The organism is Mycolicibacterium neoaurum ATCC 25795 (genome assembly GCF_000691525.1).
GTDB lineage: Bacteria > Actinomycetota > Actinomycetes > Mycobacteriales > Mycobacteriaceae > Mycobacterium > Mycobacterium neoaurum.
Genome location: NZ_JMDW01000013.1, coordinates 1 through 57671, shown reverse-complemented (window position 1 = coordinate 57671; position 57671 = coordinate 1). Strand labels below are relative to the sequence as shown.

The 57671-nt window shown below is 66.9% G+C and carries 47 protein-coding genes and 1 tRNA gene (1 of these 48 running past the window's edge); 33 read left to right on the top strand and 15 right to left on the bottom strand.

All coding sequences use genetic code 11. The features are described 5' to 3' along the window. A protein-coding gene (locus IC40_RS26625; protein ID WP_042509766.1) for a hypothetical protein crosses the window boundary here: on the top strand, positions 1 to 39 show its 3' end. The gene continues 405 nt to the left of window position 1, outside the view; 39 of the gene's 444 nt are visible here — the last part of the coding sequence; its start codon lies off the left edge, out of view; it ends in the stop codon at positions 37 to 39. 78 nt (positions 40 to 117) lie between these two features. Further along, the gene (locus tag IC40_RS0119625) at positions 118 to 1467 is read left to right on the top strand and encodes a TIGR01777 family oxidoreductase (RefSeq protein WP_030136391.1); all 1350 of its coding nucleotides are present in this window, start codon (positions 118 to 120) and stop codon (positions 1465 to 1467) included. Here the strand turns inward: IC40_RS0119625 and IC40_RS0119620 are convergent. From IC40_RS0119620 to IC40_RS0119610, 3 genes are read right to left on the bottom strand one after another with little or no spacing between them, the layout of a single operon-like run. Further along, complete coding sequence (locus tag IC40_RS0119620; protein WP_030136390.1) at positions 1446 to 2174, bottom strand: type 1 glutamine amidotransferase; 729 nt, start codon at positions 2172 to 2174, stop codon at positions 1446 to 1448. The two genes, IC40_RS0119625 and IC40_RS0119620, sit on opposite strands and share 22 nt — an antisense overlap. A 16-nt stretch (positions 2175 to 2190) precedes the next feature. Continuing rightward, the gene (locus IC40_RS0119615; RefSeq protein WP_030136389.1) at positions 2191 to 2859 is read right to left on the bottom strand and encodes a response regulator; all 669 of its coding nucleotides are present in this window, start codon (positions 2857 to 2859) and stop codon (positions 2191 to 2193) included. Beyond that, positions 2852 to 4501, bottom strand: a complete 1650-nt coding sequence (locus IC40_RS0119610) for a sensor histidine kinase (protein ID WP_030136388.1) — start codon at positions 4499 to 4501, stop codon at positions 2852 to 2854. Before IC40_RS0119610 ends, IC40_RS0119615 begins: the two co-directional genes overlap by 8 nt. Before the next feature lie 64 nt (positions 4502 to 4565). Between IC40_RS0119610 and IC40_RS0119605 the strand changes: the two genes are divergently transcribed. Genes IC40_RS0119605 through IC40_RS0119590 form a run of 4 tightly spaced genes read left to right on the top strand, consistent with a single transcriptional unit; the run spans position 4566 to position 8030 of the window. Next, positions 4566 to 5561 (top strand): Bug family tripartite tricarboxylate transporter substrate binding protein, encoded by a 996-nt coding sequence (locus IC40_RS0119605; protein WP_030136387.1) that lies wholly within the window; start codon positions 4566 to 4568, stop codon positions 5559 to 5561. An 8-nt stretch (positions 5562 to 5569) separates the two neighbouring features. Continuing rightward, entirely contained in the window at positions 5570 to 6070 is a 501-nt protein-coding gene (locus IC40_RS0119600; protein ID WP_030136386.1) for a tripartite tricarboxylate transporter TctB family protein, read from the top strand. Then, positions 6071 to 7612 (top strand): tripartite tricarboxylate transporter permease, encoded by a 1542-nt coding sequence (locus IC40_RS0119595; protein WP_030136385.1) that lies wholly within the window; start codon positions 6071 to 6073, stop codon positions 7610 to 7612. Positions 7613 to 7640: 28 nt separating this feature from the next. Further along, positions 7641 to 8030: a universal stress protein gene (locus IC40_RS0119590; protein ID WP_030136384.1), complete on the top strand. Its 390-nt coding sequence runs from the start codon at positions 7641 to 7643 to the stop codon at positions 8028 to 8030. Positions 8031 to 8038: 8 nt separating this feature from the next. Here the strand turns inward: IC40_RS0119590 and IC40_RS28320 are convergent, their stop codons facing one another. Further along, positions 8039 to 9652: a DUF222 domain-containing protein gene (locus IC40_RS28320; RefSeq protein ID WP_051644392.1), complete on the bottom strand. Its 1614-nt coding sequence runs from the start codon at positions 9650 to 9652 to the stop codon at positions 8039 to 8041. 221 nt (positions 9653 to 9873) lie between these two features. Here IC40_RS28320 and IC40_RS0119580 point away from each other — a divergent pair, with 221 nt between their 5' ends. From IC40_RS0119580 to IC40_RS0119555, 6 genes are all read left to right on the top strand, one after another. Continuing rightward, a complete protein-coding gene (locus IC40_RS0119580; protein WP_191293609.1) occupies positions 9874 to 10632 on the top strand; it encodes an SCO6745 family protein in 759 nt (252 codons plus the stop codon). A gap of 26 nt (positions 10633 to 10658) precedes the next feature. Next, on the top strand, positions 10659 to 11909 hold the full coding sequence (locus tag IC40_RS0119575) for a cation:proton antiporter domain-containing protein (protein ID WP_030136381.1): 1251 nt from the start codon (positions 10659 to 10661) through the stop codon (positions 11907 to 11909). 37 nt (positions 11910 to 11946) lie between these two features. After that, positions 11947 to 13704 (top strand): NAD(P)/FAD-dependent oxidoreductase, encoded by a 1758-nt coding sequence (locus IC40_RS0119570; protein WP_036470430.1) that lies wholly within the window; start codon positions 11947 to 11949, stop codon positions 13702 to 13704. 100 nt (positions 13705 to 13804) lie between these two features. Next, the gene (locus IC40_RS0119565) at positions 13805 to 19294 is read left to right on the top strand and encodes a type I polyketide synthase (RefSeq protein WP_030136379.1); all 5490 of its coding nucleotides are present in this window, start codon (positions 13805 to 13807) and stop codon (positions 19292 to 19294) included. Further along, positions 19294 to 20142: an ABC transporter ATP-binding protein gene (locus IC40_RS0119560; protein WP_030136378.1), complete on the top strand. Its 849-nt coding sequence runs from the start codon at positions 19294 to 19296 to the stop codon at positions 20140 to 20142. The genes IC40_RS0119565 and IC40_RS0119560 overlap by 1 nt, the downstream gene beginning before the upstream one ends. Continuing rightward, a complete protein-coding gene (locus tag IC40_RS0119555; protein WP_030136377.1) occupies positions 20139 to 20957 on the top strand; it encodes an ABC transporter permease in 819 nt (272 codons plus the stop codon). Before IC40_RS0119560 ends, IC40_RS0119555 begins: the two co-directional genes overlap by 4 nt. 7 nt (positions 20958 to 20964) lie before the next feature. Here the strand turns inward: IC40_RS0119555 and IC40_RS0119550 are convergent, their stop codons facing one another. After that, on the bottom strand, positions 20965 to 21846 hold the full coding sequence (locus IC40_RS0119550) for a LysR family transcriptional regulator (protein WP_030136376.1): 882 nt from the start codon (positions 21844 to 21846) through the stop codon (positions 20965 to 20967). Positions 21847 to 21911: 65 nt separating this feature from the next. Between IC40_RS0119550 and IC40_RS0119545 the strand changes: the two genes are divergently transcribed. The 7 genes from IC40_RS0119545 (at position 21912) to IC40_RS0119515 (ending at position 32586) form a co-directional block, all read left to right on the top strand. Further along, positions 21912 to 23276, top strand: coding sequence for a malate:quinone oxidoreductase (locus IC40_RS0119545; protein WP_030136375.1), 1365 nt, complete (start codon positions 21912 to 21914; stop codon positions 23274 to 23276). Between the two features lie 4 nt (positions 23277 to 23280). Then, positions 23281 to 23721, top strand: a complete 441-nt coding sequence (locus tag IC40_RS0119540) for an NINE protein (RefSeq protein WP_030136374.1) — start codon at positions 23281 to 23283, stop codon at positions 23719 to 23721. After that, the gene (locus IC40_RS0119535) at positions 23711 to 24112 is read left to right on the top strand and encodes a DUF2752 domain-containing protein (RefSeq protein ID WP_030136373.1); all 402 of its coding nucleotides are present in this window, start codon (positions 23711 to 23713) and stop codon (positions 24110 to 24112) included. Before IC40_RS0119540 ends, IC40_RS0119535 begins: the two co-directional genes overlap by 11 nt. Before the next feature lie 81 nt (positions 24113 to 24193). After that, positions 24194 to 28732 carry a glutamate synthase large subunit gene (gene gltB, locus IC40_RS0119530; protein WP_030136372.1) on the top strand — a complete coding sequence of 1513 codons (4539 nt, stop codon included), beginning with the start codon at positions 24194 to 24196 and terminating at the stop codon, positions 28730 to 28732. Then, positions 28725 to 30227: a glutamate synthase subunit beta gene (locus IC40_RS0119525; RefSeq protein WP_030136371.1), complete on the top strand. Its 1503-nt coding sequence runs from the start codon at positions 28725 to 28727 to the stop codon at positions 30225 to 30227. The genes gltB and IC40_RS0119525 overlap by 8 nt, the downstream gene beginning before the upstream one ends. Before the next feature lie 64 nt (positions 30228 to 30291). After that, on the top strand, positions 30292 to 31710 hold the full coding sequence (gene pyk, locus IC40_RS0119520; RefSeq protein WP_030136370.1) for a pyruvate kinase: 1419 nt from the start codon (positions 30292 to 30294) through the stop codon (positions 31708 to 31710). Positions 31711 to 31719: 9 nt separating this feature from the next. Next, positions 31720 to 32586, top strand: coding sequence for an acyl-CoA thioesterase II (locus tag IC40_RS0119515; protein ID WP_030136369.1), 867 nt, complete (start codon positions 31720 to 31722; stop codon positions 32584 to 32586). On the opposite strand, the gene IC40_RS0119510 is transcribed toward IC40_RS0119515, so the two are convergent. From IC40_RS0119510 to IC40_RS0119485, 6 genes are all read right to left on the bottom strand, one after another. Further along, complete coding sequence (locus IC40_RS0119510) at positions 32583 to 33029, bottom strand: DUF4190 domain-containing protein (RefSeq protein ID WP_030136368.1); 447 nt, start codon at positions 33027 to 33029, stop codon at positions 32583 to 32585. The genes IC40_RS0119515 and IC40_RS0119510 overlap by 4 nt on opposite strands. An 11-nt stretch (positions 33030 to 33040) precedes the next feature. Then, entirely contained in the window at positions 33041 to 34546 is a 1506-nt protein-coding gene (locus IC40_RS0119505) for an ATP-binding cassette domain-containing protein (protein ID WP_030136367.1), read from the bottom strand. Continuing rightward, the gene (cydD, locus tag IC40_RS0119500; protein WP_030136366.1) at positions 34533 to 36137 is read right to left on the bottom strand and encodes a thiol reductant ABC exporter subunit CydD; all 1605 of its coding nucleotides are present in this window, start codon (positions 36135 to 36137) and stop codon (positions 34533 to 34535) included. Before cydD ends, IC40_RS0119505 begins: the two co-directional genes overlap by 14 nt. 50 nt (positions 36138 to 36187) lie before the next feature. Further along, on the bottom strand, positions 36188 to 37237 hold the full coding sequence (gene cydB, locus IC40_RS0119495) for a cytochrome d ubiquinol oxidase subunit II (protein ID WP_030136365.1): 1050 nt from the start codon (positions 37235 to 37237) through the stop codon (positions 36188 to 36190). A gap of 10 nt (positions 37238 to 37247) precedes the next feature. Then, on the bottom strand, positions 37248 to 38696 hold the full coding sequence (locus tag IC40_RS0119490) for a cytochrome ubiquinol oxidase subunit I (RefSeq protein WP_030136364.1): 1449 nt from the start codon (positions 38694 to 38696) through the stop codon (positions 37248 to 37250). A gap of 100 nt (positions 38697 to 38796) precedes the next feature. Continuing rightward, positions 38797 to 39450, bottom strand: a complete 654-nt coding sequence (locus IC40_RS0119485; protein ID WP_191293607.1) for an HdeD family acid-resistance protein — start codon at positions 39448 to 39450, stop codon at positions 38797 to 38799. A gap of 247 nt (positions 39451 to 39697) precedes the next feature. On the opposite strand from IC40_RS0119485, the gene IC40_RS0119480 reads away from it, so the two are divergent. From IC40_RS0119480 to IC40_RS0119450, 7 genes are read left to right on the top strand one after another with little or no spacing between them, the layout of a single operon-like run. Continuing rightward, entirely contained in the window at positions 39698 to 40615 is a 918-nt protein-coding gene (locus IC40_RS0119480; RefSeq protein WP_030136362.1) for an ABC transporter substrate-binding protein, read from the top strand. Positions 40616 to 40645: 30 nt separating this feature from the next. Further along, a complete protein-coding gene (locus tag IC40_RS0119475) occupies positions 40646 to 41572 on the top strand; it encodes an amino acid ABC transporter permease (protein ID WP_030136361.1) in 927 nt (308 codons plus the stop codon). A 44-nt stretch (positions 41573 to 41616) separates the two neighbouring features. Continuing rightward, on the top strand, positions 41617 to 42369 hold the full coding sequence (locus tag IC40_RS0119470) for an amino acid ABC transporter ATP-binding protein (RefSeq protein ID WP_030136360.1): 753 nt from the start codon (positions 41617 to 41619) through the stop codon (positions 42367 to 42369). A 5-nt stretch (positions 42370 to 42374) separates the two neighbouring features. Then, a complete protein-coding gene (gene macS, locus IC40_RS0119465) occupies positions 42375 to 43523 on the top strand; it encodes a MacS family sensor histidine kinase (protein ID WP_030136359.1) in 1149 nt (382 codons plus the stop codon). Further along, the gene (locus IC40_RS0119460) at positions 43523 to 44173 is read left to right on the top strand and encodes a response regulator (protein ID WP_030136358.1); all 651 of its coding nucleotides are present in this window, start codon (positions 43523 to 43525) and stop codon (positions 44171 to 44173) included. Before macS ends, IC40_RS0119460 begins: the two co-directional genes overlap by 1 nt. Positions 44174 to 44226: 53 nt before the next feature. Then, entirely contained in the window at positions 44227 to 46062 is a 1836-nt protein-coding gene (locus IC40_RS0119455; protein WP_030136357.1) for a DUF2339 domain-containing protein, read from the top strand. A 28-nt stretch (positions 46063 to 46090) separates the two neighbouring features. Then, positions 46091 to 46579, top strand: a complete 489-nt coding sequence (locus IC40_RS0119450; protein WP_030136356.1) for a Dps family protein — start codon at positions 46091 to 46093, stop codon at positions 46577 to 46579. Here IC40_RS0119450 and IC40_RS0119445 read toward each other — a convergent pair. Next, entirely contained in the window at positions 46551 to 47852 is a 1302-nt protein-coding gene (locus IC40_RS0119445; protein ID WP_234411613.1) for an adenylate/guanylate cyclase domain-containing protein, read from the bottom strand. The genes IC40_RS0119450 and IC40_RS0119445 overlap by 29 nt on opposite strands. Positions 47853 to 48467: 615 nt before the next feature. Between IC40_RS0119445 and IC40_RS26945 the strand changes: the two genes are divergently transcribed. After that, a complete protein-coding gene (locus IC40_RS26945; protein WP_051644391.1) occupies positions 48468 to 50342 on the top strand; it encodes a cellulase family glycosylhydrolase in 1875 nt (624 codons plus the stop codon). 81 nt (positions 50343 to 50423) lie between these two features. Here the strand turns inward: IC40_RS26945 and IC40_RS0119435 are convergent, their stop codons facing one another. Both IC40_RS0119435 and IC40_RS0119430 read right to left on the bottom strand, forming a co-directional pair. After that, complete coding sequence (locus IC40_RS0119435; protein ID WP_030136353.1) at positions 50424 to 51089, bottom strand: trimeric intracellular cation channel family protein; 666 nt, start codon at positions 51087 to 51089, stop codon at positions 50424 to 50426. Positions 51090 to 51140: 51 nt separating this feature from the next. Continuing rightward, a tRNA-Leu gene (locus IC40_RS0119430) sits at positions 51141 to 51217 on the bottom strand. Positions 51218 to 51337: 120 nt separating this feature from the next. Between IC40_RS0119430 and IC40_RS0119425 the strand changes: the two genes are divergently transcribed. The 6 genes from IC40_RS0119425 to IC40_RS0119400 all read left to right on the top strand — a co-directional run bounded on the left by IC40_RS0119425 (position 51338) and on the right by IC40_RS0119400 (position 57227). After that, positions 51338 to 51967 (top strand): two-component system response regulator PdtaR, encoded by a 630-nt coding sequence (locus tag IC40_RS0119425; protein ID WP_192817325.1) that lies wholly within the window; start codon positions 51338 to 51340, stop codon positions 51965 to 51967. 205 nt (positions 51968 to 52172) lie between these two features. Continuing rightward, on the top strand, positions 52173 to 53384 hold the full coding sequence (locus IC40_RS0119420) for a branched-chain amino acid ABC transporter substrate-binding protein (protein WP_030136352.1): 1212 nt from the start codon (positions 52173 to 52175) through the stop codon (positions 53382 to 53384). A gap of 100 nt (positions 53385 to 53484) precedes the next feature. Next, the gene (locus IC40_RS0119415; protein ID WP_030136351.1) at positions 53485 to 54495 is read left to right on the top strand and encodes a branched-chain amino acid ABC transporter permease; all 1011 of its coding nucleotides are present in this window, start codon (positions 53485 to 53487) and stop codon (positions 54493 to 54495) included. After that, a complete protein-coding gene (locus IC40_RS0119410) occupies positions 54492 to 55646 on the top strand; it encodes a branched-chain amino acid ABC transporter permease (RefSeq protein WP_030136350.1) in 1155 nt (384 codons plus the stop codon). The genes IC40_RS0119415 and IC40_RS0119410 overlap by 4 nt, the downstream gene beginning before the upstream one ends. After that, the gene (locus IC40_RS0119405; RefSeq protein WP_030136349.1) at positions 55643 to 56494 is read left to right on the top strand and encodes an ABC transporter ATP-binding protein; all 852 of its coding nucleotides are present in this window, start codon (positions 55643 to 55645) and stop codon (positions 56492 to 56494) included. The genes IC40_RS0119410 and IC40_RS0119405 overlap by 4 nt, the downstream gene beginning before the upstream one ends. Next, positions 56478 to 57227, top strand: coding sequence for an ABC transporter ATP-binding protein (locus IC40_RS0119400; protein WP_030136348.1), 750 nt, complete (start codon positions 56478 to 56480; stop codon positions 57225 to 57227). Before IC40_RS0119405 ends, IC40_RS0119400 begins: the two co-directional genes overlap by 17 nt. 77 nt (positions 57228 to 57304) lie before the next feature. Here the strand turns inward: IC40_RS0119400 and IC40_RS0119395 are convergent, their stop codons facing one another. Beyond that, positions 57305 to 57532: a DUF167 domain-containing protein gene (locus IC40_RS0119395; protein ID WP_030136347.1), complete on the bottom strand. Its 228-nt coding sequence runs from the start codon at positions 57530 to 57532 to the stop codon at positions 57305 to 57307. Positions 57533 to 57671 lie beyond the last annotated feature (139 nt).

Here is a 57671-nt window from a genome sequence, read left to right as displayed (position 1 = left end):
GACATCTCACCGGACCCGGACGTCCCGCCCAAGAGCTGATCGACCGGGCCGGGGCGTTTGCTCGCAACCCACACCGGGTACCCGCCCGCCCGTGAATTCAACGGACGGGTGCATCCTGTGAGCATCGAGTTCGACAGTGTTGTTCCACATCGGATCGACGATGTCTTCGCCTGGCACACCCGCCCCGGTGCGATGCGGCGTCTGGTTCCGCCGTGGCAACCGATGACCGTCGTCGCCGAGACCGAGTCGCTTGCCGACGGCAAAGCCGTGCTCGGTCTGCCCGGTGGTCTGCGCTGGGTCGCCCAGCACCAAGCCGACGAGTACGACCCGCCACACCGCTTCGTCGACGTGTTGTCCAGCGACGGTCCGATCACCTGGCCGGTGCGCGCCGTCGGAACGTGGCGGCACACCCACGATTTCGCCGCGGAGGGTTCCGGTACCAGGGTCTCCGATCACGTCGAGACGGTGGTTCCCGCTGCCGCGCTGCGCCCCATGTTCGTCTATCGGCACACTCAGCTCGCCGAGGATCTGGCCGCCCACCGGGATGCCGCCGCCGCCGGGCTGACACCGCTGACCGTTGCCGTCACCGGTTCCTCCGGGCTGGTCGGCACCGCGTTGAGTGCCTTTCTCAGCAGCGGTGGGCATCGGGTTATCCGGCTGGTCCGTGGAGCCGCCACCAATGCCGATGAGCGACAGTGGAATCCGGACCGACCTTCGGCCGACCTGCTGTCCGGTATCGACGCGGTCATCCATCTGGCCGGGGCGTCGATTGCCGGCCGTTTCACCGATGCGCACCGCCGGGCCATCCGGGACAGCCGCATCGGACCGACCCGTGCGCTGGCCGAGCTGGCCGCCGCGACCGAGAACGGACCGCGAATCCTGGTGAGCGCATCGGCCGTCGGTTTCTACGGTTACGAGCGCGGGGACTCGCTGCTGACCGAGGACGCCTCCCGCGGTGACGGTTTCCTGGCCGATGTGGTGGCCGACTGGGAAGCGGCGACCGCGCCGGCCGCAGACGCAGGCATCAGGGTCGTCAACGTCCGCACCGGGGTGGTGCAATCCGCCAACGGAGGCACGCTGCGGTTGATGCGGCCACTGTTCGCGGCCGGTCTCGGCGGCCGGCTGGGCAGCGGGAAACAATGGTTGGCCTGGATCGGGCTCGACGACCTGCTCGACATATACCACCGCGCGCTGTATGACACCGAACTCAGCGGCCCGGTGAACGCGGTGGCACCGGACCCGGTGCGCAACAACGAATACACCGCCGCACTCGGCCGGGTACTGCATCGGCCGACCCTGCTGCCGGTGCCCTCGTTCGGACCGAAGCTACTGCTCGGCGCGCAAGGCGCCCGCGAACTCGCCGAGGCCGATCAGCGGGTGGTGCCCGCCAAGCTGGAGGCACGTGGGCATCGGTTCCGCCGGCCTACCGTGGATGCCGCGCTGGCTCATGAACTGGGGCACGGCTGACGCGCTGTGTAGGCCAGGAACCCGTTCACCAGCGCGTGGAGGCGGCGAGCCGCGTCGTCGTGCATATCCCTGGTGCGCGCGCGTAATTCGTCATGACTCACACCGAGCGCTCCGGCCTCACCGGCATCGCGGTCATCGTCGAGCCAGACCTCCAGCAGCTGCGGGTCCAGTTCGGGGTGGAACTGCAGCCCGACGGTGCGTCCCAACGCGAACGCCTGCAATGTCGTTGCCGTTCTAGCGATCTCGACCGCGCCGGGCGGCAGCGTGAAACGGTCGAAATGCCATTCGAACCAGGGGCCGGGCGGGATCAGCTCGGGTTGATCCGAATCGACTTCGTACCAACCGATCTCGGGTAACGCCGAGCGCTCGACCGTGCCGCCGAAGGCCTGGGCGAGCAACTGCCCGCCGAAGCAGACACCCAGCGTCGGGATTCCCGCCGCGGCCGCGGTACGGACCAGCTCGGTCTGGGCGCCGACCCAGGTGGCCTTGAGCGCGTCGTCATATACCGGCCAACGCGCACCGAGGGGGACTATGACGTCATAGAGGGTCGGGTCGGGGAAGGTGACATCGATCGCGGGGGAGTCGGCCTGGTCGGCGGGCACGACCGTGAAGGTCGACACATCGAAACCGGCGTCGGCGAAGGCGTTCCCGAGCATCGCCTCGGTGGCGATGGGATCGTTGTGGAGGAAGAGGACGGTGGGTGCCACACCGAGAATCTACTCGTCATCGTGTCGCTCGGTACCGCCGCTCGGGCCGCCCCGACCCGTACTGCAGGCGTAGTTCCACCACACCGGTGCTCAGATAGTGCTCCAGGTAACGCCGTGCGCTCACCCTGGAGATCCCGACCAGGTCGGCACACTCGGCCGCGGACACCTCGCCGGCCCCACGCACGGCGTCGAGCACCAGCCGTCCGGTCTCGGCGCCCAGGCCTTTCGGCAGCACGTCGGGCGCCTCCGCCGCAGCAGTGCCACCGAACAGTGCGTCGACCATGTTCTGGTCGACACCACCGTCGGCGGCCAGCGCGTCGGCACGGGTGGCGAAGGCCACCAGCTTGGCGCGCAGCTGATCGAACTCGAACGGTTTGATCAGGTAGTCGGCCGCGCCACCGTCGAGCGCGCCACGCACGGTGTCCAGTTCCCTGGCGGCGGTGATCATGATGACCCCGACGTGATCACCGCCGGCCCGCAGCCGGTGCAACACCTCCAGGCCGGTCATATCCGGCAGGTAGACGTCCAGCAGGATCAGCGCCGGGCGCAGTTCGGCGGCCTTCGTCAGCGCCTCGGCACCGCTGCTGGCCACCGCGACGGGGTGGTACCCGTCGATGCGTTCGACGAACCGGCGGTGGATGTCGGCAACCATGAAATCGTCGTCGACGATCAGCACGTCACGCATCGGGCACCCCCGTCGCTTCGCTCGCCCGGGGCAGGCGCACCACGAACGACGCGCCACCGCCCTCGGCATCGCCGATCTCGGCGTGCCCACCGTGCTGGGCGGTCACCAACCGCACCAGCGCCAGCCCGATACCGCGCTGCTCGGCGGGCCCACCCGCGGTCTTGGACGTGACCCCGCGGGCAAAGATCTCCTGCCGAAGCGCCTGCGGCACACCGGGACCGGTGTCGCTGACGCTGATGACCAGCCCGTCCCGATCCTCGATCCGCACCGTGACCCTGGCGGGATCCGACCCCACCGACGCCTCGACGGCGTTGTCGATGAGGTTGCCGAGCACGGTGATGACATCGGTGGCCAACGCCGGTGACAGCGCGCCCAGGCGGCTACCGGGATCGAGTTGCAACCGTACCCCGCTCTCGGCGGCCAAGGACGTCTTCGCGATCAGCAGGGCGGCCACCGCAGGATCGGAAACCCGTTGTGTGACGGCATCGTTGATCTCGGCCCGACGGCGGGTCAGCGTGCCGACCAGATCGTGCACCGCGTCGAACTCACCCAGCTGGACCAGGCCCGAGATGGTGTGGAGCTGATTGGCGAACTCGTGGGTCTGGGCCCGCAGGGTATCGGTGACGCTGCGATGTGAGGACAACTGTGCCTGCAGGGCAGCCAGTTCGGTGCTGTCGCGCATGGTGGTGACCGTACCGAGGCTGCGCCCTTGGCTCAGTGCCGTGCTGCGACTGAGGGCCAGCACGTGGCTGCCGGTCGCGATCACCACGTCATGTTCGTCGGCGTGTTCATTCGATCCGGACAGCAGGAACTCCACCACCGCAGGCTCCAGTCCCACCTCATCGGCGCGCCTGCCGACCGCCTCGGGGCCGATGTCGAGCAGTCGCTGTGCGCTGTCGTTCACGACGGTGATGATGCCGTCGGTGTTGACCGCCACCACACCCTCACGGATGCTGTGCAGCAAGGCCTCCCGATGATCGGCCAGCCCGGCGATCTCGGCAATCTCCAGGCCGCGGGTATGCCGCTTGATCCGCCGGGACAGCAGCCAGGATGCGGCCATGCCGAGGGCGGCGCCCAGGCCCAGGTAGATGAGCAACCGTTCGCCCGCACCGCTGAGCAGTTCCCACGTCGACGGATATCCCTCGCTGACCGAGGCCACGGCGAGCACGTCGCCATCGGTGGACAGGATCGGCACCTGCCCGACCAGACTGTGTGCGCCCGCGACATCCTCGTCACCGAACCAGGCGCGGCCCTCGTCGGCGCGGCTGGGCCCCAGGTCGGTGGGGGCACCGATCCGCGACGGGTCCGAGGACACCCGCACGATGCCGTCGGGCCCGAGGATCTCGGCGAGATCCGCACCCGACAGGGCCACCGCCCGGTCCACCTCGGGCGCCAGGGTGCGTCCGGCGAACGGATCGTCATAACGTTCGCGGACGATCGGCGTCGATGCCATGTTCTCGGCCACCGCGATCATTCGCTGACCTCGTACCTCGCGGAACTCGCTGGTCGACTGCGCGACCGAGACCGCGGCCACCGCGACGAGGACGACCGCCACGACGACAAGTTGAAACGCCAGGAACTGGCCACCGAGGCTACGTCCCCAACTCGTGTTCTTAATGACCACAACTTCCTTTGCGTTCATATGAGTGACCTGAGTCACGAGCAGGGTCCAGTATTGCTGAGCATCACAATTGATTGGGGTCGATATGTACGTAGGGCAGTCGGGCGGTCGGCGGATCACGGTCTCGTTGGTCATCGCACTGGTCGCCGCGCTTGTGCTCTCCGCCTGCGGGGTCACCCGCGGCGATGAGTCCGGATTGCACCGGTTGCGGATGATGGTGCCGAACAGTCCCGGTGGCGGTTACGACCTGACGGCGCGTACCGCGGTCAAGATCATGGAAGACGACAAGATCACCGGTCGTGTCGAGGTGTTCAACGTGATCGGCGCAGGTGGCACCGTCGCGATGGCGCGCTTGATGAACGAGCGGGGCAACGGCGACCTCATGATGATGATGGGCCTCGGCGTGGTCGGTGCGGTGTTAACCAACGGGTCCAGCGCCCGCGCCTCCGACGCCACCGCGCTGGCGAAGGTCGTCGAGGAGCAGGAGGGCATCCTGGTCCCGGCCGATTCCCCGTTCCGGACGGTGCAGGATTTCGTCAACGCCTGGAAGGCCGACCCGGCCAAGGTCACCGTCGGTGGTGGGTCCAACCCCGGTGGTCCCGACCACCTGTTCCCGATGGAGACCGCCAAGGCCGTCGGTGTCGACCCGACCAAGGTGAACTTCATCAGCTACGACGGTGGTGGGGATCTGCTGACTGCCTTGCTGGGCAACAAGATTGCGGCGGGTACCTCGGGTCTCGGCGAATACGTCGACCAGATCGAAGCCGGCCAGGTCCGGGTTCTCGCGGTGTCCGGCAGTGAGCGCGTCGAGGGTATCGACGCCCCGACGCTGCAGGAGGCCGGTATCGATCTGACCTTCACCAACTGGCGCGGAATCCTTGCCCCGCCGGGGATCTCGGACGAGGACCGCGACGCGATGGTGAAGGTTCTGGAGGAGCTGCACGCAACCGATGCATGGAAGGAAGCGCTGGTGAAGAACGGATGGACGGATGCGTTCCTGACCGGTCCGGCATTCGAGGAGTTCCTCGCCGAACAGGATCGCCGGGTCGAGACGACGCTGACCGATCTGGGGCTGGTGTGAGTACCGAAATGCAGGCCGAGAAGGTGCGGCCGGATTACGCGCAATACGTGGTCTGTGTCGTGATGATCGCCGTCGGTGCGTTCCTCATCTACGACGCACTGTCCATGCCCGGCGGCTATGCCGAGGTCGATCCCATCGGACCGCGATTCTTCCCGATACTCATCGGCGCCGGCCTGTTGGTGATGGCCGTCGTCCTGGCCATCGCGATCCCGCGCGGGTCGCGCGGTGAGGCCGATGCCGGCGAGGACATCGATCCGGACATGCCGAGTGACTGGCGCACCGTCGGATTGCTCATCGGGCTGTTCGTCATGCTGATCGTCCTGGTGAACCCGCTGGGCTGGGCGATCACCAGCGCGCTGTTCTTCGCGGGCTGCGCCACGGTGCTGGGCAGTCGCCATTACGTCCGCAATATCGCGATCGGCGTCGTGCTGGCGCTGGTGAGCTTCTATGCGTTCTACTCCGGGCTCGGAATCCCGCTGCCCGCAGGCATATTGGATGGGATCCTGTAAATGGAGAATTTCAACTGGCTCCTGCAGGGGTTCGCCGAGGCGGCCACCCCGATGAATCTGCTGTACGCCGCGATCGGCGTGCTGCTCGGTACCGCGGTCGGCGTGTTGCCGGGCATCGGTCCGGCGATGACGGTGGCCCTGCTGCTGCCGATCACCTACAACGTCAGCCCCAGTGCGGCGTTCATCATGTTCGCCGGCATCTTCTACGGCGGCATGTACGGCGGATCGACGACGTCGATCCTGCTGAACACCCCCGGTGAGTCCTCGTCGGTGATCACCGCGATCGAGGGCAACAAGATGGCCAAGGCCGGCCGCGCTGCACAGGCGCTGGCCACCGCCGCCATCGGGTCGTTCGTGGCCGGTGCGATCGGCACCGTGCTGCTGGCCGCCTTCGCGCCCGTGGTGTCCCGGTTCGCCGTCACCCTCGGCGCGCCCTCGTATCTGGCGATCATGTTGTTCGCCCTCGTCGCGGTCACAGCGGTGCTGGGCTCCTCGAAGCTGCGCGGACTGATCTCGCTGCTGCTCGGTCTCGCGATCGGCATCGTCGGGATCGACTCGCTGACCGGCCAGAACCGGGCCACGTTCGGTGTGCCACTGCTGGCCGACGGCATCGACATCGTCGTCATCGCCGTCGCGGTCTTCGCCGTCGGCGAGGCGCTCTGGGTGTGCGCCCATCTGCGCCGGCGTCCGGCCGATGTCATCCCGGTCGGGCGGCCCTGGATGGGCAAGAGCGACTGGAAGCGGTCGTGGAAGCCCTGGCTGCGCGGTACCGCGTACGGTTTCCCCTTCGGTGCGCTGCCCGCTGGTGGTGCGGAGCTGCCGACCTTCCTGAGCTACATCACCGAGAAGAAGCTGAGCAAGCATCCCGAGGAGTTCGGCAAGGGCGCCATCGAGGGTGTCGCCGGTCCGGAAGCGGCGAACAACGCCTCTGCCGCAGGCACTCTGGTGCCGATGCTGTCGCTGGGTCTGCCGACCAATGCCACCGCCGCCGTCATGCTGACCGCCTTTGTCTCCTACGGTATCCAGCCCGGTCCCACGCTCTTCGACAAGGAACCGTTGCTGATCTGGACGCTGATCGCCAGTCTGTTCATCGGCAATCTCATGCTGCTGGCGCTGAACCTCCCGTTGGCGCCGCTGTGGGCCAAGCTGTTGCGTACCCCGCGTCCCTACCTGTACGCAGGCATCCTGTTCTTCGCCGCGCTCGGAGCCTTCGCGGTGAACTTGCAGCCGCTGGATCTGTTGCTGCTGCTGATCTTCGGGTTGATGGGCTTGATGATGCGTCGCTTCGGACTTCCGGTGCTGCCGTTGATCATCGGTGTGATCCTCGGCCCGCGAATCGAGCGCCAGCTGCGCCAGAGCCTGCAGCTCGGCGGCGGTGACTGGAGCAGCCTGTTCACCGAACCGGTCGCGATCGTCACCTACGTCCTGATGGCGTTGCTGCTGCTGGCTCCGCTGGTGTTGCGGCTGTTCAACCGCAGCGAGGAGAGCCTGTTGATCGTCGAGGATGACAAGGACCAGAAGACGAAGGCGGGCCAGCTGTGATCGACCGATGCATGCGTGAGGAGCAACGATGATTGTCATCGGTTACACCGCAGACCAGTTCGGGCACGCCGCGCTGGAGCACGGCATCGCCGAGGCGAAACTGCGTAAGACCAGCCTGTTGGTGATCAACTCGACCTCCGGTGAGTCCTATGTGGATTCGCGGTTCGCCGGCGGTGCAGAGGTGCGCGATGTGGAGGCGCGACTCGCCGAGTGTGGTGTCGAATACGAGCTGCGTCAGCCCGTCGGGGTGGACGCGGTAGACGAACTGCTGACCGCGATGGACGCCCCGGACGCCGAGATACTGGTCGTCGGGATCCGGCATCGCAGTCCGGTGGGCAAGCTGCTGCTGGGCAGCGTTGCGCAGAAGCTCATCCTGGAGTGCCCGAAGCCGGTGCTGGCGGTCAAGCCCGCCGAGTGACGCCTCGTTCATCCCGAATCGTCCTGTCGCTCAGGATCATCCACCGCTTCTTCGGGGTGGTTGAGTAGTTCTTCTGGATGGAAGTGGTGGTTGATGGTGTCGCCGCCGGTGTCCAGTAGTGGTGGTGGGTGCCAGTGGACGCGGCCGGTGGTGGGGTCGATTTTGGTGGTCCAGCCCAGTTCGGCGAGGCGGTTGTCGGGTCCGCAGCCCAGGCCGAGGGTGGGGGCGTCGGTGTGTCCGCCGCGGGCCCAGCTGGGTTGGGCGTGGTGGGCTTGGCAGTGGTTGGCGCATCGGGTGCAGCCGGGGCGGGTGCAGCCGCGGTCGCGGTGGTGGAGCAGTAGGCGTTGGGCTTTGGTGGCCAGGCGTTTGGTGCGGCCCAGGTAGAGCGGTTCGGCGGTGTGGTGGCGGTAGACGACCAGGTAGTGGTGGGCGTGTTCGGCCAGGCGGATCAGGTCGGGCATGGGCATCAGCGTGCCGGTACCGGTGACCGCTATGCCGGCGGCGGTTTCGAGTTCGGCCAGGGTGGTCGAGACCACGACGGTGACCGGTAGCCCGTTGTGTTGGCCGAGGCGTCCGGAGGCGATGGTGTCGCGCAGGACGGCTTTGAGGGCGTCGTGGTTGCGTTGCGCCGCGGTGCGGGTGTCGCGGCCGGCGGGCCCGGTCAGCGGCGGCAGTGCCGGTGCCGGGGACGCCACGGCCGCGGCGGCAGCGTCGACGGCCTCGATCCGGTCGGCCAGTTCACCCAGATCGGTGGGCAGGGGCAGTTGTTCCCAGAGCGTGGACGGATCCTCCGATGGTGCGGCCGGGTCAGGTTGCACGGCAGTGTCTTTCGCAGCTGGACCGACCCCGACCTGAGAATCCGCGTCGGGTGTCTCGGGGTTGGCCGGTGAGTCGGGGTCTTCGGGGTTGTTGATTCCGGGGCGGGCCCAGGTGTCGTTGACCGTGCCCAAATAGGCGGCCAGTTCGGCATCGACCCAGCCGGTGATGCGGGTCAACCCGTCGGGGTCCTGTGTGCCGACGGTGATGCCGCGTTTGTGGCGGGCGATATCCGGGCCCAGACCGTCCTGATTCATCAGGTAGAGCGCCCGTACCGCGGCCTGGTGCACGGTCTCGGGGCCACTGACCTGGGCCACGGGGACCAAGATGGCCTCCAACTGTGCGCACTGGGCGGCATCGACGTACTTGGTGGCCATTCGCACCGCCTCGGCGATCACCGTGACGTGGCCTTCGTTGATGTCGCCGTCGGCCAACGCCTGGGCGCACAACGGCAGCGCGGGATCGAGCGGCATCCCGGTCACACACCGTCTGGGGGCCAGTTGTTCGGCACGGCGCACCCGGGTTGCGGCCTCGCGGGCCGACAGGCGCATCCGGGTGATCAGGACATCGACCCAGGATTTGGCGCCGATCTCATGTGCGGTGCTGCGCTGCATGATTGCGGCCTGGATGCGGGCGTCGATGACCGCATCGGCGCGGGCGCGGTGTTCGCGTTCGGACTGCAACGCCAACAGCTCGGCGGTGTCGAACAGCGTGAAATCGGCGTCCAACAGTGCTTTGACCGACGCGGCGCGATCGGAGACGGCGTGCTGCACCGACTCCCGACTGGCCACCACATCCGATCCCATGACTCGAACATACGTGCGATAACCGACAGAACTGCGCCACCATGTGACACCAGAGACAGACGAGACCAAAGAAAAATGTGAGATCGATGTGCTGAACGAAAACTGCTGGTAGCCGCCCCATGGTGACGTCGTGTGCGCAGAGTTGCGGTGAACTCGGCCGCCCCCGGATCGGCCGCCGTCTACTGTTCGACCCGACACCGATGCCTCCGAAAGGCCTGGGGATGACTGATACCGATCTGGTCGAGCACGCCGCGGCGGCCGGGGCCGCTGTGGAACAGGCGGTCGCCGTGTTCATGCTGCACCCGCAGACCTACGCCGAAAGCAGCGCGGCGGGCTACGAGAATCCGCTCGCCGGGTACGTCGCCGGTCGCGGCGGAGTCCTCGGGGACGCCACCGGTGCGACCGTCGCGGCAGTTTTTGCCGTATTCGAACCCACCGGTTTGTCCGCCCTGTGGGAGCAGGGCGTCGCCGTGCGTGGTGCCGCAGGCGCGGCCGAGGTGTATTGGGAGCAGGCCGCGGAGTTCGGCCGGCGGTACCTGGCCGCAGCGCACGGGCTCGACCGTATCGCCGAACTGGGGGAGCGGCTGATCGCCGTCGCGCCCACGTCTTCGGTCGCGTTGTTCGCCGGCTGGAAGGTCATGCCGCTGGCCGGCGACGCGCCAGCCCGTGCGCTGCAGGTCATGTTCGTGTTGCGGGAACTGCGGGCCGGTCTGCACTTCAACGCCCTCAGCCTGTCCGGTATCAGCCCCATCGAGGCGCACATGCTGAACAAGGGACCGCGGTATGCGGCAATGTTCGGCTGGCCCGAACCGTTCGCCGACGGTGCGGACAAGAAAGACCGTTATGCCGAGGTCGAGAACACGACCAATCGCCGGATGGCCGAACTCGTCGGCATCGCATGGGAATCGGCGGAGATCGCCGAGTTCGCCGGGTTGACGGCGGCCGCACTGACCACGCTCGAGCAGACCGTGCCGCGGTGACAATCTCCGGCTGGCTAACCTGACGTATGCCCGCGGACATCGCGATCCAGTTCTTTCTGCAACTCACCGTCATCCTGGCCGCCTGCCGGCTGGCCGGCATCGTCGCCGGACGCGTCGGGCAACCGCCCGTTGTCGGTGAGATGATCGCCGGGGTGGTCCTCGGGCCGTCGCTGCTCGGTCGCATCGCCCCCGACCTGCAGGCCGGTCTGTTCCCGTCGGGGACGTCGAACATCGTGCTGTACACCACCGCGCAGGTCGGCCTGGTGCTCTACATGTTCGTCATCGGCATGAATTTCGACGTCGACCACGTCCGGCAGCGGGCCGGCACCGCCGCCGCGGTCTCGGCCACCGGGACCTTCGCGCCGCTGATCATCGGCGCGCTCGCGGCGATCCCGTTGCTCGGCGGCGGTGAGTTCTTCGGCGAAGGTGTCAACCTCGGCATGGCAATGATGTTCCTCGGCGCGTCGATCGCCATCACAGCATTCCCCATGCTTGCCCGAATCATCTTCGAAAAGGGTTTGACCGGAACCTCTTTGGGTACGCTTGCGCTGGCGTGCGGTGCCACCTCCGATGCCATCTCCTGGTGCATCCTTGCCGTCGTGCTGGCCGTCTACAAGAACAGCCCGATGCTCGCCGTCCTCGCCATCGGCGGTGGCGTGCTCTACACCGTGGTGGTGCTGACCATCGGTAAGCGCGCCCTCGCGCCGATGGGCGCCAAGGCCGAGCAGCAGCAGGCCATCAGCGGATCGATGCTCAGTACGGTCCTGATCCTGCTGATGGCCTGCGCCTGGTTCACCGACACCATCGGCATCTATGCGATCTTCGGTGCATTCATCCTCGGCATCGCGATGCCGTCGGGTTACTTCGCCGGTCAGCTCACCGACAAGATCGAACCGCTGACCACCAAATTGCTGCTGCCGTTGTTCTTCGTCTATTCCGGGCTCAACACGCAGATCGGCCTGGTCAACACCCCCCGGCTGTGGGCCATCACAGCGGGACTGTTGATCGTCGCCATCGTGGGCAAGGGCGTCGCGTGCGCGGTCGCGGCCAGGATCAGTCGCGTGCCCACGCGCGAATCGGTGGCCCTCGGCGCCCTGATGAATGCCCGCGGGCTGATCGAATTGATCCTGCTCAACATCGGGCTCCAGGCCGGCATCATCACCCCCACCCTGTTCACCATCCTGGTGATCGTCGCGGTGGTCACCACATTGATGACCTCGCCGATATTCGAGCTTGTCTACGGACGACGCCGGCAGCCTGCCGAGATTTCCCAGTAACCGTCGAGTCCCGAGCGCGATGGGTATGTTGAATTTCATGCGCCCTGAACTCGCCCACCTCGACGCGCGGACGCGAGCGGCTCTTGCGCGGAAGATCAGAGACCAGTTACCGGCGGCGGACGGCCCGTCGGCCGATCATGATGTCGTCATCATCGGTGGCGGTGTCGCCGCGATGGGTCTGGCCCTGCAGTTGCGGGACAGACGCCCCGACGTCCGGGTGCTGATCATCGAGCCGAAAAGCTATCCGCTGGCCGAGATCACCCATACCGTCGGCGAATCCACCGTGGAGATCTCGGCGCACTATCTGCGTGAGACGCTCGGCCTCGGCGATCACCTGAGCACCGCCCATCTGCGCAAGATGGGACTGCGGATGTTCTTCTCAGATGGTGCCAACACAGATATCGCGACCCGGATGGAACTCGGTGGTTCGTCTTTCGTGCCGCAGGTCACCTATCAGATCGACCGTGGGCGCTTGGAGAACGAACTGCACCGCCGCTGTCTGGCGGCGGGCGTCGAAATACGCTGCGGTCGTGCACGTTCGGTCGAGCTCGGGACCGACCCGAGCGTCGTCACGTATCAGACCGACACCGCCGAGGTCGAGGTGTCCGCCCGCTGGGTCATCGACGCATCCGGGCGCAACCGCACGTTGCCGCGACAGCTGGACCTCAAGCTCACCAACGAGCACCACTGCAACGCCGCGTGGTTGCGGGTCGCCACCGAGATCGACATCAACGCCTGGAGTGACGATCCGGGCTACCACTCCCGGCTGGTCGAGGGCGACCGGGCCATGTCCACCAACCACCTCATGGGTGAGGGCTACTGGGTGTGGCTGATCCGGCTGGGATCGGGAGCCACCAGCGTCGGAATCGTCGCCGACCCTGCGCTGCACCCGTTCGACGGGTTCAACACCCTGGACAAGGCCAAGGCGTGGCTCAGCGAGCACGAACCGCAATGTGCAGCGGTGCTGGCCGAGCACGACGACCAGATCATGGACTTCCGGGTGATGAAGAAGTACAGCCACGGGGTCAGCAAGGTCTATGACGGCGCGCAGCGCTGGGCACTGACCGGAGATGCCGCCATCTTCCTCGACCCGCTCTACTCCTCGGGCCTCGACCTCGTCGCCATCGGCAACGGACTGATCACCGACCTGATCCACCGTGAGATGTCCGGTGAGGACGTCACGGCCCGTGCGGCGGTCAGTGACACGCTGTTCCGGTCGCTCACCGAAATGTGGCTGGCGATCTACCAGGACCAGTACGCCGTGATGGGCACCCCGGCCGTGATGTCGGCAAAGGTGGTCTGGGATATCGGGTTCTACTGGGGATTCATCGGCCTGCTCTACATGAACGATCGGTATGTTCGCCTGACCGACAATCCGGAATTCGTCCCGCAGCTCGATGGGTTGATCGCCTTGAGCAACAGGATGCAGAAGTTCTTCCGGGAGTGGTCCGCGGTGGAGGATTCCGGGGTGACGGTGCCGTTCCTGGACCTGTATGCCCCGCTGAACTTCATGGTGACGCTGCACCACGCGATGATGGAAGCCCGGCCGGATTTCGACACACAGTTCGCCGCCAACGCCCGCCTGCTACGCCAGATCGCCGGGCAACTCGTCGAGACCGTCCTCGCGGCCAAGTCGACAATCTTCGACGACGACCGGGTGATGCGCCAGGTCCAGGAGTGGCAGCGCGACGGGCTGTTACGCGAGTTGCGCAACACCTATCGCCGCGAGCAGGGCACCGATCCGATCATCGGTGAGTGGATCGTCACCCGTTCACCGGCCCTGCAGGCAGGCTGATCGCCATGGACACCGGTACCTGAAAGGAAACGGGGTACCCATCCAACCCCGTCGCGGCTACGAATGCAGTCCAGCCGTGTAGCGCCGCGAGAAAGTGCCGATGTCCGTGACCGAACTGCCCGCCCACCGTGAACCCCTGGCGATTGTGGGGATCGGCTGCCGTTTCCCCGGCGACGCCGACACCGCGAACAGCTTCTGGCGCTTGCTGCGCGACGAGGTCGACGCCACGGGTGATGTTCCGGCAACGCGGTGGAACGCCCAGCGATACCACGATCCCAATCCGGCGAAGATGGGCAAGGTGGTGACTCGCAGGGGCGGGTTCCTTTCCGAAATCGACCAGTTCGATCCCCAGTTCTTCGGCATCTCGCCACGCGAGGCGCATTCGCTCGACCCGCAGCAGCGGCTTCTACTTGAGGTGACTTGGGAGGCTTTCGAAGACGGCGGAATCCCCGTCGACCAGGTCGCCGGCACCGATGTGGGCGTCTTCATCGGCGGGTTCACCCTCGACTATCAGCTGATCCAGAATCAGGGACGGACCAGCCGATATCGGTTCAAGCCGCATTCGGCCACCGGGATGATGATGACGATGCTGGCCAATCGCCTGTCGCATGCCTTCGATTTCCGGGGTCCCAGCATGACGGTCGACACGGCGTGTTCGAGCTCGCTGGTCGCCACACACCTGGCGGCCCAGAGCATCTGGAACGGTGAGTGCGAGCTGGCCGTCGCCGGCGGGGTCAACATCATGGTGGGACCGAACACGGCGATCGCCGAATCCCGCAGCGGTTTTCTCAGTCCGCAGGGCCGCAGCCGCGCCTTCGACGACGCCGCCGACGGGTATGCCCGCGGTGAGGGCGGCGCAGTGGTGATCATCAAGCCGTTACAGCAGGCACTACGCGACGGTGACGACATCTACGCCCAGATCCTCGGCACGGCGGTGTCCCAGGATGGGCATACCGATGGCATCACGGTGCCCCGTGAGGATGCTCAGCGGCTGGCGATCAAGGCCGCCCTGGAGCGCGCCGAGCTCGACCCGGACCAGATCGGCTATGTCGAGGCGCACGGAACCGGTACCCCCGTCGGCGATCCGATCGAGATGCGGGCGTTGGCACAGGCGCTCACGACGGACCGTCCGGCGAGCAGGCCGCTGCTCATCGGTTCGGTCAAGACGAATATCGGCCACCTGGAAGCCGGTGCCGGTGTGGCCGGGTTGATCAAGGCCGCCATGGTGGTCAAACACGGTTTCATCCCGGCCAATCTGCACCTGCAGAAGCCGACATCGCACGTGTCGCTCGCCGAGCTCAAACTCGACATCCCGCCGACGGGCCGGCCCTTTCCGCCGGCGGCACGCCGCATCGCGGGGGTGAACTCCTTCGGTTTCGGCGGCACCAATGCTCACGTCGTGCTCGCCGAGCCACCGGCGCCGATGACAACGCCCGCGGCGGTGAATCCGCTTCCGTTGGCCGCGATCCCGATCTCGGCGCGCAGCGCCGAGGCCCTCGTCGCCACGGCGGGCCGGTTGGCCGACCACCTCGAGGAACACCCCGATATCGCGCTGCCCGATCTCGGATACACGTTGGCCCGGCGCCGCACCCATCTGAGTCATCGGCACACCGTCATCGGCGAGGATCTCGGCGAGGTCCGTGAGCAGTTGCGCGCGCTGGCCGACGGTGGTGCCATCGAGGCCGATCGAATCGGTTCGAGCACAGCGAAACTGGCGTTCGTCTGCACTGGAATGGGGCCGCAGTGGTGGCGGATGTGTCGGGGACTTCTCGACGTGGCGCCGGCGTTCACCGAGAGCATCCGCCGAACCGATCGTGAGCTGTCCCGGTACGCCGACTGGTCGCTGATAGAGGAACTGTGTCGGAACGAATCCGACTCCCGGATGGCGAATACCGAGATCGCCCAGCCCGCCAACTTCGCGATCCAGGTCGCCCTTGCCGCACAACTCGCCGAGTTCGGGATCGTTCCCGACGCCGTGATCGGGCACAGCGCAGGGGAAGTCGCCGCCCACCATCTGGCCGGACTGCTCAGTTTCGAGCAGGCGGTCCGGGTGATCTATCACCGCAGCCGATTGCAGCAGCGCACCAGCGGGCAGGGGCGGATGCTCGCCGTGGCGCTGGACGCCGAAACCCTGATGAAGACCATCGACCAGAAGATCGCCGACGAGTTCGGTCGTCGGGTGTCGATCGCGGCGATCAACAGCCCGTCGGCGGTGACCGTCGCCGGTGACGGTGACGTCCTGGAAGACATCGCCAGGCAACTCGACGAGGCGCAGATCTTCAACAGGTATCTGGCCGTGCAGGTTCCGTACCACACCCACTACATGGATGCGGTCCGTGCTGATCTGCTCGACTCGCTGGCGGGACTGTCGGCCGACCCGGCGCGCCTGCCGCTGTACTCCACGGTCACCGGCGAGCTGCTCGACGGCTACGACGCGGGTGCCGCCTACTGGTGGCAGAACACCAGGGCGACGGTGCTGTTCGAGCCCGCGCTGCGCCGCATGCTCGACGACGGATACACCCACTTCGTCGAACTCGGGCCACATCCGGTGCTGGCCGCCTCCATCCTGGAAACGGCGGGTGCGCAACGTGTTTCGGTGATGTCCGCGCAACGCCGCGAGCATGACGACCTCCGCACCCTGCTGACCTGCCTCGGTGCGCTGCACAACGCCGGACACGAGGTGGCCTGGGACCGGGTCTACCCAGGCAACCGAGTCCAGGTGGCCGGCCTGCCGCATTACCCGTGGCAGACCAAGCGGTACTGGTACGACAACTACGAGGTCGACGAGGCGCTGTTCTACACGCCGGTGCATCCGCTGCTCGGCCAGCCGGTACGCGGTGTGCACCCGACCTGGGAGGTCGAGATCAGCACGGCCGCACACGGATTCCTCGAAGGGCACCGTATCCAGGGCAGTGTCGTGGTGCCCGGCGCGGTGTACGTCGAAATGGCGATGGCCGCGGCGAGGCAGACCTATGGATCCGAGCACAGCGTCGAGAATCTGGTGTTGCACCGCGCTGTGCTGCTCGATGACCGATGCGACCCCATCATCCGGACCACGCTCAATCAGGATGACGGTACCGTCGAATTCGCGTCGTTCACGGCCACCGGGGACGGCGATCTCAAATGGGCGATCACCGCGACGGCCGAACTCGGCACCTGTCCCACGGTCGCGCACGCACGCCCGGCCGGGACCGGTCCGTCCAGCTCGATGGATGGTGATCGGTTCTACCAGGGCACCCAGGCGATCGGTTTCGACTATGGCGGCGCGTTCCGCTCGGTGACCGCCGTTCGAGCCGGACACGACTGGGCCACCGCGCAATTGCGGGTACCGGCCGAGATCGCCGATGAACTGGGCGACTACCGATTCCACCCCGCGCTGATCGACGGGGCGTTCCAGACCCTGTTCGGCGCACCGTTCTCCGGTCAGGAGGAGAACGAGGACCCCTATCTGCCGACACGGATACGGCGCTGCGCCGTCTACGGGCCACCCACACCCAGCATGACCGTGCAGGTGCACGTCGTATCGGCGACACGGGATGCCGTCGAATGCGATATCACCGTCACCGACGAACACGATCAGGTGCTCGCGGTCTTCGACGGATTCACCGTACAATCCCTGAGCTCCTCATCGCGGATGTCGGTCGACCACATCGACAAGGGGCTCTACGAACTGCACTGGTCGCCGGCCGACGATACGGGCGAGCCCGCACTCATCGCGGCCGACGAAGCGTGCTGGTTGGTGCTGGCCGACGGCGCGGGTGTGGGGGAGCGCGTCGCCGACGCGCTGCGCTCGCACGGTCGGCGGGTGCTCATGCTGCGCCGCGAGCCCGAAGGAATCGACTGGGCGACAATCCTCGACGAGCAGGCCGCAGACCTCGGCGGCATCATCGACTGCTGGCCGATGGATATGACCGACGGCTCACCGGACAACCTCGACGCGGGTCCGTTCAACATCCTGCGGCTGGTGAAGGCGCTGGCCGACCGCCCGACGATCAAGCCCAAGATCTTTCTCGTCACCGCCAATGCCCAGGCGACGCCGGGTACCGCGGTGGCCAGCCTCGATCAGGCGAGCATCTGGGGGCTGGGCCGGGTCATCGGCCATCAGGAGTTCCCGGACATCTGGGGTGGGCTCATCGATATCGATTCCGCCGATGACGGCGCGATGATCGCCACCCGGATATGCGAGCACGTGCTCGGTGGCGCGGCGGAGGACCAGATCGCGATCCGGGGTACCACCACCCTGGTCCCGAGACTGCGGTTGTGCGGCGGGCTCACCAAGCCGTTCCCGATGAAATTGTCCGCCGATGCCACCTATGTCGTCACCGGAGGTGCGGGTGCGCTCGGTCGGGTCGTCGCCGGATTCCTGGCCGAGCGCGGTGCCAGGCACATCACGCTGATCGGACGAACAGCGCTGCCGCCCCGGGACGAGTGGTCGGAGCTGTCCGAGGATCATCCGCAGATCAAGGCCGTCAACGCATTCCGGCTGATCGAGCGCCTGGGCGCCCAGATCGAGACCGTCAGTGCCGATATCACCGATGCCGACGAGATGAGCCGATGGTTGGCCGGGCATCTGCGCGGCGGCGGTCGGCCGGTGCGCGGCATCGTGCATGCCGCGGGGTCGGTGAATGACCAACTCGTCGTCAACATGGGTGAGGATGACTACGCTCGGGTGCTCGCTCCTAAAATGGCCGGCACCAGGGTGTTGCACGACGTTTTTGCCGGGCACGAGTTGGATTTCTTCGTGCTTTTCGGCTCGGCCGGATCGACCATCGCGGCGCCAGGGCAGGCGAACTATGCGGCCGCAAATGCCTTCCTCGATGCCTTCGCTCACCATCGGCAAGCGCAGGGCTTGCCGGCGCTGACCATCGGGTGGGGGCCCTGGTCGGTGGGGATGGTCGAAGAACTCAAGCTGGAGAAGATCTATGCCCAGCGGGGGATCGAGCTGATCACTCCGGCGGTGGGAGCCCGGATCCTGGGACGGCTGATCAGCCAGCGCATCCCCAATGTGGTTGCCATCAGCGCCGATTGGGATCGTGCCAGGCAGGCCGGCATGGGTGGGCGGTTGCCCGCGATGTTCGCCGAGCTGGAATCGGCAGGCTCGGCCGTGTCCGCCGAGGGGGCGGACTCGTCGATCCTCGATGTCCTCGCCGAGACTCCGGAGGCGCAACGGCGCAGCCTGATCGCCGAACAGGTGCAGCGCGTGGTGGCTGACGTATTCGACTGTGGGATAGCCGATATCCGTCCCGATGACATGCTCGACGATATCGGGCTCGACTCGATGATGGCGATGGACTTCCGGGTGCGCATCAATGCCGTGTTCTCCATCGACGTCCCCGTCCTGGAGATCCTGCGCGGGGTGAGCGTCAACTCGCTGTCCGACCGGATCCTCGACGAGTTGCATGCCATCCATGGTGCGGTGCCCGTAGCCGAAACCGATGTGGCCGAAACCGATGTCACCGAGACCGATGTCACCGAAGGCGCCGATGTGGACGATCTGCTGGCAGATCTCTCCGACGAGGAGTTGCGCACACTGCTGGCCGAGCTCGAAGCGGACGGGGAGATGTCCGACGGTGAGGCGACCGCTCCGTGATGGTGGATTTTCCCAACACGGCTGTGCATGTGCGCGGGCTGTCCAAGAGCTACGGCGATCGTTGTGCGGTACGGGATCTGCAGCTCGACGTGGAGTATGGCGAGGTGTTCGCGATCCTCGGCCCGAACGGTGCGGGCAAATCGACGACGATCGAGATCCTGGAGGGTAACCGGCGCCGTGATGCCGGGCAGGTGCTCGTCCTCGGTCAGGATCCCGGCACCGCCGGTCGGCACTGGCGGGCGCGGATCGGCATCGTGCTCCAGGAGGTCAGCGATGCCGGGATGCTGACGGTCGGTGAGACCGTCCGGATGTTCGCCAGCTGCTACGGCGCGGCGCGTCGGCCCCGGGATGTGCTCGGCCTCGTGGGCCTCGACGGTGCCGCCGATGCCAAGGTCAGGACGCTGTCGGGCGGTCAGCGGCGTCGACTCGACGTGGCATTGGGGATTGTCGGCGAGCCGGAACTGCTGTTCCTCGACGAGCCGACCACCGGATTCGATCCCGAAGCGCGCCAACAGTTCTGGGAGCTGATCAGACTGCTGGCCGCCGACGGGACGACGATCCTGATGACGACGCACTACCTGGAGGAGGCGGCGGCGCTCGCCGACAGGGTTGCGGTGGTGGCGGCGGGGACCGTTGTGGCGGTGGATTCGCCGACCCGCTTGACCGAACATGTCGACACCGCGGCAACGGTCCGCTGGTTCGACGGTGACATCGAGCGCATCGAGCGGACCGCGACGCCGACGGAGCTGATCGGCAGACTCGGCGCCGACGGGCGTGAGCTGACGGGTCTGACGGTGTCGCGGCCAACCCTTGAAGAGGCCTACCTCCAGTTGATCGGTCATTCATGAGTGTCGGCGCGCATGCCCGCCCGGTGCCCTCGGTGGTGCGCATCGGGTTCTCCCGGGTGCTGCCCGAGCTGAAGATGTTCTACCGCAGGCCCGAACAGATGATCCTGACGTTCTCGATGCCCGCCGTGATCTGTCTGCTGCTCGGTTCGATCTTCTCGGAGAAGCTGCCGGTCGGTGGCGTCAGCACGGGCTCGGTGATCGCGGCCAGCATGCTCGCCTACGGGATCCTGTCCACATCGTTCGTCAACCTGGGCATCAGCATCGCCGCCGACCGCGATACCGGTGCGTTGCGGCGGCTGCGGGGCACACCGACCACCGCCACGTCGTATTTCATCGGCAAGATCATGCTCGTCCTCGTCGTCAGCCTGGCCGAGGCGATCCTGCTCCTCCTGGTGGGGGTGCTGGCCTTCGGGCTCAGGCTGCCCACCGACCCGTTCGGCTGGTTCACCCTGACCTGGGTGTTCCTGCTCGGGGTCATCAGTTGTTCGTTGCTCGGGGTGCTCATCAGCAATATCGCCAGCAATGCGGTGTCGGCTGCAGCGCTGACCAACGGGCCCGCGGTCGGCCTGCAGTTCGTGTCTGGCACCTACGTCCCGATCATGGCGCTGCCCACCTGGATGCTGGTCATCGGTTCGTTGTTTCCGGTGAAGTGGATGGCGCAGGGGTTCCGATCGGTGCTCTTGCCCCCGGAGCTCGCGGCGGTCGAGCCCGCCGGCAGCTGGGAGCACTGGCGCATCTTCTTCGTGCTGACCGCGTGGTGCATCGGCGGTCTGATCGGTTGTCTGGCGGTGTTCCGGTGGTCGGATCGCGGCTGACGGATTCTCAGAAGTGCTCGCGTAGGAAGCCGAGGAACCGCCGGCCGGCCGGGGTCGCAGCGGTCGGCGACCACGCCAGCGCGATCTCGCGTTGATAGGTGGCGGGGCTCAGGGCGATCTCGGTGGTGCCCGGCGCAATCCGGCCGTCATGGGGTAGCAGGGCGATACCGAGCCCGCGACCGATGAGCTCGCGCATGGTGGCGAACTCGGTGATCTCCAACGCCATTCTGGGTGTGAATCCGGCCGCCTGGCACCAGTTCTCGGTCAGCTGGCGCAGGTTGTAGCTGGTGGGGTTGGCGATGAAGGTCTCATCGCGCAGTTCGGACAGCCGGATCCGACGCCGATTGGCAAGCCGGTGGTCGGCCGGCAGCACCGCCTGAATCGGCTGTATGCCGATCACCGTGTGCTGCAGACGTTGCGGCGCCGGGATGAGGACGGCGACATCGAGTTCGCCGGCACGGACGTCGGCCGCCAATGCCGAACCGTGCGCCTGTTTGATCTGCAGCCGGATGCCGGGTGCCCGACGATGGAAATCCGCGATCAGCGTGGGCAATCGGCCCGAACCCATGGTCAGCGGGAACCCGAACCGGACGGTGCCGTGTTCGGCGTCCGCGTCGCCGATGACGGACTCGATACCAGACTTCATGGCACGCAGCGGATCGCGGATTCGACCCGCCAGCCGTATCGCGGCCGGGGTCAGACGCACCGTCCGGCCGTCCTGGATCACCAGCGGCACACCGAGCGACTTCTGCAACGCGTGAATCCGCCTGCTCATCGACGACTGCGGGATACCCAGTCGCTCGGCCGCACGGGTGATGTGTCCGTCGCAGGCCACCAACTCATCGAGGGCCCGCAGGTGCGGTGCCAGCAGGCCCGACAATTGATCCATATTCGGATGATATTCACCAGAACATTCATTGGACGGATCAATGCCGTCAGGCCGATCCTTCACTCATGACGACCGATACCCGCACCGCTCCGGTCGATGTCGCACTCATCGGTGGCGGCATCATGTCTGCCACGCTGGGCGCGATGCTTGCACTACTACAACCGGATTGGCGGGTCACCATCGTCGAGCGTGCCGACGACATCGCCACCGAGAGCAGTCACCCGTGGAACAACGCCGGCACCGGGCACTCGGGATACTGCGAGCTCAACTACATGCCCGATCCCGCCGACGCCGGCACCCCGGGCGCTGTCGCCGAGCAATTCGCACTCTCGCGGCGCTGGTGGGCCCACCTCGTCGACTCCGGTCTGCTCGATCCCGCCTTCGTCACCACCGCCCCGCACATGGATGTGGTCTTCGGTGACCGCGATATCGCCTATCTGCGGCGCCGCTTCGACACGATGCGCACCGTTGCGGCGTTCGCCGAGATGCGGTACTCGCAGGATCCCGCGGTCATCGCCGAGTGGGCACCGCTGGTCATGGCCGGGTGCGAACCCGCGCAGCGGGTCGCCGCGACCTGGCATCCGGCGGGTACCGATATCGATTTCGGGGCGCTCACCCGCGACCTTGCGCGGCTGATCACCGGTGACACCCTGCTCGGCCACGAGGTCCGCACCCTGACGCGGACGCCCGACGGCGGCTGGCGGGTCGCCGGGCGGTGCGGCCGAGAGCGATTCGAACTGGACGCCGACCGCGTGTTCGTCGGCGCCGGAGGGCACACGCTGACGCTGTTGCAACGCGCAGGCCTGCCCGAGATCCACGGCTACGGGGTGCTACCGGTCGGCGCGGCCTTTCTGCGCTGTTCCGATCCGGAGATCACGAGACATCACGCGGCCAAGGTCTACGGTCAGGCGCCCATCGGTGCACCGCCGATGTCGGTGCCGCACCTCGATCGTCGGGTCGTCGAGGGCGACGCCCACCTGATGTTCGGTCCGTACGCCACCGTCAGCACCCGACTGCTCGTCCGCGGTCGCCTCACCGACTTCTTCGGTACCGTCCGCCCGCACAACGTGCGCGCGCTGATCCGTGCGGCCACCGGTAACAAGACCCTCATCCGCTATCTGATCGGTCAGCTGCTGACCCCGGACAGACGCCGATTCGACCAGCTTCGTCGCTATTACCCGAACGCCGATCCACGCGATTGGGAATGGATCAGTGCCGGCCAGCGCGCGCAACTGGTCGCACCGGATGGCCAGTTGCGCACGGGGACCGAACTGATCGTCGCAGCCGACGACACGATCGCAGGCCTGCTCGGCGCCTCGCCAGGGGCGTCGACATCGGTGCCCATCATGATCGACCTGCTACGACGGTGGTTTCCCCGAGAATGGGACTCGTGGCGTCACCGCGCGGGGTTCGGGCTTCTGGCATCCTGAGGGAATGACGGATCCGCAGTCCTATCCGCAGTCGCCCGATCCCGGGAACTTCGGCCCACCGCCGGGCTACCAGCCGCCTCAGTACCAGCCGCCTCAATACCAAGCCAACCAGTTCCCCCCGCCGTATCCCGGCGGATACCCGGGGCCGGGTGGCATGCCGGGCTACGACCCGTCAGCCCCGTTCGGCAGGCACCCGGTCACCGGTGAGCCGTTCTCGGACAAGTCCAAGACCATTGCCGGTCTCCTGCAGTTGCTCGGGCTCTTCGGCCTGGTCGGGATCGGCCGCATCTACCTCGGACAAACGGGCTTCGGCATCGCCCAGCTGATCGTCGGATTGGCGACCTGTGGCATCGGTGCGGTCATCTGGGGTCTCATCGACGCCATCTTGATCCTCACCGACAAGGTGCGCGATCCGCACGGCCGACCCCTGCGTGATGGCACCTAGCACGGTCGCCCTCGGGCGGGCCGGTGTCCTCGGTGCCGGACTCGGGCTGGCCGGTGCGCTGACCTATATCGGCCTCGGCGACCCGCACCGGCCCGGCTTCTTCCCCGCCTGCCCGTTCAAGACCCTGACCGGTTTCGAATGCCCGGCATGCGGTGGTCTGCGGATGACCCACGATGTCCTGCACGGTGATTTTGCCGCTGCCGTGGTCGACAACGTCTTCATGCTCGTCGGGATCCCGATGCTGCTGCTGTGGTTGGCCATGCGTTGGCGGCAGGGGCGCAGACTGATGCCACCCGCCGCCACGGTCACCGTGGTGCTGGCCCTGGTGGCCTGGACGGTGGTGCGGAACTGGCCGGGCTTTCCGCTGGTACCGACGGTTTCCACCGGGTAGTGAACCCGCCGCGCTGATACACTGCTGATGCGGGCCGATGCAGTCCCTTCGATACGCCACGAAGACTGCGGAGGCACCCGGTTGCTGTTCTCAGCGCTCCCACCAGCTCAGGGTCTCTATGACCCGGACAACGAATCCGATTCCTGCGGCGTCGCCATGCTCGTCGACGTCGAGGGTCGCCGCTCCCACGGGATCGTCGCCGACGGGCTCACCGCCCTGGCGCACCTCGAGCACCGGGGGGCCGCCGGTGCCGAACCCAACAGCGGGGACGGCGCCGGGATCCTGATCCAGCTCCCGGTCGAATTGCTCAGGGCGGTCGTGGATTTCGAGCTGCCCACCGAATCGGCCGATGGGGCCAACAGCTTTGCCGCGGGCATCTGCTTCCTGCCGCAGGACCCGACACAGCGTGCAGCGGCCCAAGGCCGGATCGAGCAGATCGCCGACGAGGAGGGTCTGCAGGTTCTCGGTTGGCGCACCGTCCCGATCGATCCCGACGGTGCCCAGATCGGCGCCACCGCACTGGACTGTATGCCGCACATGGCACAGCTGTTCGTGGCGGCGCCCGCACGTTGCGGTGGTATCGACCTCGACCGAATGGTGTATCCGCTGCGCAAACGGTCCGAATCCGAGGATCTGGGCGTGTATTTCGCGTCCCTGTCCAGTCGGACCATGGCCTACAAGGGCATGCTCACCACCATGCAGCTTCCGCTGTTCTTCCCGGATCTGCGTGACGGACGCTGTGCCAGCGCCATCGCCATTGTGCACAGCCGGTTCTCCACCAACACCTTCCCGTCCTGGCCGCTGGCACACCCTTTCCGGTTCGTGGCCCACAACGGTGAGATCAACACGGTGCGGGGCAATCGCAACCGCATGCACGCCCGCGAAGCGAAACTCGGCGGCACCCTGATTCCCGGTGACCTGGCTCGACTTTCGCCGATCTGCACACCCGAGGCGTCCGACTCGGCATCCTTCGACCAAGTCCTCGAACTGCTGCATCTCGGTGGGCGCAGCCTGCCCCACGCGGTGCTCATGATGATCCCGGAGGCGTGGGAGAACAACACCGGGATGGATCCGGCGCGGCGCGCCTTCTGGCAATATCACGCCTCGCTGATGGAGCCATGGGACGGACCGGCATGCGTCACGTTCACCGACGGCACCGTGGTGGGTGCCGTGCTCGACCGCAACGGGCTGCGTCCCGGTCGCTGGTGGCGCACGATCGACAACCGGATCATCCTGGCCAGCGAGAGCGGTGTACTCGACATCCCCAGCGCGCAGGTGGTGGCCAAAGGCCGCCTGGAGCCGGGAAAGATGTTCCTCGTCGACACGGCACGGGGCGCCATCGTCGCCGATGACGAGATCAAGGACGAACTCGCCGGAGCCGAGGCCTATGACGAATGGCTGCATGCCGGCCTGCTCGATATCGCCACCCTGCCGAGCCGGGTGCGCGTGCAGCCCAACCACGATTCGGTGGTCCGGCGCCAGGTGGCGTTCGGCTACACCGAGGAGGAGCTGCGGCTGCTGCTCACACCGATGGCCGCCACCGGTGCGGAACCGTTGGGCTCCATGGGCACCGACACCCCGCTGGCCGTGCTCTCCCAGCGTTCGAAACTGCTCTACGACTATTTCGTCGAACTTTTCGCGCAGGTCACCAACCCGCCGCTGGACGCCATCCGGGAGTCGGTGGTGACCTCGATGCGCCGCGTGATGGGCCCGGAACAGAATCTGCTCGAACCGACGGCCGCATCGTGCCGGCAGATCGCGCTGAGCTGGCCGGTGCTGGACAACGACGATCTCAACAGGATCGTGCACATCAACGCCGACGGCGAACATCCCGGACTGCGTACCGCGGTCCTGCGCGCTCTCTACGATGTCGAGCGCGGCGGGGAGGCGATGGCCGAGGCGCTCGACGAACTGCGTGCGCGGGCCAGTGATGCCATCGCCAGAGGCGCACGCACACTCGTGTTGTCCGACCGCGATTCCGACCACACCCGGGCCCCCATCCCGTCGCTGCTGGCGGTTGCCGCGGTCCACCATCATCTGGTGCGCACCAAACAACGCACGTGTGTCGCGCTGGTGGTCGAGAGCGGTGATGCCAGGGAGGTCCACCACATCGCGCTGCTGATCGGTTTCGGGGCAGCCGCGGTCAACCCGTACCTGGCCTTCGAATCGATCGAAGATCTGATTCGCGAGGGCGAACTGACCGGTATCGATCCCGCCGCCGCCGTGCGCAACTATCTGACCGCGCTCGGCAAGGGTGTCATGAAGGTGATGAGCAAGATGGGCATCTCGACGGTGTCCTCCTACACCGGGGCGCAGGCCTTCGAGGCCATCGGGCTGGACCGCACCGTCATCGACGAATACTTCACCGGCACACCGATGCAACTGGGTGGGGTCGGACTCGACGTGCTGGCCGAGGAGGTCAGATTCCGGCATCGCCGGGCGTATCCGGAGAATCCCACCGAGCGGGCCCATCGCAGGTTGTCCGTCGGCGGTGAGTACCAGTTCCGACGCGACGGTGAACTGCATCTGTTCACCCCGGAAGTCGTCTTCCTGCTGCAGCATTCGACCCGCACCGGCAGGCGCGACGTCTTCACCAGGTATTCCGAGGAGGTGAACCGGCTGGCCCGCGAGGGTGGTGCCCTGCGCGGCCTGTTCGAGTTCCGCCGCGGGAATCCGGTGCCGCTGGACGAGGTCGAACCGGTCGCCGATATCGTCGCCCGATTCAACACCGGTGCGATGAGCTATGGCTCCATCTCCGCCGAGGCGCACGAGACGATGGCCGTCGCCATGAACACCCTCGGCGGGCGTTCCAACTCCGGTGAGGGTGGTGAGGACGTCGATCGGCTCTACGACCACAAGCGGCGCAGCGCCGTCAAACAGGTGGCCTCCGGCCGGTTCGGGGTCACCAGCGACTATCTGGTGAATGCCTCCGATATCCAGATCAAGATGGCCCAGGGGGCCAAACCCGGTGAGGGCGGCCAGCTTCCCGGCTACAAGGTGTACCCGAACATCGCCAAGACCCGGCACTCCACACCGGGCGTCGGACTGATCTCACCGCCGCCGCATCACGATATCTACTCGATCGAGGATCTGGCCCAGCTCATCCACGACCTGAAGAACGCCAACGACACCGCTCGTATCCATGTCAAGCTGGTCAGCTCGGTCGGTGTCGGCACCGTTGCCGCCGGGGTGTCCAAGGCGCATGCCGACGTGGTGCTGATCTCCGGCTACGACGGTGGTACCGGTGCGGCGCCACTGACCAGTCTCAAACATGCCGGTGCGCCGTGGGAGATCGGGTTGGCCGACACCCAGCAGACGCTGATGCTCAACGGTTTACGTGACCGGATCACGGTCCAGTGCGACGGCGGCATGCGGACCGCCCGCGATGTCATGGTGGCCGCGCTGCTCGGTGCCGAGGAATACGGTTTCGCGACCGCGCCGCTGGTGGTCGCCGGCTGCATCATGATGCGGGTGTGCCATCTGGACACCTGCCCGGTGGGGGTGGCCACCCAGAACCCGGAGTTGCGTGCCCGCTTCACCGGCAAACCGGAGTTCGTGCAGAACTTCTTCGAGTTCATCGCCGAGGACCTCCGGATGATGCTGGCCGAGCTGGGTTTCCGGAGTCTCGACGAGGCGATCGGACGGGTCGACATGCTCGATACCGCGACGGGCGTGGCGCATTGGAAGAGCGCCGGACTGGATCTCAGCCCGATCTTCGCCGCCCCGTCCGGCCCGCACGGGTCGATCGCCCGGCGCCGGCTGCGCGGCCAGGACCACGGGCTGGACAAGGCGCTGGACCAGACTCTTATCCAGTTGGCCGAGGGCGCGCTGGAGGATGCCCACCCCGTCCGGCTGGAACTGCCGGTCCGCAATGTCAACCGCACGGTGGGCACCATGCTCGGCGCCGAAGTCACCCGCCGATACGGCGCGACCGGTCTGCCCGACGACACCATCATGGTCACGCTGACCGGGTCGGCAGGCCAGTCGCTGGGTGCGTTCTTGCCGCCCGGAATCACCCTCGACCTGATCGGTGACGCCAACGATTATGTGGGCAAGGGCCTTTCGGGTGGACGGGTCATCGTGCGACCACCGGATGACGTGCTGTTCCTGCCCGAGGACAACGTCATCGCCGGCAACACGCTGCTGTTCGGCGCCACCTCGGGTGAGGTGTTCCTGCGCGGCCGGGTGGGGGAGCGGTTCTGTGCGCGCAACTCCGGGGCACTGGCCGTCGTCGAGGGCGTCGGTGACCATGCGTGCGAATACATGACCGGCGGCCGGGTGGTCGTGCTCGGCGGCACCGGCCGCAACATGGCCGCCGGAATGTCCGGGGGTATCGCCTTCGTCCTGGGACTGGACCCGGCGAAGGTCAACACCGAGATGGCGGCGTTGCAGAAGTTGGAGGCCGAAGATCTGAGCTGGCTGCACGACGTGGTGAGCAGGCACGCGCAGGCCACCGGTTCCACCGTGGCGGGTTCGCTGTTGGCCGACTGGCCCCGGCGCAGCACCGGATTCACCAAGATCATGCCGATCGACTACGAGCGGGTGCTGCGCGCCACCCGGCTGGCGCGCGCGGAGGGCCGTGATGTGGACACCGCGATCATGGAGGCGAGCCGTGGCTGATCCCACCGGGTTTCTGCGCGTCGGTAAGCACGATGCCGTCAAGCGCCCCGTCGACGAACGCGTGGGGGACTGGCGTGAGGTCTACGAGAGCCGGCCGCCCGCCGAGCGGGCGGCCGAGGTGTCCCAACAGGCCCGTCGCTGTATGGATTGCGGTATCCCGTTCTGCCACTCGGGAACCGCGGGCTGCCCGCTCGGCAACCTGATCCCGGAGTGGAACGATCTGGTCCGGCGTGGACGCTGGGATGCGGCGAGCGACCGGCTGCACGCGACCAACAACTTCCCCGAGTTCACCGGTCGACTGTGCCCCGCACCGTGCGAGGCGGCCTGCGTGTTGTCCATCGCCGAGCCCGCCACCGGCGGCAGCGTCACCATCAAGCGCATCGAACAGACCATCGCCGATCACGCCTGGCTCACCGGTGCCGTGGTGCCGCAGCCGGCGGCCATCTCCACCGGACGCAGTGTGGCAGTGGTCGGCTCGGGTCCGGCGGGGCTGGCGGCCGCCCAACAACTGACCAGGGCCGGGCACGAGGTGACCGTCTACGAACGTGATGACCGCATCGGCGGACTGATGCGCTACGGCATCCCCGAGTACAAGTTGGAGAAATCCGGCCTCGACCAGCGGTTGGCCCAGATGCGCGCGGAGGGAACCCGATTCGTGACCGACTGTGAGGTCGGTGTCGATCTGTCGGTCGAGGCGCTGCGGGCGCAGCACGACGCGATCGTGCTGGCGGTCGGCGCGCTGCAGGCCCGCGATACCGACGTGGCCGGCCGCGATCTCGCCGGGGTCCACCTGGCCATGGAACACCTGGTCGCGGCGAACAAGGAGTGCGAGGGGGACCGGGCGGCCGAACCGACCGCTGCCGGTAAGCGGGTGGTCATCATCGGCGGTGGGGACACCGGCGCGGACTGTCTGGGTACCGCGCATCGGCAGGGCGCGGTCTCGGTGACCCAGCTCGACTACAACCCCGAACCGCCGCGTACCCGCGACGAGGATCGCTCGCCGTGGCCGACCTGGCCGCTGGTGCTGCGGACCTCGCCCGCCCATGCCGAGGGTGGAGAACGCCGGTTCGAGGTCGCGGTGCAGCGCTTTCTCGGTGACGAGCAGGGGGCGCTGCGTGCGGTGGAGATCGCCGAGGTGCGGGTGCAACGTGACGACGACGGCCGCCGCCAGATCGTCCCGGTGGGTGAGCCCTTCGAGATCGCGTGTGAGCTGGCGTTGCTGGCCATCGGTTTCGAGGGTGTCGAGCAGATGCCGCTGTTGGCAGGTCTCGGACTCACCACCAACGGCCGCGGCGCGTTGCCGTGCGGATCGGACTGGCAGACCGAGGAGCCCGGGGTGTTCGTCTGCGGTGACGCCCACCGTGGCGCGTCGCTGATCGTGTGGGCCATCGCCGAGGGGCGTAGCGCCGCGCGGGCTGTCGACCTGTACCTGATGGGCGAGTCCGAGCTGCCGGCACCGGTGCGGCCCGCATCACTGCCGTTGGCCGCCGTCTGACACTCCGGTCTGACACCCGGTCTGAATGGTCATCTGAATCGATCAACGAGTAAGCTCCCCAGACGTGAATAGACGCGGAAAAATCGTCTGTACCCTCGGTCCCGCCACCGCCACCGACGAGTCCGTGCGTGACCTCGTCGAGGCAGGCATGGATGTGGCGCGGCTGAATTTCAGCCATGGTGACCACGCCGACCACGAAGAGTCCTATCGCCGGGTCCGGGCGGCCTCGGACTACACCGGACGCGCCGTCGGAATCCTGGCCGACCTGCAGGGGCCCAAGATCCGGCTGGGGCGGTTCGCGACCGGTGCCACACTGTGGCAGGCCGGCGAGACGGTGCGCATCACCGTCGACGACTTCATGGGCACCCACGACCGGGTGTCCACCACCTACAAGCAGCTGGCCGTGGATGCGGCGCCAGGTGACCGCCTGCTCGTCGACGACGGCAACGTCGGACTGGTCGTCGAGCACATCGACGGAAACGACGTGGTCTGTCAGGTCACCGAGGGTGGCCGGGTCAGCAACAACAAAGGCCTCTCGCTGCCCGGCATGAACGTCTCGGTGCCTGCGCTCTCGGAGAAGGACATCGCCGACCTGGAGTTCGCGCTGCGCCTCGGTGTCGACCTGGTGGCGCTGTCGTTCGTGCGCTCACCGGCCGATATCGAGCTGGTGCACGAGGTGATGGACCGGGTCGGCCGCCGGGTGCCCGTCATCGCCAAGCTGGAGAAGCCCGAGGCCATCGAGAACCTCGAGGCGATCGTGCTGGCCTTCGACGCCATCATGGTGGCCCGCGGTGACCTCGGCGTCGAACTGCCCCTGGAAGAGGTCCCGCTGGTGCAGAAGCGGGCCATCCAGATGGCCCGCGAGAACGCCAAGCCCGTCATCGTCGCCACCCAGATGCTGGAGTCGATGATCGAGAACTCCCGGCCGACCCGGGCCGAGGCCTCCGACGTCGCCAACGCGGTGCTCGACGGGGCCGACGCGGTGATGCTCTCCGGTGAGACGTCGGTCGGTAAATACGCGCTCGAGGCGGTGCGCACGATGGCGCGCATCGTGAAGGCCGTCGAGTCGAACTCCACCGAGGCGCCGCCGCTGACCCACGTCCCGCGCACCAAGCGCGGTGTCATCTCCTACGCCGCCCGCGATATCGGCGAGCGGCTGGAGGCCAAGGCACTGGTGGCGTTCACCCAGTCCGGTGACACCGTCCGCAGGCTGGCTCGGCTGCACACGCCGTTGCCGCTGCTCGCGTTCACCGCGCTGCCCGAGGTGCGCAGCCAGCTGGCGCTGACCTGGGGGACCGAGACGTTCATCGTCCCGCACATGCAGACCACCGACGGCATGATCCGGCAGGTCGACCAGGCGCTGCTGGACCTGGGTCGCTACAAGCGCGGCGACCTGGTGGTCATCGTCGCGGGTGCTCCTCCGGGCACAGTAGGCTCGACCAACCTGATCCACGTGCACCGGATCGGTGAGGACGACCACTAGGGGAGCGACTTGTCGGCGGAACATCTCGAGGAACTGCTGACGGTTCTGGCGCTCCGCCCGGATGGTGCGGATGCGTTCACCGGAACGCACCCGAGCCGCAACCCGATCCGGACGTTCGGCGGGCAGATGATGGCCCAGGCCTTCGTCGCCGCCTGCCGCACGGTGTCGCCGAAACTGCCGCCGAGCACGCTGTCGATGCATTTCATCGCAGGCGGTGATCCCGCGAAAGACCTGCATTTCCAGGTTGTTCGGCTACGCGACGAGCGCCGTTTCGCCAACCGGCGGGTCGACGTCACCCAGGACGGGGTGTTGCTCGGTACCGCGTTGGTCTCGCATCTGGCCGGCGGGCGCGGGCTCGAGCACAACGTGCCCGCTCCGCAGGTGCCACACCCCGACGGATTACCGACCATCGAGGAACTTCTCGTCGGTTACGAAGAAACCGTGCCGTTGTTCGTCGAGGCGCTCAAGCCGATCCAATGGCGCTACACCAATGACCCGGCCTGGGTGATGCGCGACAAGGGCGACCGGCTGGAGCACAACCGGGTCTGGATGACCGCCGATGCGCCGATGCCCGAGGACCCGGTGCTGCACGCTGCCGCGCTGGTCTACTCCTCGGACACCACGGTGCTGGACTCGATCATCACCACCCATGGTCTGTCCTGGGGTTTCGACCGGATCTTCGCCGTCACGATGAATCATTCGGTGTGGTTCCACCGGCCGATCTGCTTCGACGACTGGGTGCTCTATGCCACGTCCTCACCGGTGGCGGCAGACTCCCGCGGCCTGAGCAGTGGACACTTCTTCGACACCGACGGACGAGTGCTGGCAACCGTCGTGCAGGAGGGCATCGTCAAGCACTTCCCCGGTACGGGTTAGCCTCTGGCGGTTCCCAAGCCGGAGATGTGCTCGATGCGGTCCTGAAACTCGTTCTCGCATTTCTGCTGTGCGGCCGGGTCCAGCGACGTGCCCGATTGGCCGATCGCCTCCTCCATGCAGCTGAGGTACTCGCCGACCCCGGCGTCGCGGAGGAATCCCGACCACACCGGGACGGCTGCGATACCGACGACCACCGCGAGCGCGCCCAGCACCATGCCCGCGCTCGCGATGGGGCCGTTGTCGGCCTCGCCGCGCCGCGCGCGGCCGCGGCCGGTGATACCGAGGACCACCGCGATGATGCCGCCGATCGCCCCGCCGACGACACTCCACGAGAACACCAGTGCCGCCACCGCCACCACCAGCGCCCCGGTGCCCACCCCATTGCGGGGGCCGGCAGGCGGTGCCGGGTACGGCGGCGCCGCCGCGGCGGGCTGATAGCTCATGGACGGCAACGTTACCCGGCAGGTTGCGGCATCCGGATCGTCGGGCAGTCGAGGTGTTCGGGTAGGTGATGGGTGGCCACCACGACGGCTCGATGGGCGGCGAACAGGCCGTCGGGGGTGAGGATCGCGGTGAGGAGGCGGTCACTGTCGGCGGCGTCGAGATGTTCGGTGGGCTCGTCGAGCAGCACGATCGGAAAATCGGTGATCACCGCCCGCGCCAGCAGCAGACGACGACGTTGGCCCGCCGATACCGCAGCCGCGCCTCCGGTCAGGACGGTGGCCAACCCGTTTGGCAGTCCGGCCAGCCACTCGCCGAGCCCGACCTCGCCGAGGGCGGCGGTCAGCTCGGCATCGGTGGCATCACCGCGACCGACCAGCAGATTGTCACGCACGGTGGTGTCGAACAGGTGCGCGTCCTCGGCGAAGAAGGCTGCGGTGAGCGGGTTTTCGGGGTAGTTCGCGGCAATCGCCATCAGCATGGTGGTCTTGCCGCTGCCACTGGCGCCCACGACGGCGATCCGCTCACCAGGGGCCGGCGCGATGGCCGGGACGGTCGGCCGGACCCGGCCGGCGGGATCGACAGCGGTCAGCTCGGCGAGTTGCCGCGCGGCCAGCGTCGAGCGCACCCATTGCGCGGCGGCAGCAGGCAGTGCGCTGGTGGCCTCGAATGCCGAGAGCGGCAGCAACATCAGGATTGCCAGTGCCGTCGGTGCGGTGTGGTCGGCGAGCAGGATGCCGATGGTCACCGACCCGAGTACCGACACACCGACCGCTGCGGTGGAGATCGCCGCCGCGGCGGCTGCCGGTCTGGCCGCCCGGTCGGTGGCGGCACCGAAGTCTCGATGCGCGCCTTCGGATTCGGCGATGACCCGGTCCAGGCGCCCTGCCACGCGGAGTTCGTCGGCATGCTCCAGGGCGATCAGGGTCGCGGTGTCACGCGCACCGTGATGCCGGGCGGCCAGCAGTTCGGTGGCCGCGGCCGCCCGCCCGGCCAGTGCGGGCGCCAGCACGCCGGCGACGAGCAGGCTGGCGGCCAGCACCAGGGCCGCTGCCGGGGAGATCACCGCGATGACGCCCACCGCCGCAACCGAGAGCACGGCGGCCACGCACGCCGGTAGTACCGACCGCACCAGCACATCGGCCAGTTCGTCCACCGAGTTGCCGACTCTGGCCACCAGCTCGCCGCCGGCCATCCGCAGGACCGACTCCGGCGGGGCGGCGACCAGGCGGCGGTACAGCCCGACCCGGGCATTGCCCGCGGCGCGCAGCGCGACGTCGTGGATGGCCAACCGCTCGCAGTAGCTGAAGATCCCGCGCGAGATCCCCAGCGCGCGGACGGCCACCACGGCCACGGTCAGATCCAGTACCGGCGGCATCTGCCAAGCCCTGGTGATCAACCAGGCGGCCACGGCGGCGAGGGCCAGTGCGCTGCCCAGTGCCAGCGTCCCGAACAGCACCGCCAACGCCAGCCGGGGCAGCCTGGGGCGCAGCAGCGCGATGACCTCACGGATGGACATCGACGGCACCTCCAAGCGGTACGACCCGGTCGGCGATCCTCAGCACCGCAGCGCGATGGCCCACCATCACAACGGTGCATCCGGCCCGCGCTCTGGCCCGAATAGATTCCAGGACAGAGGTTTCGGCTTCGGCATCGAGATGCGCGGTCGGCTCGTCGAGCAACAGCACCGGGGCCGAGGATCCCAGCGCGCGAGCCAGACCCAGTCGTTGTCGCTGCCCGAGCGACAACCCTTGGCCGTCCCGGCCGATCACGGTGTCCAGTCCGTCGGGAAGTGTCGCCAGTACCGAATCGAAATTCGATGCCCGGCATGCGGCGTCGATATCGACGAGCGGTCCGAACAGCTCCAGGTTGGCCCGGATGGTGCCGGGCAGCAGTGCAGGCCGTTGCGGTAGCCAGGCCACGCGGGTCCACCACTGTTGCCGATCGATCTCGGCCAGATCGGTGCCATCGATGAGAACCTGTCCGGCGTCGGGTTCCAGCAGACCCAGGATCGCCTGCAGGGTGGTGCTTTTGCCGGCCCCATTGGGTCCGGTGAGCGCGGTGACCGCACCGGGCCGGAACGATTCGGACAGGCCGTTCGGGGCGGCACCGTCGCGACCGCGCACCGTCAGGCCGCGGAGGTCGATCCCGATGTGCTCACCGGTGATGTGGTGCGTTCCATTCGGCCTGCTCGGATGCGTCTCGAGCAGGTGCAGCGCGGCATCGGCGGCGGTCTTGCCGTCCTGGGCGGCATGGAACTGCACTCCGACCCGGCGCAGCGGCCAGAAGACCTCTGGGGCCAGCAGCAGCGCGGTCAGCGCCGCCACCAGTGTCATATCGCCGAACACCAGGCGCAGCCCCACATTGACCGCCACCAGCGCCACCCCCAGGGTGGCGATGAGCTCCAGCACCACCGCCGACAGGAACGCGATGCGCAGCGTCTGCATCGCCGAGCGCCGGTGCGCGGCGGCCAGGGTGGCGATCCGGTCGGCTGGTCCGCCGGCGCGGCCGAGGGCACGCAGGGTGGGTATGCCGGCGACCAGATCCAGTAGCCGGGACTGCAATGTCGTCATCGCGGCGAGGGCGGCCGCCGAGCGGTCGGCGGTGAGCTTGCCGATGAGCACCATGAACAGCGGGATGAGCGGCAGCGCGATCGCCACCACCGCGGCGGCCTGCCAGTCCGCGACGGCGATGACGACAACCGTTGCCGGGGTGAGTATTCCGGCCAGTGCGACGGTGGGTAGATATCCGGTGAAGTACGGCCGCAGACCGTCGAGCCCGCGGGTCACCACGACGGTGGCCTCGTCGAGCACCTGCTGCCTGCGTTGCGGGTTCATCCCGGTCACCGTGTGCAGCACCCGCGCCGACAGGTCGCCGATCGCCGCCGTGGCGGCCCGCTGGCTCAGCCGCGCCTGCAGCCATTGAGCCACCACCCTGATCAACCAGATGGCCGCCAGCGCCACCAGGTGTAGTCGCCAGTGCGCCAGGGTGCGGGTGGCCGGTTCGGTGATGACACCGGCCACGATGTGGGCCAGGATCCAGGCGGCGGCGATGGTGGCCGCCGCGATCACCGTGCCGTAGGCCACCATCGCCGCGATGTAGCGGCGCATGCCCGCCTGGGTCGACCGCAGTGCCGCCGGCAGTCCCGGTGCGGACGAACTCACGGTATGCGCGGTGAGAGCCCGGCCGGGTCGGGGATGCGCTCAGCCGAGATACGTTGCCGGAAAACCCAATACGTCCAGCCCTGATAAACCAGCACGAGCGGGGTCACCAGCACCGCGGCCCAGGTCATGATGGTCAGGGTGTACGGCGAGGACGATGCGTTCTCGATGGTCAGACTCCACGCCGGATCCAGCGTCGACGGGATGAGGTTCGGGAACAGACTGCCGAAGATCAACACCACCACGGCCATCACCACGGCGGTGGTCAACGCGAACGACCAGCCGTCGCCGCCGTCGCTGAGTATCAGCATCACCACGCTGAGCTGACAGACCACCGCGGCGCCGAGCACCAACCAGGTCCAGTCGGTGCCGTAGGACAGCTGAGTCCACAATCCGAAGGTGGCCAGCACCACCGTGACCGGGACGGCCAGCCTGGCAGCGAATCGCCGTGCGTCCGCCCGCACCGCACCTTCGGTCTTCAGGGTGATGAACACTGCCCCGTGCAGCAGGAACAACCCGCAGGTCGACAACCCGCCGAGCAGCGTGTACGGGTTGAGGATATCGGCGAAGCCCAGATCGATCTGGTGGTCGGCGTCGACCGGCAGGCCGCGCACCAGCGCCGCGAAGGCGACACCCCACAGCACCGCGGGCACCCAGGAACCGACTGCGATCCCGATATCGGCCCAGCGTCGCCAGTGCGGATCGTCGACCTTGCCCCGCCACTCGATCGCGCAGATGCGCACGATCATCGAGAACAGGATGGCCAGCAGCGGTAGGTAGAGCCCGGAGAACATGGTCGCGTACATCCCGGGGAAGGCCGCGAACATCGCACCGCCCGCGGTGATCAGCCAGACCTCGTTACCGTCCCAGACCGGGCCGATGGTGTTCAGTACCGCGCGGCGATGTTTGTCGGGGTCGCCACCGACCCGCCGTGCACTACGTCCCAGCGGCGCCATCAGCATGCCGACGCCGAAGTCGAAGCCCTCAAGCACCAGGAAGCCCGTGAAAAGGACTGCCAGAGTGATGAACCAGAAGATCTGAAGATCCATGGCCCGCCTCCTAATACGCGAACGAGAGTGGCTTGACCTCGTCCTCACCGGGTGGTGTCGGCGGGATGGGTTCGGTGTCGTGCTCCAGCGGCCCCTCGACGACATAGCGGCGGATCAGCCAGAACCAGATGACCGCGAGCACCGCGTAGATCGCCGTGAAGACGATCAATGAGGTCAGCACGGTGGCCACCGAATGGTGGGAAACCCCTTGCGACACGGTCAGTCGCAATACCGGATCACCGGTCGGGTTGGGGGCGACCACCCAGGGCTGTCGACCCATCTCGGTGAAGATCCACCCGGCGCTGTTGGCCAGGAACGGGGTGGGCAGGGTGAGTAGCGCGAACGTGCCGAACCAACGTTGTCGGGGGACCCGGCCGCCGCGGGTGAGCCAGAGCGCGGTGAGCGCGAACAGCATCGGGACCGCGAGGAAGCCGATCATGGCACGGAAGGACCAGTAGGTGACGAACAGGTTGGGTCGGTAGTCACCGGGCCCGAACTTCTGCTCGTAGGAAGCCTGCAGATCCTGCACGCCCTGCAGCTCCACACCGCTGAACTTGCCTTCGGCGAGGAAGGGTAGGACGTAGGGCACCTCGATCAGGTGGACGACGCTGTCGCAGTTGTTGTGGGTCCCGACCGTGAGGACGGAGAAGTTCGGATCGGTTTCGGTGTGGCACAACGATTCGGCCGAGGCCATCTTCATGGGTTGCTGCTGGAACATCAGCTTGCCCTGCACATCACCGGTGTAGGTCAGCGCGGCCGCGGATGCGAACGCGATCAGGCAGCCCAGGATCGCGGCGGGGCGATGCATGGTGCGTGCGTCGGGGCCATCGGGATTGCGCACCATCCACCAGGCACACACGCCCGCGACGAAAGTGCCTGCGACCAGGAACGCGCCGGCGACGGCGTGCGGGAAAGCCGCGAGAGCGGTGTTGTTGGTGAACAGCTCGGTGATGCTGGTCAGTTCGGCGCGCCCGGTCTCGGGGTTGTAGCGCGCCCCGACCGGATGCTGCATGAACGAGTTCGCGGCGATGATGAAGTAGGCGGACGCGTTGACCGCGACGGCGACGATCCAGATGCAGGCCAGGTGGACGAGCTTGGGCAGCCGCGTCCAGCCGAATATCCACAGGCCGAGGAAGGTCGACTCGAAGAAGAAGGCGACCAGCCCCTCCATCGCCAGCGGGGCGCCGAAGACGTCACCTACGAATCGGGAGTACTCGCTCCAATTCATCCCGAACTGGAATTCCTGCACGATGCCGGTGGCCACGCCGAGGGCGAAGTTGATCAGGAAGAGCTTGCCGAAGAACCGGGTGAGTCGATACCACGCGGTGTTGTCGGTGACGACCCAGATGGTCTGGAACACCGCGATCAGCGGCGCAAGACCGATGGTGAGTGGCACGAAGATGAAGTGGTAGACGGTGGTGATCCCGAACTGCCACCGTGCGACGTCGAGCGCTTCCATGGGCACCAACTTCTCGGCTGTGGGTCGAGCTCCCTTGCTCGACTACGACAGAGTGTAGTAGGTCGGTGGTCCCGCCGCGCGGAATCGTGGTGCGGATTACTCAGCTGGTCGGTGGGTCCGTCGGTGCGGCCGGCGCTGCCGGTTCGGCGGCCACGGTCTCGGTGGCCGATGCCGGTGCGGCCGGTGCTCCGTGGACGGAGTCCCGCCTGTTCCATGCCGAACGGATCCCCAGCGCGGTCACCACCTCCATCACGCCGATGACGATGAGCCAGATGCCGGTGACCAGGGCCAGCGTGCCGATCGACTCGAACGGTGCGGCCAGCACCACGATGCCGGCGATCAGGCTGATCACGCCGAGGAAGATGTTCCAGCCACGTGCGGGCAGGGTGGGATCGCTGATCGCCGAGACCGCCGTCGCCACGCCACGGAAGATGAAACCGATCCCGATCCAGATGGCCAGCAGCAGCACCGCACTGCCCAACTGGCGGAACGCCAGCACCGCGAGCACCACCGAGGCCGCGCCACTGATGAACAGCAGCACCCGGCCACCGGCCGACACGTCGAGGCTGAAGGCGAACACGACCTGCGCGATACCGGTCACGAGCAGATATGCGCCGAAGAATATGGCCGCTACCAGGACCGAGATCCCTGGCCAGGCCACCACCGCGATACCGAGGCCGGCCGCCAACACACCCGAGATGAGCGTCGACTTCCACAGGTGCTGCAACAGGCTTGGGGGAGCAGGGGTTTGCATGCGGTGAGTGTCCCACACGGGACGACCGTGTCGCCCGGCATTCTTGCCAGGCAGTCGGGATTCTCGGGCAGTTCCACGCGGGCCGCCGGCGCGAGCCAGATCGGCGTTCGCCCGACTCTCACGTTACGGCTCCACTACTGTTCCGTTACCGGCGCTGCGCGCCGGATCATCGGTCGTTAACGTCTTCGGCTGGAGCTGTCGACGGACCAGACCGTGACGGCTCGGCAACAGAAAGTAGAGGCACACCGTGTTGGGTGGAATCCAAGACCGCCGGACCAGGCTCTGGCGCTACGCCGCCGTGTTCGCTGCGACCGGCGCCCTGGCGCTGTCGGGTTGTTCGAGCTCGGAACCGAGTGGCGGGCAAGAGTCCCCGACGGCGGCCGCTCCGGCCGAGAAGGTGGAGGCGATCGCCAACACCGTCCCCGAGGCCATCAAGGCCTCCGGAAAGCTGATCGTCGGCGTCAACATTCCCTACGCACCGAACGAGTTCAAGGACGAATCCGGCAAGATCGTCGGGTTCGACGTGGATCTGATGAACGCCATCGCCGGGACGCTCGGGCTGCAGCCTGAATACCGCGAGGCCGATTTCGCGAAGATCATCCCGTCGATCCAGGGCGGGACGTTCAACGTCGGTATGTCATCGTTCACCGACAGCAAGGAACGCGAGCAGCAGGTCGACTTCGTCACCTACTTCTCGGCGGGCACGCTGTGGGCCCAGCCGGCCGGCGGCTCGATCAACCCCGAGGATGCCTGCGGTAAGAAGGTGGCGGTCCAGGCGACCACCGTCCAGGAGACCGATGAGCTGCCCGCCCGCAGCAAGAAGTGCACCGACGAGGGCAAGCCCGCCATCGACATCATCCCGTTCGACAGCCAGGACGCCGCCACCAACGCGGTGGTTCTCGGCCAGGCCGACGCCATGTCGGCGGACTCGCCGGTGACGCTGTACGCGATCAAGCAGACCAACGGCAAGCTGGTGCAGGCCGGCGAGACCTTCGATTCGGCGCCCTACGGGTGGCCGGTGGAGAAGGGTTCGCCGCTGGCGCAGTCGCTGCTGCAGGCCCTCGAGCACCTCATCGAGAACGGCAAGTACAAGGAGATCGCCGCGAACTGGGGTCTCGAGGAGGGGATGATCGACAAGCCGGTCATCAACGGCGCGGTCTCCTAGCGATATCGACATACAGGGTTATCGACGCACATGAGTGATGCCGGCTCGTCGCCACCGTCCAGCTCGCCAGAAGCCATCGACGCCGTACCGCTGCGGCATCCGTGGCGGTGGGTGGCGGCGGCCGTCATCATCGTCGTGGTCGGCCTGTTCCTCTACGGCGCGGCCACCAACCCCGCCTACGGGTGGTCGACGTTCGCGAAGTACCTCTTCAACGAGCGGATCCTGCTGGGTGTCGTCAACACCCTGCAGCTGACCGTCTACTCGATGGTGATCGGCATCGTCCTCGGCGTGATCCTGACGATCATGCGGTTGTCCGACAACGCCGTGCTCAGTGCGGTCGCCTGGGTCTTCCTCTGGGTCTTCCGCGGCACCCCGGTCTACGTGCAGCTGGCGTTCTGGGGTCTGATGCCCACGATCTACCAGAAGATCCAGCTCGGGGTGCCGTTCGGCCCGACCTTCTTCCACATCGACCTGCAGAACCTGTCGTTCCCGTTCGCACTGGCCGTGATCGGCCTTGCCCTCAACGAGGCGGCCTATATGGCCGAGATCGTCCGCGCCGGCATCACCTCGGTACCCGAAGGGCAGTTGGAGGCGTCGACCGCACTGGGGATGTCGTGGGGTCTGGCGATGCGGCGCACCGTGTTGCCGCAGGCGATGCGGGTGATCATCCCGCCGACCGGTAACGAGGTCATCAGTCTGCTGAAGACGACCTCGCTGGTGACCGCCGTGCCATACGCCTTCGACCTGTACAGCATCGCGACCCGCGAAATCGCCGCCCGGATCTTCGAACCGGTGCCCCTGCTGCTGGTCGCCGCGACCTGGTATCTGATCATCACCAGCATCCTGATGGTCGGCCAGTTCTACCTGGAGCGCTATTTCTCCAGGGGCGCGTCGCGCAAGCTGAGTCCCAAACAACTCGAGGCGCTGGCCAAGGCGCAGATGGGTACGGGTGCCTGACGGTGTCTTCCTCGGAGTCGTCCGCGAACGAAACAGCACAGCCCATGGTCAAGGCCGAACTCGTCTGCAAGGACTTCGGCGCTCTCAAGGTGCTCAAGGGCATCACCCTGGAAGTGCAGAAGGGCCAGGTGCTGGTGCTCGTCGGGCCGTCGGGCTCCGGCAAGTCGACGTTTCTGCGCTGCATCAATCACTTGGAGACCGTCAGCGCCGGCCGGCTCTATGTCGACGGTGCCCTCGTCGGTTATCACGAGCGCGGGGGCAAGCTGCACGAGATGAAACCCCGCGAGGTGGCCCGCCAGCGGCGTGACGTCGGCATGGTGTTCCAGCACTTCAACCTGTTCCCGCACCGCACCGCGCTGGGCAATGTGGTCGAGGCACCCACCCAGGTCAAGGGGCAGAACAAGAAGCAGGCGACCGAGCGGGCGATGGATCTGCTCAACCAGGTCGGACTGGCCGACAAGGCCGGCGCCTATCCGGCGCAGCTCTCCGGTGGCCAGCAGCAGCGGGTCGCGATCGCCCGAGCGCTGGCCATGAGCCCCAAGTTGATGCTCTTCGACGAGCCCACCTCGGCGCTGGACCCCGAACTGGTCGGTGAGGTGCTCGCGGTGATGAAGAAGCTCGCCGCCGAGGGGATGACCATGCTGGTGGTGACCCATGAGATGGGCTTCGCCCGGGAGGTCGCCGACGAGCTGGTCTTCATGGACGGCGGTGTGGTGGTCGAGCGCGGCAAGCCGACCGAGGTGATGAGCAACCCGCAGCACGAGCGCACGAAGGCCTTCCTGTCCAAGGTGATGTAGCCCCGATGATCGCGGCGACGGCGGACCCGGTCGCCCCGCTGTGGCGGGCCGCGCAGGTGTTCCGGCTGCTCAGTTGGAGCTATGCGCTGTACTTCCAGGTATCCAAGTACCACGAACTGGACCGGCCGGGGTTGAGCTGGGTGCTGTTCGGCCTACTGACGGTGTGGACCATCGCGTGCGGTGCGGCCTATCTCGGCGGATTCGGCAGGCGCCGCGGCTGGGTCATCGCCGAGGCTGCGGTGGTGATCGCGTTCATGGGGTCCACCCTGATGGTCGCCTCCGGGCAGTGGGTGCTCGACAACCAGTCCTGGCCGACCACGCTGTGGGCGACCAACGCGGTGGTCTCGGCGGCGATCCTGGCCGGGCCCGCCGCGGGCATGGTGATGGGACTGGCGGTGATGGGCACCGCCGCGGCGCTCAAAGGGGCGATCGCGGTGGATCTGGTGCGCAGCCCGACCATCCTGATCGAGTTGGCGGTGGGGTTGGCCGTCGGGATGGCGGCGACCACCGCGCGCCGGGCACATGCGGAGTTGGAGCGGGCGACGCGGCTCAGTGCGGCGCTGGCCGAGCGGGAGCGACTGTCCAGGCAGGTGCATGACGGGGTGATGCAGGTGCTGGCCATGGTGGCCCGACGTGGTCGCGAAATCGGCGGTGAGACAGCCGAACTGGCGGAAGCCGCGGGGGAGCAGGAGCGCGCGCTGCGCCGGTTGCTCAGCACCGAGGACACCCTTGCCGTCCAGGCACCGGTTACGACGAGTGATCTCGGTGCGCTCTTGCGCAGGCACAGTGCCGACCGGGTGTCGGTGAGCGTGCCTGCCGAGGCGGTGTACCTGGACAGTGCGGTGGCCGCCGAGGTCGAGGCGGCGGTGGTCAACGCGCTGACCAATGTGGAACGGCACGCCGGACCGCAGGCGCGGGCCTTCGTGCTGCTGGAGGATCTCGGAGCCGAGGTGGTGGTCAGCATCCGCGATGACGGGCCCGGCATCCCGGAAGGACGGCTCGCGGTCGCCGTGGCGGAGGGGCGGGTCGGGGTGAGCAAGTCCATTCAGGGCAGGATGGCCGCACTCGGCGGCCGGGCGGATCTGACCACACCGCCGAGTGGCGGTACCGAGTGGGAACTGACGGTGCCCCGATCGGGCAAGGGAGGACACTGATGCCGACGGTGATGGTGGTCGACGATCACCCGATCTGGCGCGATGCGGTGGCACGCGATCTGGCCGATGACGGTTTCGAGGTGGTTGCGACCGCCGACGGGGTTGCCTCGGCGCGGCGCCGGGCCGAGGTGGTGCACCCCGAGGTGGTGGTGATGGACATGCGGTTGGCCGACGGGACCGGTGCCCAGGCCTGCGCGGAGGTGCTCGCGGTGTCGCCGGCCTCGCGGATCCTGGTGTTGTCGGCCTCCGACGAACGCGCCGACGTGCTGGAGGCGGTGAAGGCCGGGGCCACCGGGTATCTGGTCAAGAGCGCATCGAAAACCGAACTGGGCGAAGCGGTTCGGGCCACCGCCGCGGGTCGCGCGGTGTTCACTCCGGGGCTGGCCGGCCTGGTGCTCGGCGAGTACCGGCGCATCGCCGCCGAACCGGCCGGCGATACGGCCGGTCCCGCGGTGCCCAGCCTCACCGACCGCGAGACCGAGATCCTGCGTCATGTCGCGAAGGGGCTGACGGCCAAACAGATCGCCGAGCGACTGTCGCTGAGCCATCGGACCGTCGAGAACCACGTGCAGGCGACGTTCCGCAAGCTGCAGGTCGCCAACCGCGTCGAGCTGGCCCGCTACGCGATCGAGCACGGACTCGACGAGTGAACGAGTAGTCCTACTCATCTCAGCCGGGGAGTTCATGGGTGACGATGTCTGACATGACCGAACCGCAGCAGGTCCTCACCCGACTGTCCGCCGAGTTCGTGGCCATGTCACACCAGCTGGCCCGGGCGTCCGCCGAATTGACGCAATTGTCCGGCGCCCTCGGCCAGTCCGCACCCACCGCCCCACAGCAGGCCGGCTGGGGTTACCCGAACTATGCCCAGTATCCGCAGTACGCGCAGGCGGTCCCGCCGCACCCCGGCTATCCCGCGCCGAGCGCACCCGCGGTACCGGCGCCGGTCGCCCCCGTGCCCACCGTCGACGCACCGCCCGTGCGTCCGCATAACTGGATCGGGAAGGTGCTCGCGGCGGCTGGTGTGGCGGTGACGCTCATCGGTGTCGTGCTGCTGGTGGTGCTCGCCGCCCAGGCCGGTCTGCTGGCCCCGCCGGTGCGGGTTGCCGCCGGGGCCGTGCTGGCGGGCGGTCTGGTCGCCGGGGCATTCTGGCTCAACAGCCGATCGGGAGGCCGGGTCGGCGCCATCGCGTTGGCCGCCACGGGTATTGCGACCGCGTACATCGACGTGGTGGCAGTCACCACGATCTATGGGTGGGTGGCGCCGGTCATCGGACTGGTGCTGTCGGCCGTGATCGCAGGCGGCGGGCTCGTGCTGGCGCGGCGGTGGGACTCTGAGCAGCTCGCGCTGCTGGTGCTGGTCCCGCTGACCGTGCTGGCGCCGGTGGTGGTCGGCGATATCGATCTGCTGCTGATCGGATTCCTGCTGGCGCTGTCGGCGGCGACGCTGCCGGTGCAGCTCGGCCGCGACTGGACCTGGATGTATGTGGCCCGGACGGCGGCGGGCAGCGGGCCGGTGTTCCTGGCGTTGGTCGGTGCGGCGTTCGGCTCCGACGACCGTCCCTGGCTGGCAGGCGGGGCGGCGATCGCTGCGGTGTCGGCCATCGGATCGGCGCTGATCCTGTTGTCGCACAGCACCCATCGCACCTTGATGACGGTGGTGTCGACGATCGGCGCAGCACCGCTGCTGCTGGTGTCGGTGACGGTGGACGGTCGCATCGCAGCGTTGATGATCGCGGCGCTGTCGCTCTCCCTGTTGGCGGTCGTGCTGCTCGGTGATCGCATTCCCGGCATGGCCGGATCCGCCCGCCACGTGTGGTCGGCGCTGTCGGTGGTCGCCGCCCTGGTCGCCGTCGCGGTGGCTTTCGACGGCCGCGCCGCAGGACCGCTGCTGCTGGCGCTGGCGGTGGTGGTGGCCGTGGCCGGGCGGCACAACACCGGTGCGCAGATCGCCGCACTGGTCTTCGGCGCCGTCGGGGGCCTCTACTACCTCGACCTGGCGGGCCCGGACACGATCACGAGGGCGACCGAGCGGTCCGGCGCCGAGGCGGTGTCGGTGCTGATCTCCAGCCTGCTGGTGGTGCTCTACGGCGCGGCGCAGACGTGGTCTCTGACGCGACGCCACCGCGACGCCGACACCGGACGGCTGCTGTTGGCCGGGGCGGCCGTGCTCAGTGCCTACGCGGTGACCGTGTTCACCGTGACCGCCGGTGTGCTGCTCGGTGGAACGGATGGTGGATTTCTGGCCGGGCACATGGCGGCGACCATCTGCTGGATCGTGCTGGCAGCCGGTCTGCTCTGGTACGCCGTGCGCCTGGACCGGGCGGACCGTTCGGTGCCCCTCGGTGGCGGTATGGCGTTGGTGGCTGCGGCCATGGCCAAGCTGTTCCTGTTCGATCTGGGCACCCTCGACGGCATCTTCCGGGTCGCGGTGTTCATCGTCACCGGCCTGGTGCTGCTCGGTATGGGCGCGGGATATGCGCGACTGCTGTCCCAGCAGGATCAGCAGCGCGCCGATGGACCACAAATTCTGGAATGATTCCAGAAAACTCTGTGTTGGCTCTGATATGACGACAACACGGCGCACCGAAAGTGATATCCAGGGCTTCCAGGCCTCACCCGAACTGCAGGCCAGCCTGCAACAAGTTCTGGTCGACATGATCGAGCTGCATCTGCAGGGCAAGCAGGCGCACTGGAATGTGGTCGGTACCAACTTCCGGGATCTGCACCTACAGCTCGACGAGTTGGTCGATTTCGCCCGCGAGGGCAGCGACACCGTCGCCGAACGCATGCGGACGCTCTACGGGGTCGCCGACGGCCGCTCGGACACCGTGGCGGCCACCACCACGCTGCCCGCTTTTCCGCCCTATGAACGCAACACCACCGAGGTGGTCGACCTGATCGGCACGCGCATCTACGCGACCGTCGACACGATGCGTGGTGTACACGACGGTGTCGATGCCGAGGACCCGACCACCGCGGACATCCTGCATCAGCTGATCGACGGCTTGGAGAAACTGGCCTGGCTCATCCGATCGGAGAATCACAAGGTGTAGGGCCACCGGAGAGCGCGGCGGGGCCGGGCCCGGCGAGATGTTCCGCCGGTCGCCGGCCCACCAGGTACCAAGTGTGCATCCAGCCCTTGCCCTTCACGGCGACCTCGCCGCGCTCTTCGAACAGATATGAGCCGTTGATGCGCTCATAGACGTCCTGGGGCACCTGGATGCGGCCCTCCTCGTCGGTGCTCTCCATCCGGGAGGCCACGTTGACCGCATCGCCCCAGACGTCGTAGAAGAACTTGCGTGAGCCCACCACCCCGGCGACCACCGGGCCGGCGGCGATCCCGATGCGCAGCGGCACCTCGCGGCCCCGCGCGTCGCGCAGCCCGTCGACCGCATGGGCCATGTCCAGCGCCAGGCACGCCAGCGACTCCAGGTGATCCGTCCGGGGGGTCGGTACACCGGCGACGACCATGTACGAGTCACCGCTGGTCTTGATCTTCTCCAGACCGTGCCGGTCGACCAGAGCGTCGAAATCGGTGTACAGGCGGTTGAGGAACAACACCAGGTCGGCGGGGTCGGTGTCGCTGGCGCGCTGGGTGTATCCGGCGATGTCGGCGAACAGGATGGATGCGTCGGCGAACCCGTCGGCGATCATCGCGTCGCGCCGGTCCTTGAGGCGGTCGGCGATGGTGGCAGGGAGGATGTTGGCGAGCAGCGCCTCGGATTTGTCGAATTCGGCCTGCAGCGCACTTTCGGCACGGTCGATCCGACGCATCGCCGACGCCACGACGACGATCACCATCAGGCTTGCTGTGCACGCGGTGAGGACGAAGTTGGCACGCATCGCGCCCTCGGAGAAGACCCCGGTGTTACCCGGCACCAGCCACTCCAGTGCGATCGCAAGGATCGGCCCCGACGCGGCCAGTGCCGAGGCGATCACGAGGTGATCGGTGCCGATCATCAGGATGATCAGCGCTGCGCCGACGAAGAAATAGAACTGCAGACCGGTATCGGTGCCGAGTTGGCTGCACATATATGCGGTGCTGGCATAGGCGACGATGACGAAAGCCGCCAGCGCCGCCAGTGAGCCGCAGCGGTACAACAGCGGAATGGCCAGGAAAAGCGCAGCGCTCACCAGGTTGACCAGGCCGATATGCGGTACTTCGGGTACCAGGATCAACTCGGCAAAGCCGTAGATCCCGACGATCGCGGCCGCAATCCGCGTGCTGACCGTCAGGGTTGCCAGTCGCCGACTGGCCGCATCTTCGTAGTGCCGGCTTCCGTCCGGAAGGTCGGGGAGGCACCGGCCGGGCACCCTCGCTGCCACGTTCGGAGCGTACTCCCCGCGCACGGGCTCCGAGCCCCTGTTTCGACGGATCTGCGACCGCGCCTGGCAAACCTTGTCCAAATCTGTGGCTCGGGTGCATGTCCCCCAATCGGGGGACAGTGCGGCATATTAGCTGACATCGTCGTCAATATTCGCTGACACGCCGAGCGCATCAAGATCGAATCACTCCTGCGTCACGAAAAGCTAACGGACGTGGGCAAACTACTGTGACTCGGGTCACAGGTTGGTTGCAACTCGAATGCGATCTTGAAACGCGATTTCTTTGCCATCTTTTGCGCCGGAGAGGCGAATTGAAATTCTGCAGAAGCTGTCATAAGTTTGCTAGAAATGGCGAATTCGGATTAACAATCTGCACTTCAGAGCGACTTTTTTACTTATTTGGCAATTTGCTGTCGGGTGGGTTAATTTCTTGCTCAGTGCGTAGGCAACGCCGAACTACCAGGTCCGAGAACGGGAGTCGCCATGTGGGTCAAGATGCCCAGGGCTGTCCACAGAGTTGCCCTCAGAGGAGTTATCGCCCTGATAGCGGCGTCGCTATTCGCGGCAACGTCGAGCTACTTTGTCTTGCCAGCGAGCAAACACAAGTCGTATGACGTGGCGCCCGTGGCCGCCATCGAGGAGTCTCCTTCGACCATTGGCATCGCCGATTCCGAGATCTACATGTCGGCGAGCATCGAGGAGATCAACGAGCGCCTGGACATGATGCAGTCGCTCGGGGTGACCAACGTCCGGATCATGGTTCCGTGGGCCGGTGTGCAGCCCCTGCACCCCGACACCCCGTTCGGCCTCGGCGCCCCGCGCTGGGACCAGCTCGACAAGGTGGTCAACGCCGCCGCGGCCCGCGGCATGGGCATCCTGGGCGTGCTGAACTCGACCCCGATGTGGGCGTCGTCCACCACACCGCTCAACGGCGAGCCGGCCAACTTCGACCAGTTCGCCGCCTTCGCCAAGTCCGTCGCGCTGCGCTACGGCGACAAGATCTCGGCCTATGAGGTGTGGAACGAGCCCAACTCGATCCAGTTCTGGAACACCCTGGACCCCGCGGCCTACACCGCGATGCTGAAGAAGACCTACACCGCTCTCAAGGAGGCGGCCGCTCAGGTCGGCACCGACATCACGGTCATCGGCGGTGTCATCGGCGCAGGTAAGACCTGGCCCGGGCTGACGCTGAACCCGATCGACTTCGTCAAGGGCATGTACGACGCCGGCGCGCACGGTTTCTTCGATGCGCTGTCATTCCACCCGTACAACTTCGAATGGAAGTTCTCGGTCGGCGAGGACCTGGCGTGGAAAGAGGGCATGCCGCTCTACCAGCTCAACAAGATCCGCGAGCTGATGGATTCGCACCTGCAGGCGGGTGAGGAGCAGATCAAGATCTGGATCACCGAATACGGCATCCCCACCAACCGGGTCGACGAGGCCACCCAGGCCGCCTTCGTCCGCGACATCATCGAGTTCTGGCAGACCATGCAGGGCGCGGGTCCGATGTTCCTGTACACCATCAAGGACTGGCTGAACCCGCCGAGCGACAACGACGAGGCCAACCTGGGCATCTTCCGTCCGGACGGCACCATGAAGCCCGTCGGTCAGGTCATCAAGGAGCTCATCGAGTACCTGGGCAACCCGAACAACCCGGGACCGGGAACCAATCCGGGCCCCGGAGCAGGCGCTGAGCCGTTCAACCCGATCGCGGCGTTCCTGCAGGCCATCCAGCAGGCGTTCACCAGCTTCTTCAACTTCGGTGGACTGTTCAGCTCCATCGGCGCGATGGTGTCGAACTTCTTCAACAGCATCTTCGGCATCCGCCCCACCGCTGCCGCTGAGCCGGCATCGGCGATGCGGATGGCCGCGGTCGAGGAGTCCGACGCGCCGGCCGAAACCGACAAGGCCGGAACCGAAGCAGCGACGCCGGCCGTGTCCGAGCACGGTGTGCAGGCGGGTGCGGTGACCGAATCGACGCCGGCTTCCGAGCAGGTCGAGGCCCCGGTGGCCGAGGCCCCGGTCGAGGAGACTCCGGTCGCCGAGGCTCCGGTGGCGGAGACCCCCGTTGCCGAGGTGCCGGTGGAGGAGACCCCGGTCGTGGAGACCCCGGTCGTCGAGGTTCCGGTGAAGGAGGTTCCGGTCGACGAGGTCGTGGTCGACGAGACCGCCACCCCGAAGGCTGCCGAGGAGGACACCACGACGTCGGTGAAGGAATCCGAGAAGGAGACCAAGGGGCAGGAGAGCAATCTCAAGTCCGATCTCAAGGCCGATGACGAGTCCGACGGCAGCCGGGACGCCAAGTTCTCGGTGCGGCCCGACGACACCGATGCGGTCCGCCCGAACCTGAAGGCCCGCGACGAGATCAGCGTCCGGAGCCCGAAGGGGCCGCGTAGCGAGCCGGGTACCGAGGTGCGTACCAGCACCGAGGCGAGCGAGCGTCCGCGCGAGAGTGTCTCGGCCTCAACGTCTTCCGGGGACAGCGAGTAGCGACTCTCGATAGGCGAGGGGAATGCCGCTGCAGGGTTTGGTCGCCTGCAGCGGCATCTTCGCGTTCGGGGCCGGCCGGTATCAGCCGCGTTCGCGCCCACGCGCCTGCGGGGCCCGCCAACGGAAATGCAGAGCGAGCGCCCGGAACAGGAACACCGACGCCGCGACAGCGCCACCGGTGAGCGCATGGAAATACCCATACTCGATGAGCACGGCCGTGATGGCCGCGCCGAAAAGCGCTGGTATCGCGTAGATCTCCTGATCCGGGCGCAGGATGCTGGGGGTCCGACCGGCGAGCACATCGCGAATCACCCCACCGCCGACGGCCGTGACGACACCGAGCAGCGCCGAGGATGCCGGCCCGAGGCCGTGGTTGGCCGCGGTGACCGTACCGGTCACGCAGAACGCGCCGAGCCCCAGCGCGTCGGCAAGGTCGAGGGGGCGACCCAACAGCCGCGCCGGCGGCGACCACACGAAGACCACCAGCGCGCTCAGGACGGCGACAGCCAGATAGCGCAGATCCACGAACGCGGTGGGCGGCGTCTTGCCGATGATGAGATCGCGGATCACCCCGCCGCCGCAGGCCGTCATGGCGGCCAGGGTGAGCGCGCCGACGATATCGAAATCGCGGCGGATCGCGAGCAATGCTCCCGATATGGCGAACGCCGCGGTTCCGATCAGATCGCCTGCGTTGCGCGTCCACAGGGCGGCGGAGTCCCAGTCCGTCGCGTAGACCAGTGTGTTCATCGATCCGCCGGGGACGAGTGGGGGTTCATATGGTGGTCCTGACGGTGTTACTGGTGCCCTCGGTGAGATTCGAACTCACACTGCACGGGTTTTGAATCCGTTTCCTCTGCCAGTTGGGATACGAGGGCGAGCGTTCCTGCGGTCTTCCACCTTAAGGGATGCGTGCGGGTGCCTTGACCGCAGGGACCGGCTGGGCCTTGTTAACCCCGCGGTCGCCCGATGTCGGCAATCGCGACACAATGTCAGCCATGATGGCATCCATGACCGAAGCCTCCGCCGCGCGACGCGTGCTGATCGCCGAAGACGAAGCGTTGATCCGGATGGACCTCGCCGAGATGCTGCGTGACGAAGGGTATGAGGTGGTGGGCCAGGCCGGTGACGGTCAGGAGGCCGTCGACCTCGCCGAGAGCCTGACTCCGGATCTGGTGATCATGGATGTGAAGATGCCGCGCCGCGACGGTATCGACGCCGCCTCCGAGATCGCCGCCAAACGCATTGCCCCGATCGTCATCCTGACGGCCTTCTCCCAGCGCGAGCTCGTCGAACGAGCCCGGGACGCGGGGGCGATGGCCTATCTGGTCAAGCCCTTCTCCATCACCGACCTGATCCCGGCGATCGAACTGGCCGTCAGCCGGTTCAGCGAGATCTCGGCGCTGGAGAACGAGGTGGCGACCCTCTCGGAGCGGCTGGAGACACGCAAGCTCGTCGAACGAGCCAAAGGGCTGTTGCAGGCCAACCAGGGGATGACCGAGCCCGAGGCGTTCAAGTGGATCCAGCGGGCCGCCATGGATCGGCGCACCACGATGAAGCGGGTGGCCGAGGTGGTGCTGGAGACGCTGGACGCCCCCGGCGAGGATGCCGCCGAGCCGCAGAAGTGATGCCCCCGCGCGACACCATCGGTTAAGACTGCGTTTCCGAGCCCGCTCTTTGGGCTTCTCGCCGAGCCGATCCGCGCCACACGTCGCCGAACAGCACGCGATACGGCGTTGTAGTGGATAAGGTCGTCGGCGAAGCATCGCCAGATCCGGCCGTTCCGGCCGGTCCGAAGATGCCTGACGGAGAACAGGGAACCGGAGGTGAGACGTGCGCGGTCACGTGGCACGCAAGGCATTTGCGCTCGGCGGGGCGGGTCTGATGGCGCTGGCTATTGCCGGCTGCAGTCAGAGCACACCCGAAGAGGAGGCGGCTCAGACGAATCTGAAGATCGTCGAGAAAGTCCAGATCGACGAGAACGGCGGTGAAGTCGCGGCCGCAGCCGGGGCGACCCCTGCCGATCCCGCAGGAGATGGCAAGGCGACCTGCCCGCCGGTGTCGATCGCGATGGCCGGTGCGCTCAACGGTCCGGACGCCGCGCTGGGCATCAACATCCGCAACGGCGTCCAACTCGCCGTCGACAAGCACAACGCCGCCAACCCGGGTTGCCAGGTCCAGCTGAAGACCTTCGATACCGAGGGCGATCCGCAGAAGGCGTCCAACATCGCCCCTCGCATCATCGAGGACCAGTACACGATCGGTCTGATCGGCCCCGCCTTCTCCGGGGAGACCAAGGCCACCGGCGGCGTCTTCGACCAGGCCGGCCTGGCCGCGGTCACCGCATCGGCCACCAACGTCACGCTCTCGGAGAACGGCTGGAAGACCTTCTTCCGCGGCCTCGCCAACGACGGTGTGCAGGGCCCCTCGGTGGCCAACTACCTCAAGAACACGCTGGGCCACAAGAAGGTCTGCGTCGTCGACGACAGCACCGACTACGGTCTGGGCCTGGCCACCGCGGTGCGTGACACGCTCGGCCCGGTCGCCGATTCGGCCTGCAACATCTCGGTCAAGAAGGGCGATAAGGACTTCTCCGCCGCAGTGACCCAGATCAACGGTGCGGCACCGGATTCGGTGTTCTTCGGTGGGTACTACGCGGAGGCCGCGCCGCTGGTGCAGCAGCTGCGCGACAGCGGCTTCGGCGGCACCTTCGTCAGCGCCGACGGCAGCAAGGACAACGAATTCGTCAAGCAGGCAGGCGAGTCCTCCAAGGGCGCGCTGCTGGCCTGCCCGTGCGGTCCGGCCACCGGCAGCTTCGCCCAGGAGTACACCGACAAGTTCGGGCAGGAACCCGGTACGTACAGCACCGAGGGCTACGACCTGGGCACGATCATGCTCAAGGGCATCGACTCGGGTGCCATCACCCGGCCGGCCCTGCTGGATTACGTGCGCAACTACAAGGGTCAGGGTGTCGCCCGCGAGTACCAGTGGACGCCCGTGGGTGAGCTCACCACCACGCTGATCTGGGTGTACGACGTCCAGTAATCGTCGACACGAAGCGCGTCCGGGAGCGCCTGCCCTCGGACGCGCTTCGTTCGTCTCGGACCATCCCGAGCCCACGACACACTGAGGAGCCCAGTCCCGGATGAATCTGGCCGCCAACATCAATTTCAACGTCGGTGCGCTGGTCGACAGCTTCTGGCAGTTGACGATCGACGGCCTGTCGTGGGGCGCGATCTATGCGCTGGTGGCCGTCGGCTACACGCTCGTCTTCGGCGTACTGCGACTGATCAACTTCGCGCATTCCGAGATCTTCATGCTGGGGATGTTCGGGGCGTACTTCGCCCTGGACGTCATCCTGGGCTTCACCCCGAGCGGTAATGCCTACAACAAGGGCATTGCGCTGACCATCCTGTACCTGGCCGTGGCCATGCTGTTCGCCATGCTGGTGTCCGGTGGTGCGGCGGTGGGGTTGGAATTCATCGCCTACCGTCCGCTGCGCAAGCGCAACGCCCGTGCGCTGACCTTCCTCATCACCGCCATCGGCATGTCCTTCGTCCTGCAGCAATTCGTGTTGTTCATCCTGCCGACGTTGATCCCCGGCTATGGCGGACCCAACGCCCAGCAGCCGATCGTGTTGGTGCAGCCCAGAACCCAGTTCGAGATCTTCGGGGTGGCGATCTCCAACACCACCATCGTCATCATCGGCTCGGCGCTGGTGCTCGCGCTGCTCACCGATCTGGCGCTGAACCGCACCAAGCTGGGACGCGGGGTGCGCGCCGTCGCGCAGGACCCCAATACCGCCACCCTGATGGGGGTTTCACGGGAGCGGGTCATCATGACGACCTTCCTGATCGGCGGCCTGCTCGCCGGCGCCGCGGCCTTGTTGTACACGTTGAAGGTGCCCCAGGGCATCATCTACTCCGGCGGATTCCTGCTCGGGATCAAGGCCTTCTCGGCGGCGGTGCTCGGCGGTATCGGCAATCTGCGCGGCGCGTTGCTCGGCGGGTTGCTGCTCGGGGTGATGGAGAACTACGGGCAGGCCGTCTTCGGCACCCAGTGGCGCGACGTGGTGGCTTTCGTCCTGCTCGTGATGGTGTTGCTGGTCAGACCGACCGGCATCCTGGGTGAGAGCCTCGGAAAGGCACGCGTATGAGCGTATGGGCGAAGGTCATGGACTGGTGGGACGGTCTGAACCGCCCGCAGAAATGGGTGTTCGGCATCGTGCTGTTCACCGGATTGGCGCTCTCACCGCTTTTCACGCCGGGTTTCATCGACACACCCGGCATCAGCTTCGGCGGCACGATGGCGCAGTTCGCCATGATCGCCATCATCGCCATCGGGCTCAACGTGGTGGTCGGTCAGGCGGGACTGCTGGACCTGGGCTACGTCGGCTTCTACGCCGTGGGCGCCTACACGGTGGCGCTGCTGACCAGCCCGGAGAGCCCGTGGAACCAGATGAGCGCGTCGGGCTTCTTCAGCACGCCGTGGGCCTGGGTGTCCTGCCTGCCCATCGCCATGGCGATCACCGCGCTCAGTGGCCTGATCCTCGGTACCCCGACGCTGCGCCTGCGCGGCGACTACCTGGCCATCGTCACCCTCGGGTTCGGTGAGATCATCCGGCTGCTCGCCGACAACCTCGCCGACATCACCAACGGGCCGCGCGGGCTCAACGAGGTTGCCTTCCCACACTTCCTGGAAACCGAAGAGCACCCCGAGGGCGTGTTCTCGGTGTCCAACTCCGGCGGCGACACCAACTACGGAACCTGGTGGTTCTGGTTGGGCCTGGTGCTCGTCGTCATCATCTTGCTGCTCGTCGGGAACCTGGAGCGCAGCCGCGTCGGCCGCGCCTGGATCGCGGTCCGCGAAGACGAGGACGCCGCCGAGGTGATGGGCGTCAACGCGTTCAAGTTCAAGCTCTGGGCGTTCACCATCGGCGCGGCCATCGGAGGACTGTCCGGCGCGCTCTACGCGGGCCAGGTTCAATACGTCGCACCGCCCACCTTCAACATCATCAACTCGATGCTGTTCCTGTGCGCCGTCGTGCTCGGCGGGCAGGGCAACAAACTCGGTGTCATCCTCGGCGCGTTCATCATCGTCTACCTGCCGAACCGACTGCTCGGCGTGCACTTCCTCGGCATCGACATGGGCAACCTCAAGTACCTGTTCTTCGGGCTGGCGCTGGTGGTGCTGATGATCTTCCGCCCCCAGGGTCTGTTCCCGGCCCGCCAACACCTGCTGACGTATGGGAAGGCGGCACGAAAATTGTTACGGGCCAACCCGACCGACACGGAGCCGGCCAAATGAGCGGCCCGGAGAACTTCGAGGACAACGTCGCCGAGATCGCCGGTGTGCACCGGGAGATCCAGGCGGATCAGGGTGACATCCTGTTGCAGACCAATGACCTCACGGTCAAGTTCGGTGGCCTGACCGCCCTGGACGCCGTGACGTTCAACATCAGGCGCGGTGAGATCCTGGGCCTCATCGGGCCCAACGGTGCGGGAAAGACCACCTGCTTCAACGCCATCACGGGGGTATACCGGCCCAGTTCGGGATCGGTGACCTTCGACGGCTCACCGATCGGGCGGATCAAACGCCACCAGATCACCCGCCTCGGCATCGCCCGCACGTTCCAGAACATCCGGCTTTTCGGTGAGATGACGGCGCTGGAGAATGTCATGGTGGGCACCGATGCGCGGCACCACACCTCGGTCCCCGGTGCCCTGTTCCGGTCGAATCGGCATCGCCGGGAAGAGAAGTCGGCCATCGAACGGTCGGCGGCGCTGCTGCATTTCGTCGGTATCGCCCATCGGGGTGAGGAGAAGGCGAAGAACCTGCCCTATGGTGATCAGCGTCGCCTCGAGATCGCCAGGGCACTGGCCACCGAACCGAAGCTGTTGTGCCTCGACGAGCCCGCGGCCGGCTTCAACCCGAGCGAGAAGTCGGCTCTGATCGACCTGATCCGCAAGATCCGCGACGACGGGTACACCGTGTTGTTGATCGAACACGATATGCGGCTGGTGATGGGGGTGACCGACCGCATCGTGGTGCTGGAGTTCGGCCGCAAGATCGCCGACGGCCTGCCCGCCGAGATCCGCGAGGATCCGGCGGTCATCGCCGCTTACCTGGGAGTGCCCGATGACGAACTCGCATGAGATCGATACCCGCAAGGTCCTGCTCGAGGTGCGCGATATCGTCGTGCACTACGGCCGGATCCGAGCGCTGAACGGTGTCTCGCTGACCGTGCACGAAGGCGAGTTGGTGACCCTGCTGGGGTCCAACGGCGCGGGCAAGACCACCATGATGCGGGCCATCTCGGGTCTGCTGTCGTTGACCTCGGGATCGGTCTGGTTCGACGGTGTGGACGTCAGCAAGGTCAAGGCGCACAAGCGGGTTGCCGACGGACTCATCCAGGCCCCCGAAGGGCGCGGGGTGTTCCCGGGCATGACCATCATCGAGAATCTCGAGATGGGTTGCTACGGGCGCAAATTCCAGTCCAAGGCCGAACACGACGAGAAGCTCGACTGGGTGCTGACGACGTTCCCGCGGTTGGCCGAACGACGCAGCCAGGTCGGTGGCACGCTCTCCGGTGGGGAACAGCAGATGCTGGCCATCGGCCGGGCGCTGATGGCGCGGCCCAAGGTGCTGTTGCTCGACGAGCCGTCGATGGGGTTGGCGCCCATGGTGATATCTCAGATCTTCAAGATCATCTCCGAGATCAACAGTCAGGGTACGACGGTGCTGCTGGTCGAGCAGAACGCGCAGCAGGCACTCAGCCGATCGGACCGCGCGTACATCCTGGAGACCGGCGAGGTGACCCGCACGGGCATCGCCCGCGACCTACTACACGACGACAGCATCCGCGCCGCCTACCTCGGCGTGGCCTAGCTGCCCCACTTCCCGGCGAGCGTGCGTGTCTGCAGCCCGGCTCGCCGGGTTCGCGGCGGAGTTGACGCACGCTTGCCTCAGGAGAGGCGGTATCGCTTGACCCGCGCGGTTGCCCCGGACACCAGCTCGAGCCGGCTGCGCGGCACCCCCAGATGGGCGGCGAGCAGTTTGATGACGGCCTCGTTGGCTTTTCCGTCCACCGCGCGTTCGGGCACGTAGACGGTCAGCTCGCCGTCGTCGCCGGTCTCGATGAGCGGGCCTTTGCGGCTGCCGGGTTTGACCCGTACGACGACGCTCTCGCTCACGACACCATCTTCGCGCGAATGTGCGTGCAGCGGTGTCGCGGCCCGGTGCGGTGGTGGATCGGCGTTAGGTGGCGATGATGACCGAGGAGCCGTGGCCGAAGAGGCCTTGGTTGGCGGTGATGCCGACGGTGGCGCCCTC

Coding starts and splice junctions, on each gene's coding strand:
- IC40_RS0119615 (WP_030136389.1), bottom strand. CDS start 2,859: ATGCGTGACGTGCTGATCGTCGACGACGATTTCATGGTTGCCGACATC.
- IC40_RS0119610 (WP_030136388.1), bottom strand. CDS start 4,501: ATGAACGCAAAGGAAGTTGTGGTCATTAAGAACACGAGTTGGGGACGT.
- IC40_RS0119605 (WP_030136387.1), top strand. CDS start 4,566: ATGTACGTAGGGCAGTCGGGCGGTCGGCGGATCACGGTCTCGTTGGTC.
- IC40_RS0119600 (WP_030136386.1), top strand. CDS start 5,570: ATGCAGGCCGAGAAGGTGCGGCCGGATTACGCGCAATACGTGGTCTGT.
- IC40_RS0119595 (WP_030136385.1), top strand. CDS start 6,071: ATGGAGAATTTCAACTGGCTCCTGCAGGGGTTCGCCGAGGCGGCCACC.
- IC40_RS0119590 (WP_030136384.1), top strand. CDS start 7,641: ATGATTGTCATCGGTTACACCGCAGACCAGTTCGGGCACGCCGCGCTG.
- IC40_RS28320 (WP_051644392.1), bottom strand. CDS start 9,652: ATGGGATCGGATGTGGTGGCCAGTCGGGAGTCGGTGCAGCACGCCGTC.
- IC40_RS0119580 (WP_191293609.1), top strand. CDS start 9,874: ATGACTGATACCGATCTGGTCGAGCACGCCGCGGCGGCCGGGGCCGCT.
- IC40_RS0119575 (WP_030136381.1), top strand. CDS start 10,659: ATGCCCGCGGACATCGCGATCCAGTTCTTTCTGCAACTCACCGTCATC.
- IC40_RS0119570 (WP_036470430.1), top strand. CDS start 11,947: ATGCGCCCTGAACTCGCCCACCTCGACGCGCGGACGCGAGCGGCTCTT.
- IC40_RS0119565 (WP_030136379.1), top strand. CDS start 13,805: ATGTCCGTGACCGAACTGCCCGCCCACCGTGAACCCCTGGCGATTGTG.
- IC40_RS0119560 (WP_030136378.1), top strand. CDS start 19,294: ATGGTGGATTTTCCCAACACGGCTGTGCATGTGCGCGGGCTGTCCAAG.
- IC40_RS0119555 (WP_030136377.1), top strand. CDS start 20,139: ATGAGTGTCGGCGCGCATGCCCGCCCGGTGCCCTCGGTGGTGCGCATC.
- IC40_RS0119550 (WP_030136376.1), bottom strand. CDS start 21,846: ATGGATCAATTGTCGGGCCTGCTGGCACCGCACCTGCGGGCCCTCGAT.
- IC40_RS0119545 (WP_030136375.1), top strand. CDS start 21,912: ATGACGACCGATACCCGCACCGCTCCGGTCGATGTCGCACTCATCGGT.
- IC40_RS0119540 (WP_030136374.1), top strand. CDS start 23,281: ATGACGGATCCGCAGTCCTATCCGCAGTCGCCCGATCCCGGGAACTTC.
- IC40_RS0119535 (WP_030136373.1), top strand. CDS start 23,711: ATGGCACCTAGCACGGTCGCCCTCGGGCGGGCCGGTGTCCTCGGTGCC.
- IC40_RS0119510 (WP_030136368.1), bottom strand. CDS start 33,029: ATGAGCTATCAGCCCGCCGCGGCGGCGCCGCCGTACCCGGCACCGCCT.
- IC40_RS0119505 (WP_030136367.1), bottom strand. CDS start 34,546: ATGTCCATCCGTGAGGTCATCGCGCTGCTGCGCCCCAGGCTGCCCCGG.
- cydD (WP_030136366.1), bottom strand. CDS start 36,137: ATGCGCCGCTACATCGCGGCGATGGTGGCCTACGGCACGGTGATCGCG.
- cydB (WP_030136365.1), bottom strand. CDS start 37,237: ATGGATCTTCAGATCTTCTGGTTCATCACTCTGGCAGTCCTTTTCACG.
- IC40_RS0119490 (WP_030136364.1), bottom strand. CDS start 38,696: ATGGAAGCGCTCGACGTCGCACGGTGGCAGTTCGGGATCACCACCGTC.
- IC40_RS0119485 (WP_191293607.1), bottom strand. CDS start 39,450: ATGCAAACCCCTGCTCCCCCAAGCCTGTTGCAGCACCTGTGGAAGTCG.
- IC40_RS0119475 (WP_030136361.1), top strand. CDS start 40,646: ATGAGTGATGCCGGCTCGTCGCCACCGTCCAGCTCGCCAGAAGCCATC.
- IC40_RS0119470 (WP_030136360.1), top strand. CDS start 41,617: ATGGTCAAGGCCGAACTCGTCTGCAAGGACTTCGGCGCTCTCAAGGTG.
- macS (WP_030136359.1), top strand. CDS start 42,375: ATGATCGCGGCGACGGCGGACCCGGTCGCCCCGCTGTGGCGGGCCGCG.
- IC40_RS0119460 (WP_030136358.1), top strand. CDS start 43,523: ATGCCGACGGTGATGGTGGTCGACGATCACCCGATCTGGCGCGATGCG.
- IC40_RS0119455 (WP_030136357.1), top strand. CDS start 44,227: ATGACCGAACCGCAGCAGGTCCTCACCCGACTGTCCGCCGAGTTCGTG.
- IC40_RS0119450 (WP_030136356.1), top strand. CDS start 46,091: ATGACGACAACACGGCGCACCGAAAGTGATATCCAGGGCTTCCAGGCC.
- IC40_RS0119435 (WP_030136353.1), bottom strand. CDS start 51,089: ATGAACACACTGGTCTACGCGACGGACTGGGACTCCGCCGCCCTGTGG.
- IC40_RS0119425 (WP_192817325.1), top strand. CDS start 51,338: ATGATGGCATCCATGACCGAAGCCTCCGCCGCGCGACGCGTGCTGATC.
- IC40_RS0119415 (WP_030136351.1), top strand. CDS start 53,485: ATGAATCTGGCCGCCAACATCAATTTCAACGTCGGTGCGCTGGTCGAC.
- IC40_RS0119410 (WP_030136350.1), top strand. CDS start 54,492: ATGAGCGTATGGGCGAAGGTCATGGACTGGTGGGACGGTCTGAACCGC.
- IC40_RS0119405 (WP_030136349.1), top strand. CDS start 55,643: ATGAGCGGCCCGGAGAACTTCGAGGACAACGTCGCCGAGATCGCCGGT.
- IC40_RS0119400 (WP_030136348.1), top strand. CDS start 56,478: ATGACGAACTCGCATGAGATCGATACCCGCAAGGTCCTGCTCGAGGTG.